The organism is Bradyrhizobium sp. CCBAU 53421, from assembly GCF_015291625.1.
GTDB lineage: Bacteria > Pseudomonadota > Alphaproteobacteria > Rhizobiales > Xanthobacteraceae > Bradyrhizobium.
On record NZ_CP030047.1, the window covers coordinates 5,999,574 to 6,057,244 of the forward strand.

43 protein-coding genes (2 of these 43 cut by a window edge) are annotated in these 57,671 nt (G+C 62.3%); 13 read left to right on the forward strand and 30 right to left on the reverse strand.

Translation table 11 applies throughout. The features are described 5' to 3' along the window. Together XH92_RS28630 and XH92_RS28635 are read right to left on the reverse strand one after the other, a co-directional pair. Positions 1-1,011: the 5' portion of an O-antigen ligase family protein gene (locus XH92_RS28630; protein WP_194455103.1), read on the reverse strand. It extends 393 nt beyond the left edge of the window; 1,011 of the gene's 1,404 nt are visible here — the first part of the coding sequence; the start codon lies at positions 1,009-1,011; its stop codon lies beyond the left edge, outside the window. 391 nt (positions 1,012-1,402) lie between these two features. Next, positions 1,403-2,479, reverse strand: a complete 1,077-nt coding sequence (locus XH92_RS28635) for a Wzz/FepE/Etk N-terminal domain-containing protein (RefSeq protein WP_194455104.1) — start codon at positions 2,477-2,479, stop codon at positions 1,403-1,405. Positions 2,480-3,180: 701 nt separating this feature from the next. Here XH92_RS28635 and XH92_RS28640 point away from each other — a divergent pair. After that, entirely contained in the window at positions 3,181-4,563 is a 1,383-nt protein-coding gene (locus XH92_RS28640) for a polysaccharide biosynthesis/export family protein (RefSeq protein WP_194455105.1), read from the forward strand. Between the two features lie 65 nt (positions 4,564-4,628). Here the strand turns inward: XH92_RS28640 and XH92_RS28645 are convergent, their stop codons facing one another. Together XH92_RS28645 and XH92_RS28650 are read right to left on the reverse strand one after the other, a co-directional pair. Then, a complete protein-coding gene (locus tag XH92_RS28645; RefSeq protein ID WP_194455106.1) occupies positions 4,629-7,217 on the reverse strand; it encodes a hypothetical protein in 2,589 nt (862 codons plus the stop codon). 232 nt (positions 7,218-7,449) lie between these two features. After that, entirely contained in the window at positions 7,450-7,752 is a 303-nt protein-coding gene (locus XH92_RS28650) for a hypothetical protein (RefSeq protein ID WP_194455107.1), read from the reverse strand. Positions 7,753-8,315: 563 nt separating this feature from the next. On the opposite strand from XH92_RS28650, the gene XH92_RS28655 reads away from it, so the two are divergent. Next, the gene (locus XH92_RS28655; RefSeq protein ID WP_194455108.1) at positions 8,316-8,504 is read left to right on the forward strand and encodes a hypothetical protein; all 189 of its coding nucleotides are present in this window, start codon (positions 8,316-8,318) and stop codon (positions 8,502-8,504) included. 594 nt (positions 8,505-9,098) lie between these two features. On the opposite strand, the gene XH92_RS28660 is transcribed toward XH92_RS28655, so the two are convergent. The 5 genes from XH92_RS28660 to XH92_RS28680 form a co-directional block, all read right to left on the reverse strand. Continuing rightward, positions 9,099-15,086, reverse strand: a complete 5,988-nt coding sequence (locus tag XH92_RS28660) for a hypothetical protein (RefSeq protein ID WP_194455109.1) — start codon at positions 15,084-15,086, stop codon at positions 9,099-9,101. A gap of 80 nt (positions 15,087-15,166) precedes the next feature. Beyond that, entirely contained in the window at positions 15,167-16,570 is a 1,404-nt protein-coding gene (locus tag XH92_RS28665; RefSeq protein ID WP_246787696.1) for an autotransporter strand-loop-strand O-heptosyltransferase, read from the reverse strand. Between the two features lie 1,661 nt (positions 16,571-18,231). After that, positions 18,232-18,999, reverse strand: a complete 768-nt coding sequence (locus XH92_RS28670) for a hypothetical protein (protein ID WP_194455111.1) — start codon at positions 18,997-18,999, stop codon at positions 18,232-18,234. A 408-nt stretch (positions 19,000-19,407) separates the two neighbouring features. Beyond that, positions 19,408-19,635: a hypothetical protein gene (locus XH92_RS28675; protein ID WP_194455112.1), complete on the reverse strand. Its 228-nt coding sequence runs from the start codon at positions 19,633-19,635 to the stop codon at positions 19,408-19,410. Positions 19,636-20,332: 697 nt separating this feature from the next. Continuing rightward, positions 20,333-21,397 carry a hypothetical protein gene (locus XH92_RS28680; RefSeq protein WP_194455113.1) on the reverse strand — a complete coding sequence of 355 codons (1,065 nt, stop codon included), beginning with the start codon at positions 21,395-21,397 and terminating at the stop codon, positions 20,333-20,335. Positions 21,398-21,428: 31 nt separating this feature from the next. Between XH92_RS28680 and XH92_RS28685 the strand changes: the two genes are divergently transcribed. Beyond that, positions 21,429-22,199, forward strand: coding sequence for a GDSL-type esterase/lipase family protein (locus tag XH92_RS28685; RefSeq protein WP_194455114.1), 771 nt, complete (start codon positions 21,429-21,431; stop codon positions 22,197-22,199). 125 nt (positions 22,200-22,324) lie between these two features. Here the strand turns inward: XH92_RS28685 and XH92_RS28690 are convergent, their stop codons facing one another. Continuing rightward, positions 22,325-22,534: a hypothetical protein gene (locus XH92_RS28690; protein ID WP_194455115.1), complete on the reverse strand. Its 210-nt coding sequence runs from the start codon at positions 22,532-22,534 to the stop codon at positions 22,325-22,327. A gap of 114 nt (positions 22,535-22,648) precedes the next feature. Beyond that, positions 22,649-23,896, reverse strand: coding sequence for a DNA polymerase IV (gene dinB, locus XH92_RS28695; protein WP_194455116.1), 1,248 nt, complete (start codon positions 23,894-23,896; stop codon positions 22,649-22,651). A gap of 327 nt (positions 23,897-24,223) precedes the next feature. Between dinB and XH92_RS28700 the strand changes: the two genes are divergently transcribed. Together XH92_RS28700 and XH92_RS28705 are read left to right on the forward strand one after the other, a co-directional pair. Next, positions 24,224-24,490: a hypothetical protein gene (locus tag XH92_RS28700; RefSeq protein ID WP_194455117.1), complete on the forward strand. Its 267-nt coding sequence runs from the start codon at positions 24,224-24,226 to the stop codon at positions 24,488-24,490. Between the two features lie 240 nt (positions 24,491-24,730). Beyond that, the gene (locus XH92_RS28705) at positions 24,731-25,906 is read left to right on the forward strand and encodes a hypothetical protein (protein WP_194455118.1); all 1,176 of its coding nucleotides are present in this window, start codon (positions 24,731-24,733) and stop codon (positions 25,904-25,906) included. Positions 25,907-25,918: 12 nt separating this feature from the next. Here XH92_RS28705 and XH92_RS28710 read toward each other — a convergent pair whose 3' ends face one another. Further along, positions 25,919-27,154 (reverse strand): glycosyltransferase family 87 protein, encoded by a 1,236-nt coding sequence (locus tag XH92_RS28710; protein WP_246787698.1) that lies wholly within the window; start codon positions 27,152-27,154, stop codon positions 25,919-25,921. 323 nt (positions 27,155-27,477) lie between these two features. On the opposite strand from XH92_RS28710, the gene XH92_RS28715 reads away from it, so the two are divergent. Beyond that, complete coding sequence (locus tag XH92_RS28715; RefSeq protein WP_194455119.1) at positions 27,478-27,648, forward strand: hypothetical protein; 171 nt, start codon at positions 27,478-27,480, stop codon at positions 27,646-27,648. Positions 27,649-27,776: 128 nt separating this feature from the next. Here XH92_RS28715 and XH92_RS28720 read toward each other — a convergent pair whose 3' ends face one another. From XH92_RS28720 to XH92_RS28800, 17 genes are all read right to left on the reverse strand, one after another. Continuing rightward, a complete protein-coding gene (locus tag XH92_RS28720) occupies positions 27,777-28,313 on the reverse strand; it encodes a tetratricopeptide repeat protein (RefSeq protein WP_194461464.1) in 537 nt (178 codons plus the stop codon). Positions 28,314-28,546: 233 nt separating this feature from the next. Further along, the gene (locus XH92_RS28725; protein WP_194455120.1) at positions 28,547-28,942 is read right to left on the reverse strand and encodes a hypothetical protein; all 396 of its coding nucleotides are present in this window, start codon (positions 28,940-28,942) and stop codon (positions 28,547-28,549) included. Between the two features lie 12 nt (positions 28,943-28,954). Continuing rightward, positions 28,955-30,613, reverse strand: coding sequence for a type II and III secretion system protein family protein (locus XH92_RS28730; RefSeq protein WP_194455121.1), 1,659 nt, complete (start codon positions 30,611-30,613; stop codon positions 28,955-28,957). Positions 30,614-31,030: 417 nt separating this feature from the next. Further along, entirely contained in the window at positions 31,031-31,447 is a 417-nt protein-coding gene (locus tag XH92_RS28735; protein WP_246787702.1) for a TadE/TadG family type IV pilus assembly protein, read from the reverse strand. Next, positions 31,447-32,769, reverse strand: a complete 1,323-nt coding sequence (locus tag XH92_RS28740; RefSeq protein ID WP_194455123.1) for a pilus assembly protein TadG-related protein — start codon at positions 32,767-32,769, stop codon at positions 31,447-31,449. The genes XH92_RS28735 and XH92_RS28740 overlap by 1 nt, the downstream gene beginning before the upstream one ends. A 7-nt stretch (positions 32,770-32,776) precedes the next feature. Continuing rightward, the gene (locus XH92_RS28745; RefSeq protein ID WP_194455124.1) at positions 32,777-33,250 is read right to left on the reverse strand and encodes a hypothetical protein; all 474 of its coding nucleotides are present in this window, start codon (positions 33,248-33,250) and stop codon (positions 32,777-32,779) included. A 6-nt stretch (positions 33,251-33,256) separates the two neighbouring features. After that, positions 33,257-33,910, reverse strand: coding sequence for an isoprenylcysteine carboxylmethyltransferase family protein (locus XH92_RS28750; protein ID WP_194455125.1), 654 nt, complete (start codon positions 33,908-33,910; stop codon positions 33,257-33,259). A 3-nt stretch (positions 33,911-33,913) separates the two neighbouring features. After that, positions 33,914-34,882, reverse strand: coding sequence for a type II secretion system F family protein (locus XH92_RS28755; RefSeq protein WP_246787704.1), 969 nt, complete (start codon positions 34,880-34,882; stop codon positions 33,914-33,916). After that, on the reverse strand, positions 34,819-35,661 hold the full coding sequence (locus tag XH92_RS28760) for a type II secretion system F family protein (RefSeq protein ID WP_246787706.1): 843 nt from the start codon (positions 35,659-35,661) through the stop codon (positions 34,819-34,821). The genes XH92_RS28755 and XH92_RS28760 overlap by 64 nt, the downstream gene beginning before the upstream one ends. 83 nt (positions 35,662-35,744) lie before the next feature. After that, entirely contained in the window at positions 35,745-37,157 is a 1,413-nt protein-coding gene (locus XH92_RS28765; RefSeq protein ID WP_371817830.1) for an ATPase, T2SS/T4P/T4SS family, read from the reverse strand. 26 nt (positions 37,158-37,183) lie between these two features. Continuing rightward, positions 37,184-38,386 (reverse strand): pilus assembly protein CpaE, encoded by a 1,203-nt coding sequence (locus XH92_RS28770; protein ID WP_246787708.1) that lies wholly within the window; start codon positions 38,384-38,386, stop codon positions 37,184-37,186. Beyond that, entirely contained in the window at positions 38,386-39,348 is a 963-nt protein-coding gene (gene cpaB, locus XH92_RS28775; protein WP_194455129.1) for a Flp pilus assembly protein CpaB, read from the reverse strand. The genes XH92_RS28770 and cpaB overlap by 1 nt, the downstream gene beginning before the upstream one ends. Position 39,349: 1 nt before the next feature. Then, positions 39,350-39,856, reverse strand: coding sequence for a prepilin peptidase (locus tag XH92_RS28780; protein ID WP_194455130.1), 507 nt, complete (start codon positions 39,854-39,856; stop codon positions 39,350-39,352). A gap of 70 nt (positions 39,857-39,926) precedes the next feature. After that, positions 39,927-40,142, reverse strand: coding sequence for a hypothetical protein (locus XH92_RS28785; RefSeq protein WP_194455131.1), 216 nt, complete (start codon positions 40,140-40,142; stop codon positions 39,927-39,929). Positions 40,143-40,230: 88 nt separating this feature from the next. Next, a complete protein-coding gene (locus tag XH92_RS28790; protein ID WP_194455132.1) occupies positions 40,231-40,446 on the reverse strand; it encodes a hypothetical protein in 216 nt (71 codons plus the stop codon). 386 nt (positions 40,447-40,832) lie between these two features. Beyond that, positions 40,833-42,338, reverse strand: a complete 1,506-nt coding sequence (locus XH92_RS28795) for a hypothetical protein (protein WP_246787710.1) — start codon at positions 42,336-42,338, stop codon at positions 40,833-40,835. Positions 42,339-42,419: 81 nt separating this feature from the next. Further along, positions 42,420-42,962 (reverse strand): hypothetical protein, encoded by a 543-nt coding sequence (locus tag XH92_RS28800; protein ID WP_194455133.1) that lies wholly within the window; start codon positions 42,960-42,962, stop codon positions 42,420-42,422. A gap of 282 nt (positions 42,963-43,244) precedes the next feature. On the opposite strand from XH92_RS28800, the gene XH92_RS28805 reads away from it, so the two are divergent. The 7 genes from XH92_RS28805 to XH92_RS28835 all read left to right on the forward strand — a co-directional run bounded on the left by XH92_RS28805 (position 43,245) and on the right by XH92_RS28835 (position 51,782). Further along, positions 43,245-43,469 carry a hypothetical protein gene (locus XH92_RS28805; protein WP_194455134.1) on the forward strand — a complete coding sequence of 75 codons (225 nt, stop codon included), beginning with the start codon at positions 43,245-43,247 and terminating at the stop codon, positions 43,467-43,469. A 294-nt stretch (positions 43,470-43,763) separates the two neighbouring features. Beyond that, positions 43,764-44,300 carry an NYN domain-containing protein gene (locus XH92_RS28810; protein ID WP_194455135.1) on the forward strand — a complete coding sequence of 179 codons (537 nt, stop codon included), beginning with the start codon at positions 43,764-43,766 and terminating at the stop codon, positions 44,298-44,300. A gap of 132 nt (positions 44,301-44,432) precedes the next feature. Further along, a complete protein-coding gene (locus tag XH92_RS28815) occupies positions 44,433-44,906 on the forward strand; it encodes a hypothetical protein (protein WP_194455136.1) in 474 nt (157 codons plus the stop codon). Positions 44,907-45,249: 343 nt separating this feature from the next. Next, on the forward strand, positions 45,250-46,863 hold the full coding sequence (locus tag XH92_RS28820; RefSeq protein WP_371817831.1) for a TolC family outer membrane protein: 1,614 nt from the start codon (positions 45,250-45,252) through the stop codon (positions 46,861-46,863). Between the two features lie 247 nt (positions 46,864-47,110). After that, a complete protein-coding gene (locus tag XH92_RS28825; RefSeq protein WP_194455138.1) occupies positions 47,111-49,285 on the forward strand; it encodes a type I secretion system permease/ATPase in 2,175 nt (724 codons plus the stop codon). Between the two features lie 12 nt (positions 49,286-49,297). Continuing rightward, on the forward strand, positions 49,298-50,548 hold the full coding sequence (locus XH92_RS28830) for an HlyD family type I secretion periplasmic adaptor subunit (RefSeq protein WP_194455139.1): 1,251 nt from the start codon (positions 49,298-49,300) through the stop codon (positions 50,546-50,548). A gap of 220 nt (positions 50,549-50,768) precedes the next feature. Next, positions 50,769-51,782, forward strand: coding sequence for a transglutaminase-like cysteine peptidase (locus tag XH92_RS28835; protein ID WP_194455140.1), 1,014 nt, complete (start codon positions 50,769-50,771; stop codon positions 51,780-51,782). A 79-nt stretch (positions 51,783-51,861) separates the two neighbouring features. Here XH92_RS28835 and XH92_RS28840 read toward each other — a convergent pair whose 3' ends face one another. Then, positions 51,862-57,671, reverse strand: partial view of an S-layer family protein gene (locus tag XH92_RS28840; protein WP_194455141.1) — the 3' portion only. The gene runs 3,967 nt beyond the window's last position; only the last 5,810 of its 9,777 coding nucleotides appear in the window; the start codon falls outside the window, past its right edge; it ends in the stop codon at positions 51,862-51,864.

A 57,671-nucleotide genomic window follows, 5' to 3' on the forward strand; every position in this document is an offset into this window, starting at 1 on the left:
TATGATTCCGGACCGACCCGCGCCGAATAGAAACAGGCCGAGATCACTCGTCCATTCATTGAGCAGCGGGACCCAAATGAAATCTACGCGGCCGGTAAGCAATTCATCAGCCGACACTTCCGAAGTCCCATCGAAACCAATGGAAAGGATGGCGTCCATCGTTGGCGCGATCCAGAGAACGGATGCGATGGCCACCATCGCCGCGCCGGCGCCCAGCACAGCAAATTTCCGCTTGTAGATCAGAAGCAAAACATAGGAGCCCGCAACGGTTAAAAGCGCGCTGCGCGATGAGAGTAGAAGAAGTCCCAAAAGCGACAGAGCGACGGGCACGATCCAGAGTGAGCTACGCGTAAGTGCTTTGTAAAGCAACAAAGGCGCGGTGCAGATGTATATCGTTCCCATCGTGTTGTAGTGGATGCCGAAGTAGGCTTCACACAAACCGTTAACGGCGGCCCGCCCTGAAAGGGCAGCCGATGGATTCATGAGGGCGACGAAGATGAAGCTGGCCGACAGGAGTAGGATCGAAACGCAGATTGCGTTGACGACTGTCTCAATCTCCGAAAATGAGCGACATCGCTTCAGAATGAACAGAAACGGCAGTATGTAGAACGCCGGAACCATGCCGTATGACATGATGTAATCCAGATAGGACTCTGGAAATACATCCGGGAGGCGTTCATGAAGCAGAGGGGCATTTGGGATCGACCTGGCGAAAGCGATGGTGAAGGTTACGAAATACAGCAACAGGATGCGGATGGACGTTCGTTCGATCTTGTCGGTCGCTGATAAGAGCGAAACTCGGAATAACAAATAGACCAGGACTCCCGCTGACAGCAGGTTGAAGGGCTTGCAGCCCTGTATGCCGAGCAGGTTCGTATTGACAAATGGCACTCGTTGAAATGGCAATATGAAAACGACGGCCAGAAAGAGCCATTTTGCCTTTTGACCGAGCGAATACGTATGCGCGTTATGATAGGGAGTTCCGCCGCCATATCTCAACGCAACGGTCATGACCAGTCGGCTCCTTGCCTTCCAGCGCAACCGGCCTCGAGCGCACGGCTTCTCGGTGCGCAGCGGCTCCCAAGCCACCGAAGCTCACTTGGTGCGAGACTGAACAATTCTATCGACATGGCCACAACGCGCCGCACCCTGTCTTCATCGCCGGCCAGAAGCGCGACATCTTCCGAACGCGAATTCCAGCATCCAGCCAGATGGCGCGGGCCACCGTCGCACCAAAAATTGCGCCTGGGATACGGTCTACGCCGCGGTCTCCGCGCCGTGCTCGCCGGGCCAACGCGCCATCCTGCTCGATACTGATCATCCGATGGCGCCTGCCCGCCCGCCGTCCGACACAACGGATCCCAAGGGATCCCAAGCGTTGCCGAATATGGCTGCTCCGCTCTCACCCCGAACCCGTAAGGCGCACTGGCCTGGACTTTGCCGATGTTTCAGATTGATGATCCGGTCGAACTGTGTCGGAGGCAGGCCACTCGGCTCTATCATCGTGTCCGCGCAACAGGTCCCACGCACCGAACTGAATGTGGCCGTCCATCAGATCCTGCAGCACGGCGAAGGCGAGGCCAAGAAGCAGCCCGCCAAGGAGCGCTATTCCAAGTACATTCTTGGGCTTTGGCGAAGCGGCCCTCAGCGGAGGCAACGCTTGAGTAATCAAACTCGCAGCAAACACCGGCGAGGACTGCTGTCGCGTAGCCTCAAGCCTGCGCAGCATGTGACGAAAATTATCATAGGCGCTCTTGGCCGATTCTGCAGCGGCCGCCAACTTATCCATATTAGCAGCGGAATCCGGCGCATCTTTGTTGTTTCTACTGAAGTCCTCGAGTGCCTTCTGCGAAGCTGCCGCCTGAGTGCTCAAGCCATTCAGTCGATCCCGGACCCATGTCTCATCTTGCAACGACCCCCCTTGGTCCATTTGATGCGTAATATACTTCTCTGCGACGGCGTTCAGAATCTGCGCTGCGCGATCGGGGTTCTTGGAACTGAAGGTGAGCTCGATAAGGTAAGTCGGGCCGACACGCTTGGCGGTAAGCCTCTGTCCGAAGGATTCCACGGCGTAGCGCATGGCGCTACCTTGGCTTTCCGGCCTGGTCCAGCCGAGCAGACGCGATACGGACAGCGCGCTACTACCCTGCCCGCCCGCAAACTCCGGATCCTCCGCAAGGCCGAGTTTCTCGATCACGGCACTGGCGATGCTCTCGGACCTGATGATTCCGATCTGACTTTCAACGATCGTTGCGACTGCTGCAACGTCGCTGGGGGTCGCTTTCGAATCTACGATAAGTTGCGCCTTGGAAGTAAACGTGGGTACCGCCATGATGAGGTAGAGCACGGCTACGCAAAGCGCGGCGAAACACACCAAGGATATGGTCAACAGGCGTCGCCGTACGAAGTCAACCACCGCTCGCACGGAAATGACCGACGTAGGACGAAATTCCGGCGGCGGCGGATCGTCCCGGTTCATCCAACTATCCGTTGTATTCTGTGACATTTTCATACCAGCGCTGATGATTGGTGCTCCGTTGCAGTAGCCGGGTCAAAGAGCGCCAAAGGGACCCACTGAAGGAAGCAAGGATGGCGGAAGGGTGGCCGGCTGGGTCACATCAATGGGCATTCATGCACCTCTTGAGACGAAGGTAGCTGGCCGAAACTGGCGAGTGATCGCCGCATCAACCTGTGATGGACGCGAACCCCGAAATGAGCCGAAGTCGCGCCGGCGACGAACTTGGCAGCGGTCATGGACCGGACGCGCCGGACGGTTGGCGGAGGCCAGCAAACTGGTGAAATCGTTCATGGCATTCTGCGGCCCAATCGCTCATTTCCTGCTGAATCAGTACATTCCGGGTCCCAGGTTGGGAAAGGCAATAAATGGGTAATTACGATGGTCCATTGAGCCCCGGCACTACCGGACTAAATTCGAGCGGCGATCCGCTCGTTCGCACATCCCGATGGGTCTGATGCAACTTCGAATTGACGATCAACGAGGCCGATCAATCGAAAATGTGGGCGGTACGTCCCGCCCCCGACAGATGTGGGAACGAACCTCGGTTTTGCCGATCTTCCGTCTCGATCGCTACCCGAGCGTCAGCGATGCTGACGTGTCGGTACGCCGACAGATTGCGCGGGTTTCATCCAGGTGACCACGTCGCAGAGAAAGTTGCCGTCATGCCGAACTTCACATCGCGCAAGCGTTTCAGGCTCAGGATCCTGGGCAACGACCTCGGCGGTTACATCAAATGGGGCCTGGCCGCCCTCTGCCTAACGATTTCAGTCGCACAGGCTAAAGCCGAGTATCTCGTGAATGTCGGAGATGTGCTGGAGGTTGCGGCCGCGGGCGTGCCGGAGCTGCGATCCCGCGCAGCCGTCCAGACGGACGGGAACATATCGTTGCCGCTCGTCGGAGTGCTTCAAGTTGCAGGCCTGAGCTTACCGCAGATCCGAACCAAGGTCGGCGCTGCACTAGCCAACAAGGTGTTTCGACAGAGAAGTCCGGAAGGGCGTGAAAGCGTCATCGTGATCGATGCGGATGAAATCACTACAACCGTGGCGGACTACAGGCCAGTATACATCAACGGCGACGTCTCGAAGCCGGGCCAGTATCCTTACCTTCCGTCGATCACCGCACGTCAACTCATAGCGCTGGCGAGCGGCTATGACATCATGCATGTCAGAATGAACAATCCGTATCTCGATCTGGCCGACATGAGAGCCGAGTACGGATCGCTTTGGACAGAATTCGCCAAAGAGCAGGCCCGCTTGTGGCGCATCAAGACGGAACTCGGAGAGGCAGCCCAGATCGTTCCAAACGGCGCAAAGGAGGCACCGATAGCGCGATCGGCGATTTCAGAAATCTTCAATGCTGAAACAGAGTATTTGAAGACGAAGCAGAGCGACTATCAGCAGGAAAAGGACTTCATCCAGCGCGGTGTTCGGCAGGCAGACGATGAAGTGCGCGTGCTGTCCGAGCAGCAAAAGCGCGAGGAAGAGGGATTTCAGTCGGACCAGGAAGAGCTGCAAAAGGCGCAGGATATGTTCGCCCGAGGTACCCTGACCAGCCCGCGCGTCACGGATGCGCGTCGAGCGGTTTTACTGTCGTCGACCAGGAAGCTGCAGACCTCTGCGCAGCTGCTGCAGGTCAAGAAGCAGCAGGATGACCTCGTCAGAAGGCTGACGAAGCTCGATGATCAACGGCGGCTTGACCTGCTGCGTGAGCTGCAGGACACGAGCTTGAGGCTCAACCAGGTTCGCGAGAGGCTGCAGGCCGTGAGTGAGAAGATTCAGTACACCGCGATGGTTCGATCGCAGCTTGTGCGAGGAGCGGGCAGCAAGCCTGATATTACCATCTTCAGGAAGGGCAAAAACGGGCCGGAGCAGATTGCCGCGAGCGAGGACACTGAGTTGCAACCAGGCGACACGGTCGAGATATCCTTGCGATATCAAGATCTTCCGGACGTACCTTCCCGAAAGCTGAGCGGTTTGGACCCGTCACCGGCGGCGGGCCGAACTGCGGTGACGGAAGCTGAGCCGCCCTCGGTCGGTATCAGATGATGAGGTCGGTCCGATCGATCACGGTTGCGAACTGATGGGCTTGGGATCGCTTGGGTGCGCAAATATTAGCGATGCAGCGCGTCCAGCCGAGCTTTCGCCTCCTTGATTCCTGCTGCATCGGCCTTGGCATACAGGGCTTTTGCTTTGCTCGCATCGCTGCGCGTGCCGTAAGTTCCCCATTTCGCGAGAACCAACGGATCGTAGGTTTCTGCCAGCGCAAAGCTCGCCTGGCCACTGCCCATCTCGACGGCGCGCTCAAGCACAAGCCGCGCTGCACCTACATCGCCCTGCCGAAGCAAGGAACTCGCACGCGCCACCAAACCTGCAGCATCCGCAAACTGCTCGGAAGCGGGCTGAATAACGATGCGAGCAGGTGCCACGGGTGTCGGCTCGGCGATCGGATTGGCAGCCACTCCAATGGAGCCGGATCCAATGGAGCCGGACTTGCCTGGGCCAGGCGAACCGGTCGTCAAGACGTCTGACGCAGCGCCGAGCTCTTTGCGACCCTGGGCCTCATAGGCTTGGATCGCGCTCCGCGACAGGAAGACGTTCTGCGCCTTCACACCAGCGCTTTCGGCACGCAATTGCTTCAACTCGGCAGCATCGGCTTTTGTTGCCTTCGTCTGCAGCAAGACTTCCTCGTTTGCCTTTACGGCCCTCTCCGTCTGCACCTCACTATCGCGGCGTGCCGTCGCCAAATCCCGTTCCAGGCGTGCGGACCGCTCACGCTCCTTTTGGAGCTCCGCCGCGCCGCTCTTCCCCGCCGATGTCAATCGGGACAAATCCTCGGCCGCTTTGGCTGCCAGAGCAGTCTTGGACTCGACCTCGCGCCGCGCCGCCGTCAGGTCCTGCTCAAGCTGCGCGGACCGCTCGCGTTCCTTTTGCAGGTCCGCAGCGGCGCTCTTGCCCGCTGCTTGCAGTCGGGACGTTTGCTCGCCTGCCTGCGTCACCAGCGCGGTCCTACTCTCGACTTCACGTCGCGCTGCCGCCAGATCCTGCTCCAGCCGCGCGGAACGCTCACGCTCCTTTTGCAGGTCTGCGGCGGCGCTCTTGACCACGACTTGCAGCCGCGTACTTTCGTCGCCTGCTTTCGTCACCAGCGCAGTCTTGCTCTCGGCATCACGCCGCGCCGCCACCAGATCCTGCTCCAGCCTGTCAGCCCGCTGACGCGCCGCCTGCAACGAGCTCTGCGACTCTGCCGCGTCGTTCTCCCTCTCCCGTTTCAGTCGGGCTGCCTCATCACTTGCTTTCGCCGCCAGTGCAGCCTGGGCCTCGACATCACTGCGAGCCGCCGCAAGATCCTGCTGGAGCCGGGTCAATTGTCCAAGTTCAACGGGTGAGGCCTTCTGAGCTGAATCCGCGCTGCGTTCAGCCGCCCGCCTAAGCTCCGCGACTTCTTCTCCGGCCTTGAGGACTTGCGCCTCACGAGCGTAGATCGAGCTGCGTGCCTGGGAGAGCTCCTGCGCAAGCGCGTCGGCCTTCGCGCGCGATTGCGTCAGATCAGTTGCCAAGGCCTGCACCGAAAGCTTTTGACGGGAAGCCTCCTCTCCGGCCTTGCCCGCCAGCGCTGTCTGAGTCTCCAGGTCACCCCGCGCCGCCGCAAGATCTGCCTCCAGCCGCGCCGATTGCGCGCGCTCTCTCTGCAAGTCGGCTGCGTCTCTCTCCCCCGACTGCCTGAGGCGGGATGCCTCCTCGGCTGCATCCGTCGCCATTTTTGTCTGCGTCTCGACCTGCCCTCGCGCGACTGCGAGATCTTGCTCGAGACGGGCGAACCGCTCGGAATAGCGAAGCGATCCGGTATCGCTCGCCATGACTTGGCCGAGTTCGAGCAGTTCTCCTCCAGTCGCGTAGGTCTGAGCTTCGTAGGCCCGGATTGCACTCCGCGCCAAAGAAAGGCCGCCGGCCGGCGTTCCGTCCTTTGCGGGCGGTTGCCTGGTCTCGGCCGCGCCGCTCTTCCGCGTCGGCTTCAGCCGTGCAACTTCTTCGCCTGCTTGTACCGCCAGCGCAGTCTGGATCTCGACCTCGCGTCGTGCCGCCACGAGATCTTGTTCCAGCTTTCCTGCATTCTCACGGGCTTGTTCCAGCGCGCCCTGCAGCTCCGCGGCACCCTGCACGGCCTGCTTCACCCGAGCTGCATCTTCGACAGCCTTCGTGGCCAGCGCAGTCTGAACTTCGACGTCACGTCGAGCCGCGGCAAGACTCTGTTCCAACATCTCCGCCCGCTCGCGCTCGTGCTCGATGCGCTGCAACAGGCCAATGTCAAGCCTTGCAGTGGAGAGCTCGCAGGACAGGCTTTCGCCCCAATTGGGCTTCTGGTCCGAGGAGGGCACACTCTGGTTGCCCGCTGCCTGTACTATCAGCATCGACCGCTTGGCACCGCCTTCGTCCCGCGGCGCAACTTTGGAATTGCCGTCCTCCGCCGCAGCAGCCAAGCTGATACTGCGAAGGGCCATTGTTTGCCGCGCATCCGCCGCGAGACGCATCGCATCGGGCGACGCCCATATTGTTTCGGGCACCGACACGGTTGCGAGCATGGCGACGGTCGTCGTCCAGAAGAGCACGGGCTGTGCAGCACTGAGCAGGCGCTGCGGCCGCGCGCTCGCGATGTCGCAGGTAGGGCTTACTTCGCTGCCGAGGATAACCGTGCGATCCATCCGCAATCACCTTTCGTATGGCAACACGACCTGCCGAAGTGCGGCACTCAAGTGCCCTACCTCGAGGCAGAGCCTGCAGTCCACGTCGAGGTCACGCTTTTCGGCTGCTTCGACCTCCTGCGGTCGACCGTCGTTAGTGCGATAGAACAGCAGATATCCGCCGCCGCGACCGGGCATACGGTATCCTCCAACAATCAATCGCCCCGTTCGCCACGACAACGGATTGAAATCGTCATTCCGGTTCCACCGATACAATTGCGCGATGCCATCGTGACGGTGGCAACGGGTGGGTGGCCTCGATACCGCGCAAGCGGAGCGGTGAGTTCAGCTTCTCAGTCGAGCCCAACGTCACGACCGCCCAAGCGTGCAGCTTGTCGCCATCGTCCGTGATACGCGCGATTTCGGCTGCGAGGCGAATGGACGCGACCTCCGCGCAAAATAGCGGAGTGTTGGTGAGCACGAGCGCGGCCAGCACAAGCAACGGATGTAGCCCACCCTCTGCAATCCGCGCATCTACTGCGATCACTTTACCCAACGGGCTCCGCCCTCGCCGATCCGAAATTTCGTCGTAGTTTCGTGCAGTTCGCGTACGCGCGCCATTTCCCTCATGGAGGAGCCGATCTACTCCTTCCGGAGTATGCTCCGTGCACACCGCGACCTGACGCCGCAGCTGCCGGAGCATCACTTCGCACAGCACAGCGCCGCCTGATGGCTGGGACGGAATGCATCTGATACGCCTGTCAGAATCCGCGCGGCCGCACGGATTCTTCGTGCTAGTCTCCTCGCAGTCGTCGGCGTCGCAACTGCTTTCGCTCGATTTGCGCGTGAACATGAACGCGAGAGGACTTGAGGTGCGAGATACGGCGGCTTTCGTCGCGGCGTGCCGCAGCGGACTGGTGGCGGTCGCGGCCGGCCACATCATGACTTTCGGCGTCAAGTCGGAGCGGCCCGCCACCGGCACACATCATCGGTCGCCTAAGACCACGACCGAAATGTTCGCTGTGTTGAGTGCTGCGAGACTGCTGCGAAACTATCCTCGGCTTTCCGCGATCCTTATTGAACGTAGTCGCCTATTTCCGGTCCGGAATGGAGATCAAGATGACCGACGAGCAGTTGATGTGCCTGAAGGCCTACGGGAACAACGTCCAGCGCTATCGGCGATTGCTCAAAGGCACCCTGACCGAACACGAGCGGCAGTTCGTCGAAAGGCGCCTCACTGAAGAGCAGCTGGCGATCCAAAGGCTGATGGCTGATGCCATCGTACTCGACGCGTCAAAAGCGCTGTGACGAGCTTGCTTGCTGCGCCAGGCCATCGCTCGAAGTTCGGTTTGGTTTTGGGTCATGAACAAACCGAGTGTCCCACGCAGCGTTGGTAACGCCGGCACGATGCGCGGTACCAACGATCATGAGTTGCGATCAACTGATCGGCGGGGAGACGCGAAGTGAACGGTTGCCGGGGCCATCTACCGCTCTATTTGGCATGTGCGGGCTAGGTTCACGAAAGCAACGCGACGGCTGCGGTAGCGATTGGAACGAGCCCAAGAAGGACGATCACGGCGTCCTAGAGCGCTTCCGATAGTTCGGGGCAGGCGCGGCTAGGGTCGCGGCATGCTGCCAACCTGACGCACAAGTGGTGGCAAGCAAGCTCCGGAACTGCGAGTTCAGTCGTTAACGGCAACCTGAAAATCACAACAAGATAACATCCACCGAAGGCCTGCTAAAGCGCGATGAGATTGGGTTGAATCGTCATTGCGCTTTAGCTCCTTGTTTGAGCATGATCTTTTCGGAAATCAGCTTCACACTCTTCCGAATCATGCTCTAGGCGCCCCAGCGACACCTGAGTGTCGGCACCAAGGCGGGCCTGCCTGTTGGCAGCATCACTCACACATGCTGCGGCTGCGCCAGCTGGCTGACCTGCGTCGCGGGCGGATCGACAACCAGAGTACCGCCATGGCCATCGCTCGACGTCGCGAATGTCGAGGCCATGTAGTTGCCGAGCAGCGCAATACTCGCCGTGACGGTGCCGTCCGTCACCGTGAGCGTTCCGCGCGATGCGTTTCCGCTGAAGCTCGGAGTCTGAACGTTCGCGAAATTGATATTCGCGAAATCGATCGCGTCCGAACCGGTCATGCCGGCGACGGTGCCGGCAAAGCTCGCGGAATTGTCGAGCTTCAGCGTCCCCGTCGAACCCTGGAACGTCACGGCGGCGCTCGAAGCCCCGGTTAATTCCAGGGTGCCGCCCGATGCGATGGTGGCATTAGTGGAGCTCTCGCCCGTCACGTTGAAGGGCTGCCAGGCTCCCCACGCAATGCCGTCATTGGCCCGCATCCAGAGCTGATCCGTACCCGAGCCGGCCTGATAGGTCGTCTGGGAAAGTTGCGCCGCAGTGATGTCGATCTCGGTATTCGCGGCCTGCGTAGCTCCGTTGACGCTCCAATGCCCGTTGGTGTTGGAATCCCACAGCGCATACTTCGTGATGGCATCGCCGTCGGCGTCCGTCGCGGTGACGAGGTTCGCAGCAGCAAAGGTCTGCCCCGAGACCGTCACGACGTTGGAGACCGAGACCGTCGGCGCCTGGTTGGTTGCAGTGGCCGTAAAGCTCTTCCAGGCGCTCCACATGCTGCCGTCGTTGGCTTTCACCCAGAGCGTATCCGGTGTCGAACCGCCGGGGCCGAACACGTAACTCACCTGCGAGAGGTTCGCCGCCGAGACGTCGATCTCGACATTGGCCGCCTGGGCGACGCCATTGACCACGAAGTGGCCGTTGCCGCCGGTGTCCCAGAACGCGTACTGGGTGATCGTGTCGTGCTCGGCATCCGTGGTCGAAAACAAGGTCGACGCCGCCACCGAATGGTCGTGAATTCCGGCCACGTTCGATGCGGTAACGACCGGGGCCGTGTCGGGGCCCGGTGTTGCCGTGAAGCTCTTCCAGACGCTCCACATGCTGCCGTCATTGGCCTTCACCCAGAGCGTATCCGGTGTCGAACCGCCGGGGCCGAACACGTAGCTCACCTGCGACAGGTTCGCCGCCGCAACATCGATCTCGGCGTTGGTGGGCTGCACGACACCGTTGACCACAAAGTGTCCGTTACCTTGCGTATCCCAGAACGCATACTGGGTGATCGTGTCGTGCTCGGCATCGGTAACCGAAAACAAGCTCGAGGCGAGCGCCGACGTCTGCCCATGAACCGCAGCCACGTTCGATGCCGTCACGACCGGGGCCGTGTCGGGGCCCGGTGTTGCCGTGAAGCTCGTCCAGGAGCTCCACATGCTGCCGTCATTGGCCTTCACCCAGAGCGTATCCGGTGTCGAACCGCCGGGGCCGAACACGTAGCTGACTTGCGACAGGTTTGCCGCCGCAACATCGATCTCGGCGTTGGTGGGCTGCACGACGCCGTTGACCACAAAGTGGCCGCTGCCGCCGGTGTCCCAGAACGCATACTGGGTGATCGTGTCGTGCTCGGCATCGGTGACCGAGAACAAGCTCGACGCGAGCGCCGACGTCTGCCCATGAACCGCGGCCACGTTCGATGCCGTCACGACCGGGGCCGTGTCGGGGCCCGGTGTTGCCGTGAAGCTCTTCCAGGCGCTCCACATGCTGCCGTCATTGGCCTTCACCCACAGCGTATCGGGTGTCGAACCGCCGGGGCCGAACACGTAGCTCACCTGCGACAGGTTCGCCGCCGCAACATCGATCTCGGCGTTGGTGGGCTGCACGACGCCGTTGACCACAAAGTGTCCGTTGCCGCCGGTGTCCCAGAACGCATACTGGGTGATCGTGTCGTGCTCGGCATCGGTGACCGAGAACAAGCTCGACGCGAGCGCCGACGTCTGCCCATGAACCGCGGCCACGTTCGATGCCGTCACGACCGGGGCCGTGTCGGGGCCCGGTGTTGCCGTGAAGCTCTTCCAGGCGCTCCACAAGATACCGTCATTGGCCTTCACCCAGAGCGTATCTGGCGTCGAACCGCCGGGGCCGAACACGTAGCTCACCTGCGACAGGTTCGCCGCCGCAACATCGATCTCGGCGTTGGTGGGCTGCACGACGCCGTTGACCACAAAGTGTCCGTTGCCTTGGGTGTCCCAGAACGCGTACTGGGTCATCGTGTCGCCGTCCGGATCGCTCACCGTGAACAGGCTCGATGCAGCAATCGACGTCTGGCCGTGCGCCGCAGTCACGTTAACTGCGTTCACGGTTGGCGCGGTGTCGCCAAATGCCTTGGCGGTAAATTGAGTCCAGTCGCCCCAAACCGTGCCGTCATTGGCTCGAACGAGAAGGGTATCAGTCGATCCGCTTGGACCGAAGACGTAGCTCACCTGCGACAGGTTCGCCGCCGCAACATCGATCTCGGCGTTGGTGGCCTGGACGACGCCGTTGACGACCCAGTGTCCGTGACCTTGGGTGTCCCAAAACGCGTATTGGGTGATCAGATCGCCATCGGCGTCAGACGCGGTGAAGAGACTGGAGGCCAGCACGGAGGTCTCGCCGGCGCCTGCATGGATGTTGGACGCTGACGTGACCGGCGCGATATCGGCACGGGTCGTGACCAACGTTCCGGTACCGGAATCCGCGCTGACGCTGAACCGCACGCCGGGTGTCGCATCAAGCCGCAGATCGAAGGAGGATGCCCCCTCCGTGACGTGCAGGATGTTGCCGGCCTGCAAGGTCGCCGACCCACCCGATACGAAATTGAGGCCTGCCAGATCGATGCTGTCGCCCAGCACCAGACTGCTGATGGTCGTGCCGGCCAAAGACGTGCCGTCGATCTTCAGCTGACCGCCGGAACCGCTGAAGGTGACGCCGCCGCTCACGACGCTGCCGGCCTGCAGTTCGACCACGCCGCCGGAAATTGTGACCGGCCCCGTGGAGCCGCCAGAGGAAACGATCTCATTTCCTCCGGCAAAGACCGCGACGTTGCTGGTCACCGCGCCGGCAACCTTGAGCGCACCACCGCTCGACACCGCGATGTCGTGTGCCGCAGCTCCAGACGCGATGTTCAGCACGCCACCGCTGATGACGGTCGTGTGGTCGATTGCGCCTCCCGACGACACGTTGACCGTGCCGCCCGAAATCCCGGTTCCGGAGCCGGTCACACCGGTGACCACGCCTCCGGAGAACACGTTCTCGATGCCGCCGGCAAAGACCCCGACGTTGCTCAGAACCGTGCCGCCGACGTTGAAGACGCCGCCGCTCGAGACGGAGATATGGTCTACCGTCGCGCCGGACGAGACATTCAGGTCGCCGCCAGCGAAGACGGTCGCATATTCGAAGGACGCTCCGGAGAGAACGTCGACCAGCCCGGAAATTGCGGTCCCCGAACCGGTCACGCCGGTGACCGAGCCACCTGCAGAGACGATTTCGTGGCCGCCGCTCTGAATGATGACATTGCTGGTGATCTTGCCCTGCACGTTAAGCGTGCCGGACACGTTGAGCATGCTGGCAGAACCTCCGGACAGAATGTTGAGCGTCGCACCGGCTGCGACGAATGTTCCCGTACCGGTCGTGCCGCTGATGGTGCCCTGGATGACGCCACCGGACGAGACGTTCTCGACGCCGCCGCTCAACACCGCGACCGTATTGGACGTGGTCCCCGCCACGTTGAGGATGCCGCCCGCCGAAACCGTCGTCCCCACGCCGTTGGAGGTTGCCGAGACCAATCCTCCCACCAGCACGTTTTCTATGCCGCCGCTCGAGATGAAGACGTTGCTGGTGATGGTGCCGGCAAGATTGAGCGCGCCACCCGACAGGGTGACGTCGTGCGCCGTCGCGCCGGCGGAAACATTCAAGGCGCCGCCGCTGAAGACCGCGGTGTTGAACGTCAGACCGCCAGACGAAACATTCTCAACACCTCCGCTTGAAACTTGCGCCGCAGCCGAACCGCCGGTCGACACATTCAACACGCCGCCACTTGAAATCGTGGCGCCAATGGTGGCGCCACCAGAGGAAACCGTCTGATTGCCACCCGACAGAATCGTGGCGCCGGAATCGACGCCACCACTGAAGACGGCCTCGAAGCCGCCAGACAGGATCGTGCCCGTCGCGCTGCCACCGGCTGAAACGGAACTACCGTTGAACGATCCGAGCTGGAAGTAGCCGCCGCTCAGCACCGTCGTGTCGGCCGCCGTGCCGCCGCTCAGCACGGTCATGCCGCCGGAGTTGGAGATCGTCGTTCCGGATACTGCACCGCCCGAGATGACTTGCGCGCCGCCGTTGTTGGCAATCGTGGTGGACACCACGAGGCCACCGGAGTTCACATCGAGCTGCCCGCCCGCCACGGTCGTATTGCTCGCGGTTCCGCCCGCCAAACCGCCCGATCCCTGGAACGACGGAATGCCGACTTGCATGAAGCCGCCACTGCCAACGATGGTGCCCAGGGCCGTGCCGCCCGCAAGCACGTTCTCTATTCCATTCGCGCTGACGGTGATGGCGGAGGTTGAGCCGCCCGACAGAACCTCGAGGATCGGGCCACTACCCACCAAATAGCCGCTCACGACAGCGCCAGGCCCCACCTCAAGGTCGGTACCGCTACCAAAAGTGGTGTTGGAAAGCTGTGAAACGGACGCTCCGCTGACCAGTTCTACGGCGCCGAAATTGACCGAAACGCCACTGAGGGACCCGCCTGAGAACAGCTTCAGCAGACCGCCATTGACCATCGTGGCGTTTGCCGATCCGCCGGAAAGGACGTCGAGCTCACCGCCGCCGAAGACATTGGCGCCGTTCGCAGCACCTCCGGACGAAACGGTTTCCAGGCCACCGCCGTGGATGTTGATGTTACTGGTTGTGCTTCCCGCGAGATTGAATTGGCCACCGCTATTCACATTGATGTCATGCGCGGACGCGCCGGCCTGCAAGTTCAGGGCGCCGTTGCTGTTGACGGCAACGTAGCTGACGGAGGCGCCCGCGGATGCATTCACCGTGCCGACGACGGTGACCGTTGGGAGGGCGGATGGATCCAACGATCCGCTGATGGCACCGCCGGAAGAGACGTTCAATGTGGCGCCGCCCGCAACGAACACGAAGTTCGTCGCCGTACCCAGCAGGTTCAGCGTTGCTCCGTTCGATACAGTAAAGTCGTGAACGGTGGCGCCGGATGCGACGCTGGCCGAGGCTCCGGACGACAAGGTGAAGAACTCCGACAGGCCTCCGGAGAGGACATTGAGCGAGCCTCCCGACACCGTAAAGTCCTGCGCATTGCCGCTGGAAAGCACGTTCAGCGTGCCCCCCGACACATCGAAGTTCTGCGCACTGCCTCCCGAAAAAACATTCTCGGTGCCACCGGCGAAGACCTCCGAGTTGCTGGTCTGAGAACCTGCGAGATTGAGGATACCGCCACTGCTGACGCCGAAGTCGTGGATGGTCGCGCCATAGTCGGCCGTGACAAGGCCGCCACTCCTGACCGTGAAGTAGGAGAGCTGGCCGCCCGAGGTCACACTGACCGTGCCGCCCGACACAATCGTCTCGTCGCTGCCGGGAGCGCCCGTTTCGATGCCGCCGGAAGAAATCACAACAAGGCCGCTCGAAAAGACTTCAACGTGGCTTGTCACCGTTCCGGCAACGTTCAGCGTGCCGCCCGACGACACGGCAAGGAACGACGCCGCACCGCCCGAGGAAACGTTGAGCGTGCCGCCTGCAGACACCGTGGCCGAGACGCTGAGGCCGCCGCTGGAGATATTCAGGCTGCCGCCGGACAGAAGCGTGGCGCCGCTATCGATACCACCGCTCGAAATCACCTCCAAGCCGCCGGACACAGTCGTTCCAGTGGCGCTGCCGCTGGACTCAACGATCAGCGTGCCGCCATTCAGGACGGTATCGCCGGATTCAGTGCCAGAAGAAACAGTAACGGTCACGCCGCTGGAAATCGTCTGCATGGCTCTGCCTCCAGGCCAGAATGAAATTCATTTGCCCGTTTCGGGCGTCGACGCCTGTCGGCATCGACGTCCTTTACGCGCTACATTTTGCCGCCGACCGGAAATCCCGGTATGCGCTGAATAATCTGCTTGACGTGATCGGCCGTAATCAGCCGCGTGCATTCGAACTGCCGGGGTGAATTGGCATGCCGCGGGCACCACAGAAAATCCTTGTGGTCGAAACGCACCCGCGGATCGTTCCAGCAACTGTTGCACGCGTGAAAATTGACAATGCGGTAGGGCGTTTCGAATTCGTTGGTCGGATGGGTGAACCCGCTGATCATGACGACCGGCGTCCCCGACGCCCATGCAAGCCACGACAGGCCGCTCGACAGACCAATGAAAAAGTCAGCATGCTTCAGGTAGCGAAATCGCTCGGCCAGCGGCTTGTCGCCGGTCTCATCCTCGGCACCGTTCGGAATATGGTTCCAGATCAACTGAGTGCCGTGAGTGGCCTTCTGGTCGATGCACACCACCCGGTAGCCGGCCGCCTTCAGGAAATTGACGATCTCGCGCCAGCCATGCGGGTTGTTCCAGTATTTGCTTTGCGTGGTGCTCTGGACCGCGATGCAGACATAGGGCTCGGCAATCGGCCTCGTATCATCCTTGATGGCGATGCGCGGTGGCTGCTCGGTCGGATCGACGCCCAGAATGTAACCCGCGGTCCGATGTAGCCCGACATGGCGAAAATCGGTGGGCTGATAGACGCAATCCTTGTCGTCGAAAAACAGTCCGACGCTGTAGGTCGCGTAATATCGCTCCGGCTTGACCTCTTCGTGGGTGATGAACTCGATGTCCGGATACGCGTCGCGGAACAGTTCGATCAGCGGCGCGCCCATGGCGCAGCTCAGCTTGCAGCCATGCCTGTCCTTGAACTTCACCGCATAGGGAAACCATCCCATCGTATCGCCGAGCGTCCCGACCGGAAACTGGATCAGGACGGCGCGATCTTTGGCCGAGTATTCATGATCAAAGAGGGATTCGCCCTGCTGGGAGACTTCTATTCCGAAACGGATGTAGTAGCGCTTTGAGCTGTTGACATAGCCGCCGGCGAATTCCGTTTCGAACAACACGTTGCCTGTGTCGAGATCCCGAATTCTCACCTTCCAGGGCTGCTCGCCATGAGGGCAAACAATTCGCGCGCCATCATTGAAGTCGAATCGCAGTCCCTTTGGACCGACCTGAGTGGGCAGTTTGGCGGCCGCAGGATAGGCGGACTTCGGGGCGTCGGCATTCGACGAAACAGCCTCCGACTTGGCCGGCGCGGCGCCGGTCGAACGGTCAACGATGACGTTGGGTTGTTCCGGCAAATGGACCGACGGGCGTTTCAGCGCGATCGCCGGCGCAACGGTAATCGCATTCACGAAAAACCCCTGCCCTGAAAATAAAGAGAAACTGCTCAAAAAAGTGAACAAAAAGGTAAGCGAGATTGATAACCTCGTCACTAAACCTTGGCGAGTACCTCCTCGGGGCTGCTCCGGAATCGTAGGAACAAACGACATACAACCATTAGCTGCAATCCCAGCGCCGCTCCAGCTTGCCTCGGGCGAAGTCTGCTCTGCCCGTGACAACGAACGCGGCGATCACCATCGCGGGCTGGCAGGTTGAGGCTAATACGCGATTTCCGCTCCGATTTAGATGCACACAAGATCCCGATCATTCACGCGAAGAAGCGGGCACGTCGAAAAGCGGCCTTCATGTCGTAGAGTTCGCCCATGAGGTTCGTTCATTCCATCAGATGGTCCTCTGGAGGTTGTCGTCGCGGACACAGTCGGCGATTGGCGTATGGCGAAGCGTCAGTGTGGCAGGCGTCATGGTGCTAGCCGGTGGGCCAAGTTTCGCGAACGGTACCGTGACCTCGAAGAGATGGGCTGACTGGCGCAGCGGTATGCGCAATGAACGGTGAGAAGATTGCGCAAGACCGTATGCCCATTCGCATGGTGATAGAGCGGCAATCAGGCCACGTCACAACGCACGGACTTGCCTGTGCTCATTGCCAGTAGGCTTTGAACCTTGCTTGCCCTTTAACCAGCGGCATAAGTGACGCACTGGGGACCGCAAATGTCAGGGTTCAGGCTTAACGGAAGCTCCGCGTTGCGAGGCGGCGGGCATTACGCAGTACGACTTAGCAATCATGCCTTTACAGCGCGTTTGGTAATTAACCTTGCTTCACCCCTTGGCGCTTCGCCTCTTTCTTCGCCGGGTCGTTCACTGTCGCTACCAAGCTGACCGAGCCGACCTCCTCGCCGCGCCGAACGTCGTGTCCCGCACATCGAGAAACATCGCAGGATCGTCGTCACGCGCCTTGGCGACAACTAGTCCCTTGCGCGATTGCGTACTCGCATCGAGCTCTAAGTGTCTGCTTCGAAGGGGCCGAGCTCGGTGGGAATCAGGGAATTCCGACACGACTTTAGAGCTCGAAACGTTCCCGGACCGTTCCGTCAGTCGGCTAAGCAGTGCCTTCATCCTAACATCGGATAATTGTAGCCGAATTTGGTTGCGGGCGTAGTTCTCCCCACCGCTATGCCGTCACTTTGCCGCGCCTCGTTCCTCCTTGCCCCATTCTGTTCATATACCTTACGAGGTAACACGGGTGTCATTTGTTCTCGTTTGGTCCAAAGCGCTGCCCCACACGAGCCGCAAGGCGCATGCCCGTACTTTGGCCATGCCTTTAGGGGGCACCAAAGGCAGCGACGCGTTGCCTCACTGGTACGAATACTGAGCTGGTAGGTGGAGATAATTTCTTGGCCGCGCGATGAGACCCAGGACGAGATGTCAGACGGTGTCGGCAACGATAGAATTCAGAAGGACAGTACTGCGGGCGCGTTGCGAGAGCGGACGCGACAAACGATGATACAGCGTATCGCGGTCCTGGCGCCCTCTCCTGCTCGACGGCACTCTTCCTCGATGGCGGCGTCCGAATGCGCATTTGCGACTGGATTCAGCCACGCAGATCCCGTAGCTAGCGGCTTCCGTGCAGCGTTGCAGGCGCAACACAACAGTAATTCCAGAAGGCCCACAAACTCCTTGGACTTTGCTTCGCGCCGAAATGCCCGCCTGCCAGCGACAACGACCTCCTTGCAATGAAGCGCTGGGCAGTGAAGATTTAACGCGCGGACCATGGCCATGTTGCGGGTTGCGGCCTGCTAGCTTGCGGCCGCGCCGCGGTTGGCGTTGGCTTATGTGTCTGGGTAGCATTGGTCGATCGCCGCGGACGGGGCAGGGGTATGTTGGGGCTTGCCTTTGGTTCGTCTGACGCCTGCTCCTTTGGAGCCGGAGCGTTATCGATCAGACGGGCCAATTGTTCTTGGCTTGCGTTGAGCCGCTCAGCGACCGTCTTGCCTTCCTGCGCCATCTGAACTTGGACAGCTTTGATCTGGTCAACGACAGTGTTGATGCGTGTTGATTCCGCCTGCCCCGCCGAGAGTTGGCTCGCCAACCTATCATTGTCACGAGCAAATTGCTCTTGCCTGAGCTGTAGCTGTTCGACCGCTTGCCGCAAGGAGGCGAGATCGCGTGCTATCGGTTGGAGCTGAGTTGCCAGATCAATGGAAGCTACCAAGGCAGTCGGCGCAATCTCTTTTGGCGGGGCTTGTGTCAGAGGTGCGTAGTTTGAGGAGGGTACGACCGCCGTACCGACGGAGGCCCACCACCAAGTACCGCCACCAATGCATCCCAGCAACAAAAGGCCGATAGAGACCGGATAACTCATATCCCTCAATCGACGAAGCGTCATCCGCAGCGCACGAGCCAGTTTCATGCTGATCGTTGGACTCGAAGGTGTGACTCCCGCTTCGCGCGCGAAGTTCGAAAGCTGCTCCTCCAAGCTCGTGGGCCGCTCTTGCACAACCTTGTTATTCAGCGTGGAGTCCATATGTTGCTCCGCAACAAATACGACGGGATCCGACTGAGAGCCGAACTAAGGACAGCAATTGTCCCGACCGAGCGTCTATCAAAATGCGCAAATGGGAGAGAGTGTAGCGTACGTCACCTTAAGCTCGCATGGAAGCGCCTCGGGCGCGCCTGAGCTCGCTTAGACTGCAAAGGGCATTTATTCCGACGCCGAATGGCTTTGCCGGCTCGTCCATGGTCAATTGGAAGGGCCGCTGGTTCGGTCAACTGCAACTTCGTGCAAGTCGCCTTGTGCTACAAGAGCAGTGTGCCTGGCGCCGTCAAGTCCAGAGCCGTGTTCTACGGGATCGCGTGGGTGCATTCCTAGCGGGATCGCGGCTCTTCAACGCTATGCAAGCAATAGCTGATAGGCTCGTAGCCGCAATCGTCCTTATCCCACTCTGACGAATGTCCATTCGGGCACTTCAAACGGTACGCCGAGGGCCGACGGATAATGGGAATAACTTCCGAGGAGGTCACCGAGCGCAGCCACTGCCGAGTGATAGGACCCAAAATCTTCCTCTTCGAAGAAGAAGTGGAACCGGCCGTTCAGCGGCACAATCCGAAACGTGCCGCCCTTGGAGCGGAATTCCCAATAACCGGATGTCATCGTCGCCACCAGACACGCCGACGACCGGCCCTGACGGCCTCGCGCGGATGGACGATCAATCCAACCTCATCACCAACGTACGGGGCTTGGAAAGTCATATGAAGCGCCCTCGAATCGAACTGATTCTACAGCGGAAGAACATCGTCAGCCAAAGCGTCGACCGACTTATCCATCGACTTTCAACAGCTGATGTCTAGCAGCGCGACAGATCATTGATCGGCTGATGCGAGGAATGTCGCGAGAGCAATGCTTGCCGGAGCGCAACGCGGGAACGGTCAGTTCGGGCAAGCTTGAAACGGCAGTTCTGACGCGCACGTAGAAACGCGGCCGAAAGGGTGGTGGCAGTAGCTACCGTTCCGTCTTGGAAGAGAGGTCAGTCCTAACAACCGCAACTTTGTCGTGGCAGCGAGTTGTCGGAAGAGAGCCAAGCCGACCGGGCGATCGCACACGTGCGACCGGGCAGACGTGCGGGAAGATCACATTCTGACGACCCCATCGAGATCGGACGTGGAAGACGGTCGACAATCGGTAAAGATCCGAGCTCAAATTGGCGCATCCAGCTAGCGCACGAGCAAAAAGTCGGACCCGGTTCCTCGCTTTTCGCTTCGGCAGGAAAATCTGGCCGAACGCAAGAGAGGTGGAAAGTTGCCGAGCCGATACGATCTCACCAGAACCACCCGGGACCGCCTCATCCAAATCGTGCCTCTCAATCAGGCATCCACCTGATCGAAGCCGGATCGGCGGGCCGCGTGGTGGTGTAAGTCACCAAATCGTATCCGCGCTCGACGACGAGATCGGCGACTTCGATGAAGCCCTCGTCATTCTCCTCCTTCGAGCTGTGAAGCGTCACATCGCTCATGGAGACATTCTGGTTCGTCAGGGACAGCCTGACCATTCCCTGATGGTCTCGAATTGGCCTGCAGATCGGGATGAGCCGCGCCTCGAAGTTCGTCGGGTGATAGGGCTTGAGGCGCAAGTTCTTGTGGAAGGTTCTGTCCCCCTCGATCGACAGCACGCTTTTGCAGGCCGCCGAGTTCACCATGAGGCCGCGGATCGATGCATCCGAGCCGATGTAGATCGGGTACGTCTCGCCGCGTTCCAGCCGGACGCCCGAAAACGCGATCAGCCTCGACGAATACTCGACTGCCGTGCCCGGTATTTGATCCTTGAGCGGCACGCGCTCGTAAGCCGTGAATGCAAACGTGCGTTTGCACTTTGCGGTCTCGGCTGCTTTTATCTTAGTCAAGAAATTGCCAAGGTACTTCGCTATCTCACCCGACAGGAACTCGGCCGGATGACTGCCGTCTGCGTATAGCTGTTTCGCGTCCACGTTCTTCGACTTGGCGACGGCGGCAATGACGTCCCGGACATCGAGGTAGTACCAGTCCTGCTTCTGGCAGACGGAAATACAGGCGGAGATGATCGTCCTTGATGCGTTGATGTCGCTCACCGGTATGCAAACGAAAACCGGCTCGCAATTGGCCCGCTTGGCGGAATGCCCAATCCACTCCACCCATCTCACAACATCGTAGTAATCGATCGCATTGGCTGAAAGGAGCGAAAAATCGATCACGCACGTATCGACGATGCAAAACTCCGAGCCCTTGAAGAAGTCGCCCTGGGCGAAGTACGGACCGAGCAAGGACGGAGATGCACCGATCCTTCCCGCTGATTTCACCTCAATTGTGTCATCGGCATCCAGGAACTTCTGGAAAAACCCTGCCTTCAAGATGCTGTTTGACTGTCCAAGGATCGAAATGCTCAGCGACATCGGATTGACTGCCTTCAGATGGAACCGCGCAATGACATTGAAAACGCCTGATGATGAACTCCGCAACACCGCGTCGGCGACATCAATCGTCTATGTCGCGGCGACGTTATCAATTGTCGCGGCGCTCTGTCTACCATCGGTGGGACGCGCGCAAAGTTCGCGAGCCGCATGCGACAAGACCGATACGCAATTCGCGGTAACGGCGGCGATGCCGGACAATGCGGACGCGCTGCGCAAATATGAGAGAAATGTGTCAGGCCTATCCGGCGATGTCTCGACGGTGATGCTCGGCGACTCGCTGGTCGAGGCGTGGCCGAAGGAATTGTCCGCCTCGCTCGGCACCGGGCCGGTGGCCAATCTCGGCGTCGGACGCGACAGGATTCAGAACACGCTCTGGTTCATCGAACACGAACGCGAGCGGCTGCGGAAAATCAAGCCGAAATCCATCATCGTGCTGGTTGGAACCAACAACATCTATCTGGACAAGCCGTGCGGCGTGATGGAGTCCTATCAAAAGCTGTTCGGGGAGATCAGATCGCTTTGGCCGAACGGCAAGATCTTCTCCATTCAGATTCTGCCGCGAGGCGAGCAGATGAAGGGGGCAGCCGAGAACATCGGATCGGTCAATGCCGAGCTCAGCAGAAGAAGCCGGGAACTCGGAATCAGAACGATCGACGCCTCCAACATCGCGTGCGGACGAACGACGCCGTGCGCCAATTACAAGAGCGACCTCCTGCACCTGACGCCATCCGGATATGAGGCCCTGACCAGGATCGCCAGGGACGGAATCGGATCATCATAGGCGTTCAACGAAGCTGCGCGGCAACGCGGAAGGGCGCCTCTCCTTTCGTGAACCCCTGCGTGCGGGCGCATCGATCGTCGTTTCCACAAATCAGGTCGGAGCCGAGACCCGATTGCCCGCGCGGCTCAGGTCAGCATCGCGATGATCGATTGCAGCTGATCGGATGCCGTGGTCACGAGCCCGTCGAACGACGTCTGGCCGTGCGCCGCCGCCCGCAAGATGGCTTCGGCAACGGCCGCCTTGAGACCGAATACGGATTGGTCGGGCGGCACGCTTGCCATCACGGTGTCCAACGCATCGCGCATCGTCTGGATCAGTTCGGAGCTGAACTTCATGGCTGTCCTCCGCATGCTCAGGATAGACCGCGTGCGCCAAGCCACCACTCACAAGCCCGCGATTCCGGATTGCCGTTTCTTAATGCAATGACAAGCCGGTGAACCGGCGAAGAGTTAGAGGTCCTTCTCGGCCAATTTGCGGAAGTCGTCGGGCACCGAACGAACAACCTCCAGCGCTGCCGAACCATATCCGATCGCATCCCAGCCGAAGCGATCGCGGACCTTGTCGATGGCACAGTCCGCCGCCCAGCGCGCCATCCCGATCGGACTACCGGGGCGAAGCGCCTGATCGGCCAGCCCGAGCGGGAGCTCGAGCGCGAGATCCCAATGCTCCTCGAGATGCGACACCGAGATCGCCAGCAGCGAAATGAACTTCTCGCTCGGGTGGTCAGCAAGCGTGGCGCGCACCAGATTCTCGGCGAGCCGGGCGAGGATCACCGTCGTGCACACGGGCGCATCGAGCGTCATCGAGCGCGTCACCGATTTCAGATCGGCGAAGCGAACGCGCACCGTCACGGTTCGTCCAGGTCGGGATTTCGCCCGAAGCCGCGTGGCGACGCGGTCGGCGAGATGAAGCAGCGTCGGCCGGATCACTTGCTCGATCGCGGGCTTTCGGCCAAGCGCCGATTGAGCTCCGGCCGATCCCGCGCGCCGATGCGGCGTGAGTTGTCGCGGATCGCGATTCCAGGCCAGCGCCGCGAGCTTCTCGCCCGCCGCCGGGCCGAGCAACCGCGTCAGCGACCGCTCCGACAATCCAGCGAGTTGACCGATCGTCGCGACGCCGATCGCCTCCAGCCGTGTCTTGGTGACCGGCCCTACTCCCCACATCAACTCAACCGGCAGTTCGTGCAGGAAGGCGAGCTCGGCGTCGGGATCGACGACGACAAGTCCGTCGGGCTTTGCGACCTGCGAGGCGATCTTCGCCAGATGCTTGGTGCGGGCGACGCCCACCGAGATCGCAAGGCCGAGCTCCGTGCGCACGCGCCGCCGGATTGCCGCGGCTATATCGGCGGGCGGTCCGAACAGATGCGTGCAGCCGGCAACGTCGGCAAACGCCTCGTCGATCGAGATGCGCTCGACCAGCGGCGTGAAATCGCCGATCACCTCGATGGCCGCGTCACCCAGCCGTTGGTAATCGCTGAAATGGCCGCCGACGAAAATCAGTTGCGGGCAGAGCCGGCGAGCTTCCCGTCCCGACATGCCGCCGTACACCCCGAAGGCCTTGGCCTCATAGGACGCGGCAAGCACGACCCCGCCTCCGACGGCAATCGGCTTGCCTCGCAGCGACGGCTCGAGCAGTTGCTCGACCGACGCGTAAAACGCGTCCAGATCCGCGTGAAGGATGGTGGCTGCGGCGGCCATCGCGCCCCGTTCATCCCTGACCTGACCAAAGCTGCTCGTCCCTGGACGCTATAGCAGCACTTAGAACAAAACAAGAACACATTCAGTTCCAGTCGACCAGGAACGGTCGCGGGCGCTGGCGCTCCGCCGGCGAGCGTCGGGCGCACGCTGCCGTGCCGAGCATAGAAGTGGGCGGCCGAGGAATCACCGCAAGGCGGCTGGCAGGTCGCTCGACATCTACAACCGAAGACGAGCATGACGACGCGCAGCTGTCGCATCTAGCGGCACCAGCGCGCCCATGAGCCGGCTTGCTTTGACGGACAGGGGTTTTCAGGTAGACATCATGGAATGACCGACCACTCTCATCAGGTGGACTTCCAGGCTGCGGCCTCCCTTTACAAATGGCCTTCCCTCGGCAACGCCAGGCGAGAGGATCGCGCGCCCTATATGATCGTCAACGCAACGCTCGACCAGTGCATTCGGGACTTCATGGGCAAGCCCGAGAAGACCCGGCATCTCTACGAGATCCGGACCACGTCACAGCCTCCCCTCGTGCCGGATGTACTGTCGCCCGAGCATGTGATCGAGCTCTCCAGGCTTCGCGAGTTTCTCTGAGTCGCGGCAGCGGACGCGATCGTGACGCGTTTCTCCCGCAGTCAGGCTTATCCATCGGTCGTGCGCCGGAAGGCGCATTGTTTGCCTCTGAGGGAGCCGCTACACTTGCCCGGCTCACTGACTGACGGACGTCCGCGCCCGCATGATTGATCCGCTTCGACCTCCTCTCGGGTTCGTGCATCGCCTGCGCGGAAGCGGAGTGGCCGCACGACCGGTTGCCGGGGCATCGAGAGGCGCCATATGAGGTTCAATCTGGCGATCTTGAGCGTGCTGGCCGCCAGACCCGAGCAACGCATCCCGCTTGAAGAGGTCAGCCGCGAGGTCAAGCGCATGATCGCCGCGGGCGATGCGGCCACGAAGGTGAAACGGTCGTCGGAGCTCGGCGATGCCGACGTCTTCCAATCCGGATGGGCTTCGATCAATGAGGCCGGGCTGCAGATCACGGAGACCGGCCTTGCGCTTTGGCGCGAGCTTGAAGCGTCCCGGGTCGAGCAGGAACTCAACGCGCAGGAGCACGGCGAGCGGGAGTTTGTCGAGCGGGAGCTTGGTGAGGAGTCCGGCGAACCACAGGCAGAAAGCCTGGAGAGCGTTGCCGCCGAGCCGCGCGATGCGATCAGCGATGCCGAGATCGAGCGGCCCGGCGCTATCGATCGGCCAATCCCTTTCGTGATGCAGGAGGGCTTCGCCGATCGCACGGCCTGGGGCGCAAGCCGCACGACGCCGGCTCCCGACCTGCCCGCGCCCGCCGCGATCGTCCCCGAACCGGCATTCGGCTCCATTCACGACCCGGACCGAGACGGTTCTCGGCTCTCGCACCTCGTGAAACGCCTCGGCACCAGCCTGCCTGGATTTGCCCGGGCGCGGCGGCGGCGCACCAAGCGCGAAGCACCGGATCGGAAAGCGGTCACCGGCGTCGGAGTGACGGGGCTGGCGATTGCGTGCCTCAGCCTGATCTCGATCGTTGCGTGCGTTGCCGCGGCGATTGCACTCGGCCAGATCACGTCGCTGAAGTCGGACAACGCTGCGCTGCGGCGGGAGCTGGTCCCGCTGAGGGACCGTCTCACACGGCTCGAGCAGGAAGCCGCCAAACGCGAGGCCGCGCAACAGGAGGCGCAGGACAAGCTCGAGGCGGACAAGAGGGCCTCTGATGCCGGCAGCCAGCAGACTGCGCTCAACCTCTCGCGAGAAGAGATTCAGCTGATCAGGGAATACATCAAGGCGGCCCCTTCGGCCGGCAGCGGCAGCCCGCCGATCAACGTCGGCGATCCCGTCACCGGCGGAATGATTCCGTTGCCGTCGCCGCTGACGGAGAAGGTGCCGCGACTGGTCGGTGCGAGATTTGCGATCCGCAACGGCGTGATCGTCATCAGCGCACGAAGCAGCCGCCGCGTCGATGCCGTGTTGATGCCGAACTGAACCCGATCCGGATCAGGACACACGAACCGGAATTGCCCCGCCGGCGTCGAGTTGCCGCGACCTCGTCCAGATCACCGCGATCAATGTGGCGCACATCAACGGCCCCACCGGCACAAGCGCGACCGGGAAGGCATATCCCAGCACAAAGATGATGCTGACGCCGAAGCGGAAGGACCGCCTCGATGGCGGCGCGATCCGGTCATCGCTCATGAGGAAGACCAACGCGACGATCAGGACCTGCATATCGTAGATGGCGAAGTACGGGGAAATCAGCGGCGTTGCCGCAAGCAGGCAGGCGGCCTTGACGGCGAAGCTTACATCGCGCCGCCACGTGATCAGTACCCAGACCGCGCAAGCCGACGCGACAAGGATCTGCAGCGACATGGCCACCCCGTAGCCAAAGCCGGCAAGACGAAACAGGCCATAGATGCTCTGCAACTTGTACCACGGCAGCGCGCCGGTGAGATGGAATTGCGTCGTCGCGAAAGTCGCTGCCTCACGAAATCCCGTGAACGTATCCCAGCCGAAGATGGTCCCGGACAGCAGCAGCAGGGCGATCGACATCAGGGAGGCCGTTATGACAACGCTCCAGCGCCCGGTGACGATCAGTACGAAGGGGAGAAGAACGCCATATTGAGGCTTGAAGATCAGCAGCGCGATCAAAAGACCGCTGATGATCGGGCGCCTGTCGAGGAGCACCAGCGCGCCCCCCAGCAGCGATGCCGCAAGCAGCGAGCTTTGGCCGGCAAGGAAATCGTACACGACGGGCGGCGCTGCCAATGCCAGCAGCAGCGCGCCCGAACGCGGCCGAATGGCGTAGACCACGCCGAGCCAGCAGGCCAGCTTTGCCGCGCTCCAGATCCAGAAGGCCGCCGTGAATGGCAATAGCGCGAGGGGTGCCAGAACCAGAAAAAACACCGGAGGATAGAAGAACGGAACCGGCATTTGATCGTAGGAATACGGCGCATGCTGCGCCGGCTGCATCTGATCGAGCATCTGCCGCAACTGGCCCCAATCATAGGCGGTCGAAGCATGCCCGTTCAGAGCCATCGAGCCGGCGGCCCAGAAACACGAGAAGTCGATGCCCGGATGACCGGCTCCACTGACAAAGATCAGGAGCAAAGCCAGTATCGTTATGCTCAGCAGGATGAGACAGGCGGTTGCCTGCGCCCTGTCCTCATCGTCCTTGTGCGAAATAACCCAAGTCATGAAAAATCGCGCGATCTCGTCAAAGCCGCAATCTACCATTGCAGTTTCTGGTGCGGCAACGGATCGGACCCCCGTTAGTTAACGGAGAACCCCGCTTGCGGCATCGTTGTTTGGTGGCATCCTATTAGCTCGGGATTTCGCCCGTTGACGTCCCCGCGCGCGGCGCCGCTTTTCGCACGCTGGTTCGCGCGCAACCCATTCCGCAACGCGCATCTTGACGCGCCCTGTCGCGGGCAACAGTCCGAAACAAACCAGCGGAATTTGCCGGGCACGACCGCGGACGTAGCGTTGGACATGGTGACAGCGCCGGTCGTAAACTGATCCCGTTGCGGCAATCGAAGCCATCAGGCGCGGTTCTGACGATGGACTGGTCCTACTATCTTGCGGGCGGTGCCGTTGTCCTGCTCCTCCTTGCCTATCGCCTGCATGGCGGGCTGTTCAGGAGGGATACGCTGCGGGACGAGAAACTGAATCGGCTGATCGATGAACGCATCAGCCGCATGGACCTGAAGCGCGAAAAAAGGTCCGAATAGATCGCGATGAGGACGTGACGATTTGCTGCGCATGCCGGCGCCATGCGAATCATCGCCCGCCGGCGCCCTGCATGACCCGGGCGACCGGAAACATCATGAAGATCGGGCGACCGTCGCGTGGCCGTCAGCTACGGCTGATTGTTCGGCGGCCTTTCGATGAACTTCCGGCTGCCGTTGAGAAGCTCGAGGTTGTTGGCAATGACCGGATTGCCCGGATCGAGCGAATACGCCTTCTCGAACTTGCGCCGTGCGCCGTTCAGATTGCCGCGCAGCATGAGGGAGTAGCCCTGATCGTTGAGGATCTGGACGGTCTCGCCGCCAATCCGGATTGCCTGCGCGTAGGCCTGATCGGCAAGGTCGAACCGGCGCAACCTGTCATAGCTCGCCGCAAGACCGACCCAGGCCGTGACGTCCTTGGGCGCCTTCTCGACCGCATCCTTGAAATAGCGCTGGGAGATTCCGTAATTGCCGCGATTGAATTGCTCGAGGCCCATCCGCACCGGCTCGTCGGAGGGATAGTATTTGACGTCGGTCGGCTCCTGCACGGGATCGCCGCCCGGCGGATCCACGGGCGCGACGATCGCAGCTTCCCGCGTGGTGTAGTCACAGCCGGCAAGGCCGGTCGCCAAGCAGCAACAGATCAACGCTGGCGCGAGACGATGCAACCCTCGCCCCGTTCCCCAAGTCCAGCGCATCTCTTGCCCCATTCGAAACATCATCGCGAAACTACCTACGAAAAACCGACGGCACGACCGAAACACCGAGGCCAGCGCCAGCAACCAACGTCGCATTTCCCTTCCGAGTCCGGCCCCGGCATCTGGCCCACGCCGCCAGGATTGATCGAGGAATCGACGTCCCAACGCCAAATGCCCCAAAGCCGAGACCGTCAGCTCACGCCTTACTTGCCTCCAACCCCGACGGACACCGACCCTCCGGTCCCCGCTCCCAATCCGGTCGTGTTGACATTCTGAATTGTGGTGACCGGCGGCGCCTGACCCATCGCCTTGGTCGGATCGCTTATGTCGGGAAGCTGATCGACCGGCCGCGACGTGGTGCCGTAGCGCTTCACGGCGTCAGTCGCCCGCCGCGCGTCATACGCGATCCTGCGATCGCCGACATAGGCCGGCCATGGGTGGATCGTGTGGGTGACCGCGTTGACCTCCTTGGCATTGCCGGCACTCATCGTGATGGTCTCGGAGCGCTGGACGTAACGGTCCATCTCGTCATGCCCGTAGACGCCGTAGCAGCCGCCGAGCAGCACGGGGGCGAGCAGAGCCAGATATCTGATTGTCATCTCTCGCCTCCTCTAGTTCAGGGTCTTCACGACCGGCTGGTCTACCGCGGCAGCCGGTGGCGGAGCGCGCACGACCGCATTGGGCGCGATGATGTGGCCATAGGGTCCCTTCACGTCGCCGCCGGAATTGACGTAGTCGTCGTAGCGCTTGCGAACTTCCATCTGGCCGTTGAGGAAGAAATCGACATCGTTGGCCGGCAGGCGGGAGTCGAGCGGCGATGCCAGTTGCTGGCCGGGCGCCGCCGGCGCCACGAGGCGCGGCGTCACGATGATGACGAGGTCGGTTTCCTGCTGCTGATAGGACTTGCTGCTGAACAAGGCCCCGAGCACCGGCACCGAGCCGATCCAGGGCAACTGCGAAACGTCCTGCTGGTTCTTCGTCTGCAACAGGCCGGCGATGGCAAAGCTCTGGCCGTCGCGCAACTCGACCGTGGTGCGCGCGTCGCGGCGGGTCAGTGACGGAACGCTGGTGCCCTGAATCGTGACCGTATTGGTGAAATCGAGTTCGCTGACCGAGGGCTCGACGCGGAGGTTGATCAAGCCGCGCGAGAGCACGGTCGGCACGAAGGCCAGCTCGACGCCGAACTTCTTGTACTCGATCGACACGGTCGGAAAGCCTGACGTCGACTGGCTCGGGATCGGCACCGGGAATTCGCCGCCGGCCAGGAAGCGCGCGGCGTCGCCGGAGAGCGTGGTCAGATTCGGCTCGGCCAGCCGGCGCGCCAGTCCCTTGGTCTCCAGGGCGGTGATCAGAAGGTCCACCGAGCTGCCGTTGCTGGTCCTCAGGATGCTGGTCAGCAGGCTGCCGAACGGGGCCGGAGATATGCCGCCGGCAGAACCGACAAGCGTTCCGATCGTACTGAGCACCGGGAGGCTGCCAGTCGGGGCCTGCCCCACCTGCCCACCACCAGCACCGAGAGGGCCATTGTTGGTATTGATACCGCCAATGGGAGTTCGGCCGGCGGCTGCGACGCCACCCTGCCCCGAAATGCCGATGTTGGTTCCATTGGCGTTGGCCGCCATGAGGTTCACGCCGAGATCGCGCCCTGCCTGCCGGTTGACCTCGAGGAAGCGCACCTCGAGCATCACCTGCTGCGGCGCCGCAACGCTCATCGCATTGACCACGATGCCGCCCTCGGGAACGCTGCCCTTGGCGATCGTCAGCGCCCGCTCGGCGGCGACCGCATCGGCGGCCACGCCGCTCAGCACCACCTGGCCCTCCGACGCAGACACGCGAATGCCGCGCGTGCCGGTTCCCGACTGGATGTTCTGCTGCAGATTGCCGATATCGACGGTCACCTCGACATCGAGGATGCCGATCTGCTTCATCGAGCTGTCGAACAGGATGACGTTGGTGGTGCCGGTCTTCTTGCCCTGGACGTAGATCAGATGGTCGCTGAGCGACTTCACGTCGGCAATGTCGGGCGAGCCCGCGACGATCGACGAAAACGCCGTGTCGACCCTGAAGGTCCGTGATTTGTTGACGGTCACCCTGACGCGCTGGACGTCGCTCATCTCGCTGACGAAGACGCCGCTGGACGACGGAGCCCGCCGCTCCGCGGCGGCAGCAGGATCGGTGAAATGAAACAGGGCGATCGCAGCGCCAAACGCCATCGCGCTCAAGGCGACCAGCCCAAGTCCCGCATCGACCGAAACGCGACTTCCCATCATGCCAATCCCCTTCGCCGCGTCTCCGCGACGATCCCCCGTAAACCTACGGCCTCGACGTCCCGATCACTCCCGTTCGTCCATCACGCCGTAGAGCTTACAGTCTGTCCAACTACAAATCGTTACTCGCGAAATTCCCATTCTCCGGCGTGTCGAGCTGAACCAAAACGCAGTTCGCTCCGTGATCCCCACCCGCCAGGCCGCCTAACGACGGCTCCTGATAATCCCCCGCCGCGCGCCCTGATTGCAAGGAAAGAGCCCCGCCCGGCCGCGGCAAGCCCTGAGAAAACTGCCCGATGTTGCCAGCGCGCACCACTTCGGTAGCCCGGTTGGGCGATTTCCGGCTCGCCCAACGGCGAGGACGTCCGGGCGGCGGCCTGCCCGAACGATCCAACCTCGGCCAGCGCCGAATCGGGCTTCTCAGAACGGAATCTGGGTGGATGCGCTTGGGGCGTTGAATGAGGAGCCCCAGACCGACATCATCATCTGGAAGTTGGGCGAGGATGCCGTCACGGTAAGCGCAGAGGTGCCCGCGGTGGTGGTCACCGTTGGCGAGAGCCCCAGGCTGGAATTGTACAGGAAGGGAGCAGCCGTTTGCTTCTGTGTGTCCGACAGATAGTCAGTGGTGCAAGCGGACGGCGATGTCCCCGCGATGACAGCGGGTGTATAGCACTGGATGATGTTCGCCCGAGCGCCGGCATCGGCAAGCACGCGCAACGACTGCATCGTGATCGCGTACCGCCCGAAATCAATGATGGCGAAGATCAGGGTGAACAAGGGTACTGCAACGATGCAAAATTCCAGGGCCGCGACGCCGCGCTGATCGAGCTTCCTCATCACTGCACCAAACGCACGGTTTGAACATTCGGCTTTGTCGCCCCATCGGACGTACACTTGCTGTTGTCCAGCGTCGTATTGCCCTGGAATGTCACGGCGTAGGCGATGACCTGATAGCAGCCGGAAGCGGGGGCGCTCGACGAGCTGTTGCCTCCGTACGTGACGGGAGTGTTCGGTACATAAACCGTGCCATTGAAATAGCTGCTGGAACTGCCGCTGATATTCACGCCTTGCTTCGAGTAGGCCTCATTGTCGTAGATGAGGAGGTCAGTCATCTGAGTCTTGACCGATGCCGACAGTACCGACGGCCCCGCAGGTGACTTCACCGCAGTAAGCTGGATCGTCGGACTCCCGGTGATGGTGAGCGACCCTCCTCCGAAAAATATCAAAGTAGCCGTTCCCGTTATGGTTGGACTGCCGCTGATCTTGACGCTCCCCGTAAAATAGTACGTGCCACTCAGCGTAGTAGGAAATGACGGGTTGCCCGCATTGTAACAGCTGCCACTCTCATACGACGTGAGTGTTGAGCCACACTTCCCGCTCGGAAAATCAGACGTCTTCAGCGCCGTCAGCGCCGTGTTCACAGCACTCAGGGGATCGGGGATCGGTTGCTGGTAGGTTAGCACGCTCGTGCATTGGGTGCCGCCCGTCTGGGAACAGCCGCCGACCGTATAGCTTGGCGCATTCACCTGGATGCCGGAATTGCCGACGAAGCCGATCGCGTTTGATGCGGCGCTATCCGACGAAATGCCGCACGTTGTCGACGACACGGTAGGGCTACCTTGAAAGGTAACAGAATCCTTCAAAGCCAACACGCATGGAGGTTTCGCAAGACTATCAACTTGGGCGACTGCCAATGCGCCCACATTGATCGTCGACATACCGAGGACCTTGGCGAGGTAAGCCGGCTGCTGCTGGCTAACGATGGCCTGGACGTAAGTTCCCGCGGTCCCGTTCCACGACGTCAGCGACGCGATCTGCACGCTCTGAGAAACGTTGCTCGGAAGGCTCGTCGAGCAAGTGGAGCCGGGATAGGACGTGTCGCCCGAATTGCAGAACGCATTCTGAGCGGCGACCTGCTTGCCGCGATAATCGTATGCCTGTGAGTTATTGCAGCTTACGCCAGGCTGTGGAGCACTGTCGCACGCCAACCGCAAGGCGCCCGCATAGGCGGCCGCATCAGCCGCCCCCTGGGCGCGCTGCTGGGTGACGTACCACATCCCCGCCTCTCCGCCGAGCGCCATCACTCCGATCAGCGGCACCAGTGCAATGACTGTTGCGAACGCGGCCGAGCCTCTACGGCTATGGAGCATGTTTCGCATGGAACACCTATTGAAACCGTTCCGAGTAATACAGCGTGTAAGTACAGGGATTGGTATTGCCGCTGACACACAGTACCGACCGCAGCACCATCGGCGCCAATGTGACCGTCGTTGCGTATGAATAATACTTCGGCTGCGAGGGATCGGAGTTGGTTGAAGAGCAGACAGCATTGCCTTCGCCGCAAATGAGCTGAAAGCTGGAGATCGGATAACGGCTGTCGGCCTTGGCGGTCGCCGTCTGCGCCCAAGTGGTTGTATTCGTGACGTCTGGAGGCGGAGAATACAGGATGGATTGGCCGAACCCGCGCAACGCTGCGAACGCCGATATGTACTGGAAGCCCGCGACCGCAAGATCAGCAAGCGGCATGAGGACGATCAGGATCAGGAAAACGTAGATGATAGGCACTTCCAACGCGACGGCGCCGCGTTGATCCGCGATCAGCGAACGCTTGAGACTCTTACCACTTTCCCTGCAAGCCACGGCCGCTCACCATACGTAGGGAATCAATCTCCAGCGCGATGCCTCGTAGCTGGAATATTCGGGAAGGGTGCGCCGAAGCACGTCCTCCTCGTAGAGGATCCGGCTGACCTGGATGCCGATGTGCAGGATCAGCAAGGCCACGGTCATCCAGCTCAGATGCTGCAGCACGACCCCGAGGAACACGATCTCTTCCGACAAATAGAGAGGATGCTTGATCCATTTGTACGGGCCGCTCTGCACCACCGAACGTGCCTGCGGCACCAGGCTGAACGACCGTCCGAGGTGCCGGATAGTGACGAGTATCATGATCACGCCGGCCAGCACGCAAACCGTGGATACCAGGTTTGCCAGCGTCCCTTCGGTCTTGTCGAAGAACGTGATCGTCCATGGAAAATAGGTGCCGACGAATGCCGCGATCCGCGGCAGCAGGCCTTCCGCCTGCGCCTTGGCAGGCCCTCGGGTGAGGATCAGCAGCGCCAGCAGCAGGTAGAACACCGCGACGCAAAGGCTCGACACGATCGACGGCCAGGGCTCGCCCCCCATCGTTCCGAGCTTGAGCGTCACGACCAGCCCCAGAAGGAGAAACCACGCGCTGCCCAGGAACCGGGTGATCCGGTCGTAAGCCAGGCTTGCCGGCAATGTCATTGTACTTGCACTCATGGCTCAGTGACCGAGGTTGGAGAACGTACGTATGAGGTGGAGGAACGGGCTTCCGCCCAGGATGACGAACATCGCCGGCAGCAGGAACAGCACCATCGGAACGGTGAGCTTGGCGCCCAGCTTGTGCGCCCTTTCTTCCAGCTTGGTGATGCGCTCCCGGCGCAAGTCGGTCGCGATGCTGCGCAGGGCCTGGCTCAGCGGCGTGCCGTATTGCAGGCTTTGGCTGACCATGGTGCCGAAACGACGGAGCCCCTCCGACGTGCTGGCAAGCTTCTCGAATGCCTCAGCGCGGGTCGGCAGGACACGGAGATCGTCAAGCAGACCGTGCAACACATGGGCGATCGCAGGATTGGTCTCGCGCATTTCGTCCGCCACGCGTTCCAGCGCGCTCTCCAGGCCCATGCCCGCTTCGCTGCAGACAACGAGCAGGTCGATCATGTCGGGTGTGCCCGCGCGAATCGCCGAATCGAAGCGCCGCTTCATGACCATGAGAATCAGGCGTGGCGCCATGATTCCGATCGCCAGGCCCATGAACGTGAAGATCATCACGTCGCTGAACGGTCTTCCCAGAACCTGCGAGATGACGAAGGCCGCGATCGGGAGCAGGAACGAGCTCACCATCTTGAAGCCGATCCAGATCGGCAACATCCGGTAGTGATTGAAGCCGGCCGATTGCAGGACCAACCGCAACTCGGAGAGATTTTCCTGCGCGTAGAAGCGCCTGTAGCGCGTGCCGACCGATGAAAGCCAGCCGATCAGGTCGTTCGACGAGCCCCCTCGGTCGGGGATGCCCAGCACCGCGTTCGACACACGCGTGTCCAGGGCGCGGAGATGGACCTCGCGGATGATCAACAGGAAGGTCGCAGCCGCGACCGCGACGGCAAGAGCTGCCCAACCGACACCGGCGGTCATAGCGACGTTTCCCTTCTCACCATCCAGCGGATGACGAAATGCCCCATCACGACCGAACACACCGCATACGCGAGCAGCATGTTTCCTTGCGGATCGGAAAACAGCAGGTCGACCGAGCGCGGATTGATCCAGTAGAGCAGCCCACCGATAATCGCCGGCGCGGCCGTGAGGGCGCGCGAGGAGAAGATCACCTCTCCCGCCAGCGCCTTGGCACGGGACGCCAGCGCGACCCGCTGACTCACCGTCTCGCCCAGTGTCTGCAGCGTCTCGGCAAGACTGCCGCCGGTCTTCAACTGCACCGCAAGCGTCACCGCGAACATGGCATATTCCGGCACCTGCGTTCGCCGATAGACATCTTCCACGGCTTCCTCGGGCGACCTGCCCATGTTCAATTCGCTACACACGATGGCGAACTGCCCGGATGTCGGTTGCGGCATCTCGCGCGCAATGGTGCGGAACGCTTCGTTGACCGGCAGCCCCGATCGGACGGTGCCCGTCACCAGCTGGATCGCATCGGGAAGCTGCTGGAACAGTTGATTTGCGAGACGCCGTTGCTGCCATCCAAACAGACCGCGCACGACCAGCAGGGCAACGATCGCGGCCGCAATACCCGCCTTCAGGCCGGAGAACCTGAGGAACTCGTTGGCATAGAGGACACCGGCCGCCGCGAATGCCGCGGCAAGCAGCACATAGACCGGCCGCACGGGGTACACCATCTCGGGGCGGTAATTGGCCAGGCGATCGAGCAGATTCCAGCGTGACGCCTTGGCCGCGCGGCGGATCGACACCAGGGTTGCCGCTTGAGCCGTGGGCAACGCAATCTCGAGCTGGCGGTCCATGCGCCGCTGTCGCGAGTCGAGCCACAGCGTGTTGGCCGTAGCACACAGCAGCAGCACCAGAACGATGACCAGGGGTGTCGACATCAGATGTGCCTCATCGCCTCAGCCCAGGATCGCTCAAGGCCATAATAGACCAGGCGGCTCTTGAATTTCGGGACCGCATTGGTGGACCTGTAGGTGCCCGATATCCGCCCGTGGATGTCCTCGTCCTTGTACTCGAACAGCGCAATGTCGTTGGTGGTGATCACTTCGCCCTCGAGGCCGATCACCTCGCTGACCTGGACGATGCGGCGCTGGCCGTCCCGCATGCGCTCGACCTGCACGATGAGGTCCAGCGCGGCGACGATCTGGGCGCGGATGGCACGCGACGGCAGGTTGACCTGCCCCATCTGCACCATGTTTTCCACGCGGGTGAGAGCATCACGCGTGCTGTTGGCATGCACGGTGGAGATCGAGCCGTCATGACCGGTGTTCATGGCCTGCAGCATGTCGAATGCCTCGGCGCCGCGCACCTCGCCTACGACGATGCGGTCGGGCCGCATACGCAGCGCGTTCCACAGGAGATCGCGCTGGTTCACCTGTCCGGTGCCTTCGAGGCTCGGCGGCCGCGTCTCCAGGCTGATCACATGCGGCTGCTGGAGCTGAAGCTCGGCCGCGTCCTCGATCGTGACGATGCGCTCGCTGTGGTCGATGAACTGACTGAGGGCGTTCAGCAACGTCGTCTTGCCGGAACCGGTGCCGCCGGAGACCAGAACGTTGAGCCGGCAGCGCGAGGCGATCTCCAGCAGCTGCCCGATCGCCGCGTTCATCGTTCCGTTCTCGATCATCCCGGCGATGTTGTAACGCCGGCTCGGGAATTTCCGGATCGAGATGCAGGGGCTGTGAATAGCCAGCGGCGGCAGGATGATGTTGACGCGGCTGCCGTCGGGCAGTCGGCAGTCCACCATTGGGCTCGATTCGTCGACGCGGCGGCCGACCTGCGAGGCGATCTTCTGCGCCACGGAGGCGATATGATCATTGTCGCGAAACCGGACCGCAACCCGCTCCAGCTTGCCGGCCCGCTCGACATAGACGTTGCTCGGCCCGTTGATCATGATGTCGTTGATGGTCTCATCGAGCAGCAGCGGACGCAGCGGCCCGTAGCCGGTCATGTCGTCGGCGATTTCCTCGGCAAGGAAGAGCTGCTCGCGGCCCGACAGCTCGAGCCGCTCCTGGTTGGCGATGCCGTGGATGATTTCCTCGATCTGCCGCCGCAGCACGTCGCGGGAGACCGTGGTGGCCACCGACGGCTCGATCTGCTCGATCACCCGTTCGCGCAGCGAGGCCGGCATGACCGGATGGTGCGAAGGCTCTTCATGCTTCGGCGCCGACGCAAACAGGCTTGGTGGCGACGACACCACGCTCGGTTCCGCCGGCGGCAAGGCCGGCGGGACCGGCTGCACGCTCGGTGCCGCGGGCGGCGCGACCAGCACCGCTCCGGGCATCCGCACTGGCATTTCGTCTGCGCGCCTGCCGAACTTTTTCATAGCCCGAGCCACCTTTTCCACCCGGCCTTCTTGTTGGCGCCGACGCCGGTGATCTCCCGTACGATCGGAGCCAGGTGACGCCGCAACCCGGATACGTGCTTCAGCGCGGGAACGCCGAGGTTGACCGCCTGGGTCATTCCCTTGCCGAGATCGGGGATCACCATGTCGGGCTCGGCGCCAAGCGCCTTGACGATCGTAGCCCTGGGCAGGCCGCCAGGCCGGCCGGCACGGTTGAGCAACGTGAAGACCCGGTCCTTGCCCGCGATGTTGGTGACGGCGTTGCGGAGCGCGTGCGCGTTGCGCAGGCCGGTCACCTCGGCTTCCAGCAGCACCAGCACATGGCGCGACATCTGGATCACCGGATAGATCGATGCCGGGAACGGCACCGGCACGTCGACCACGACGTAGTTGAACCGCTGGCGCAGCAAGCCCAGCACGTGCCGCACGCCCGCCTCGGTGATGTCGAGCTTGGCATCGAGATCTTCGTCACCGGAGATCAAGCAGACCCGATCGTTCACCTCGATTGCCGTCCGCTCCAGAAACAGTGTGTCTGCCCGCATCGGATTTTCGAGCGCGATGCGCAAACCAGGTCCCGGACGGACACCCAGCATCACCGCGGTTTCGCCATTCTGCAGATGCAGGTCGAGCAGCGCGACCTTGGCCTTGGTGGTTTCGGCCAATTGCAGCGCGAGATTGATCGCGATGCTGGTCGCTCCGGCGCCGCCCTGCGCGCCGCAGATCGAGACCACATGCCCGCCGCGGTCATTCTGGACGGGCGCGGCGTCGCCGATCAGCTTCGGTCGCAGCTGGTCCAGCACGATGTCCCTGGTGATCGGCGTTGGAAGGTATTCGGTAAGGCCGATCTCCATCAGTTCGCGGTAGAAAGTGATCTCCCGGTTCTCGCCGATCAAGGCCACCTTCACGTCGGGCGGACAGACGCTGGCGAGGCGCTCGAGCTCGGTGAAGGGATCATCCAGCCCGCTGATGTCGGTCACCAGCGCGTACAGATCGGTATCGGTCTCGAGCATCCGTGTCGCGTGGCGGATGGTGCCACGCCGGATCACCAGATTGGCGCCGTCGAGACCCTTGCGAAGAGCCGCAGCGCTGAGCTCGTCGTTCACGAAACAGACGATACGGTTGCGTGCAACAAGCGACGTCGTCTCTTCGGGTGCGTCCACCACTGCCATGTTCACACTCATCAACGTTTCTCCGGCGTCTTGCCAACGTCACTCGCGGCTGCAGTCGTTTGGCGGTCGAAGTCGGACGGTCCGTCACAACCCACACGCACGTCGTCGTCGACGTCCTGCTTCCTGACCGAGTATTGCTTGACCCCGCTGCCGGTATAGATCGCCACCGTCGTGCTCTGACCGGCGACGGCGCTCTGGCGTGCCAGCTCGGGCGACACATCGCAGCTTGACGTCGCACCGGTGTCGGCCTTGTCCCACTGCTCGGCCGCAGCCCGGACGACCAGCGAGAGCGTTCCAAGCTGCTTGGCGACGGCGACCTTCTTGACCTGGTCCGGCTTGAGCTCCAGCGAGACGGTTTGCGCCGTCTTGCCGACCACAGCATTGCTGACGGGACGCCCGCCCTGCGCAATCTCCTGGTCGATCGCGATCACGCGCACGTTGGACAGCACGGTTTCGCTGACGGCGCGCTTCACCGGATCCGCCTTCTCGAACACCTGGGTCAGCACCACGTCGACATTGTCGCCCGGCCTGATCAGGCCCGAGACGCCGGTCTCCTCGTCGACCTTGATGCTGATCGCGCGGCTGTCCGGCGCCAGAACGCTGGCGAGGAAGCCACGATCCTTCGGACGCAGGATGTCTTCCAGACTGATGGCGCTGCCGGCGTCGACGAACTTGCGGACCAGAGAACCGGGAAGTCCGGCCTTGGAATCAGGCGTCTCGAGGATCGCGCCTGCCGGCACACGGTTCGGCGCCGCCTGGCGCACGGCGAAATCCTCGTCCCGCGCCAACGTCCCCTTCGACAGCGGACGTGTCGCCACAAAGTAGCCGACGGTCGCCGCTGGCGCGGGCGCCGGCTTTTCCGCCACCTCCGCGACAACCGTATCCTTGTGGTTCGCGTTATAGGCAATGATCCCGAGTGCCGTCGCTGCGAGCAGCAGCACCATGATGATCGAGACGCGCAAAGCGGACGACATGTCAAAATCCTTTGCTCAAAATGGCCCAGATACCGCCGCATGCGATGGCCACCCCGTAAGGCAGCGGCGCATGTCTCAAATGACGCCAGCGCTCGACCGCATAGACCCTTCGCGCGAGCGAAGATCCGGCGGGCGCCAGCCTTGGATATGGCAAACGGCGCATCATCAAATGCACTGCGGCCAGAGCGCCACCGGCCAATGCAGTTACGGTCAGCAACTCAATCACGCCGGCCAGCGGGAGACCGATCGCCAGGGCAACCAGCAATTTGACATCGCCGCCGCCGATCATTCCGCGCTGGTAGATCACGAACAGCACGAGAAACAGGATTGCGGCGACGATCAGCGACTGGCCAATCTGCATCGGACCGGCCAATTGACCAACGATCCCAAGGAACGCCAGTGCCAGACAAACTTCGTTTCGGATCAACCGTGTCGCGATATCGATCGTTGCGACATAGAACAACAATGCGATTTCCAGACACGAGGTCGTGGACGCAATCCAATTCATGAAAATATGTGCCTCAGAAATGGCGGGGGGCATAAAATGATGCCCCCCTCCGAAGCGCAGTATTCTGTGCTCAGGCAGAAGCCGCGTTGGTAACTGTGCTCGTGATGGTGCTGATCGCACTGGACAGCGCAGAGCCGATACCGGTCGTAGCGTCTGTTCCGAACGCGGCCGCAACCGCCGCGACGATGCAGGCAGCCACGATCACGTACTCGAATGACACCACGCCGTCTCTGTCCGTGCGCAGACGCACCAACGCTTCTCTGGCCTCGATGAAACAACGCAACATGGAGATGCCTCCTCTACCTTGCCAACATCGCCAATCCGGTTAACAGCTGTTGGCAGAAGAGAGCCTGCCAACGCCGTCAATGTTCGGATCAGGCCGAGACCGCATTGGTGACGTTGGTGGTGATCGTGCTGATCGCGGAGCTCAGCGCCGAGCCGATGCCGGACCCGGTGCCAGTTCCGAATGCCGCGGCAACCGCGGCGACGACGCAAGCGGCGACGATCACGTATTCGAACGACACAACGCCGTCCTTGTCCGAGGCGAGACGCTTGAAGGCTTCGGTGGTCTGGATATACAGATTCAACATAGGAAAAAATCCCTTTTACGATTAATTTACGCAATATGTTGGCGGGGGGCAAAATCCAGTGCCAACTAAGAGTTGTTTATAATGCGTCGCGAGAAATCTGTCACTTGGTAATCGTTTATTAACCCTACTGACGTAGCGGCCGCCGCCCTGTGTGGGCGCGGCGCTCCGAATCGAGGTGCGAGAAACCCCTTAAATAATAGGTGTTTCGGCATTTCATGACATTTCAGTTCGGGCCATTCCGTGCGAATACGGTCCCGGTGCCCCGGAGCGGCGTATCCCGCTTGCGTACCCCTCCAGGCCGGTCGCAGCACGCGGCATTTTGTCGTTCCCGAAGCTGCCGATGGTCATCTGCCGGGAGCAATCAAGGGGAGCGGCGGGCAAGCAAGCTACTTCCGCGGCTCCGAATTGTCCCTCGGCTGCCGTCGCCGAACATGGACGACGGCCACGTCGTCGGCATAGGTTCTCTCCCACTCCGGCAGCCGATCGAGCAGCCCCACCGCCGGCGTCGACGGAGACAGCAGCGTTGCGTCGATCTTGAACTCATCGAGCACCCTGACGAAATCCGGCAGGTCAGAGAGCGTGATGGCATTGACATAGCGATCGAGAAAGGCCGCCCCGTACAGTTCGGCACGTGAATCGATGAACACCGGAATATTCTGGAACATCAGATATCCGCAGAAGAAGTAGGCGTTGAGCACCCGATCCGCCCCTTGCTCCTTCAACTTCTCGACCGCGGCGCGCGGCACGAGTGGTGGCGAAAGGTCCTTGACGGCAAGAACCACCCCGCTGGCGACGACGAGAGCGGCGATCGCTGCGATCACCGTCGACCGCGCCGGGGCGACCACTTTCCGAGCGTGTTGCAACTGGGGCCACGACAGGTGCTGCGCCAACGGAGTGGCAATGAAGATGGGCACAATCAATGCAAAAACGTCGACATACCGCACGTGGACGAGCGTCTGATAAAGCACCGCCAGGAGCGTGGCGATCCTGATCGGAGGGAGCTTGAGCCCGCTGTAGAGCAGGTAGCCGAGGCCAGCGATAAAGCATGGCGTGACGGCATGCATGGTACTGAAGTCCAGGGGTCGCCACTCGCTGATATAAGAGAGAGCACCTCCCAGACGCAAAATGCGCACGATGACCAGGATCGTTTCCGGCCCGTACGGGGTAATGCAGGCGGCCCCAAGCGCCAGCACCCCAAATCGAATCCATTGGAACGCAATCCTGGCGCGGGCCGATTTATCCGACATCCAGAGCGCCTCCAGGGCAAACGGCCCGATCAGCGCCAAGGCCAGCGTGAAGCTTCCGTGCAGGTTGGCCCAAAGCGTGACGAGCGGGAGATATGCGAACGAAGGAGCCCGTCGTTCTTCGCTCGCCCTGACCAGAGCGTCAGCCCACACCACCATCAGGGGAAAGACCAGGACATGCGGGCGGGTGAACACGTGGAACGACGTCATGACGATTGCAGCCGCCGCCAAGATCGTGGCCGGTATGTTGGGCAGTCTTTTCAGGAGCAGGAGCGTCAGCAGATAGTACGCGACCGACGCTGACAGCGCCGCCAGCATCACGGGTCCCGTCCATCCGGCCAGCTTGTAGGCAACGAAATAAAGGACTTCCGATAGCCACTCGCTGGTTATCCAGGGCGCACCGCGCATCGTGAAGGAGAACATGTCGACGTGAGGCACGGCACGATGATCGACGATCCACTGGCCGACCACGATGTGCCAGTAAATGTCGGCATCCTTCAGCAGGAAAGTGCCCCTGGCGATGATCGTGAGATAGGCAGTGGCCGCGAGCACGAACGGCAACCAGGGCCGAAGGTAATCGCTGCTCGCGGGAGCCGGGCTCAGGCTCGCTTCGGGGTTCACGTCGAGCGAATGGTTGCTTGAAAGCATGCTCTCTATCCCGCGTCCTGCCAATCAATCATCGTCAAGTTTGAAAATGTCGTACAGGCTAGAGCACAAAAATTACTCTTTTCAATAGCATGTCCCGGAATCCCCGCCGAGCCGGCCGCAGCTCTCCGGGTTGGATTGTCGCCACTGCGCGACCGCCGCCGGCGGCTTGCTCGCCTCGGCCGGCTTGGCCGGCAGCCTGCTGCGCTCTTCGTCGAGGAGCTGCGCATGAAGCTTCTGGATCTGGACGTTTCGCTCGAGCAGGGAGATGGCGCGTGCCTGAACCTGCTCTGCCAAGGTTTTGCGCAGGGCATTCTCGCGATCGAGCAGATCGGGAAACGGCAGCAGCGGCCGAACGGGTTCGGTCGCCTTGATCACGCACGATGCCCGCGCCACCGCCTGCGCGATCTGATCCGGAAAGGCGTTCCGGCAATCCGCGAGCGCGCCGCTCAGGTTGACCGTTTCCGCCGGCGGGGTCGCCTCCGGAGCCGGTGCCGGCGCGGCTTCCGCTGCCGGTGGCGGCGCGGTTTCCGCTGCCGGTGCAGTTGCCGGTGTGGTCGCCGGATCCGCCTGCTGCTCGTTGGACTGGCGTGCAGCCCCGCAGCAGGACAGCAGGATGCAGAACAAGAGAGCGACCAGACATCTCGCGCGCCTTGGCCAATCCTCCCTGGCACGCCCCTCGATCGGGCGCCCGATTGCTATGTCGGTCACGGCAAGCCCCCATCGCGAGCCCCACCTGCCTCCTGCCGATACGAGCATCACATCGAGCAACGTGTCGATCGCGACGGTTCATTAGCCATGGGGGCGAGAGACTGGTTGAGGCGGCGCAACAGACACGCCGCCGCGCACCCACGCCCGCCTGCCAAAACAAACTGTCTGCGTAATGCGGGGACGCAAAGCGGACCTTCCTTGGGCGAAATTGGTATCGACGAAAACCTGCATCTGCAAAAAAGTGGTATCTCGAAATATCGCATCGGCACGAAATGGCGCCGGTACACCCGATTGATTTTAGATGTAGTTTTGTTGGCGACGCAAGAGTCGCCTCTGGCGGAGCGGCGCGGTAGCTCGCCGGCCGCGCTGCACCGTCGCCTGGCGCGCGCGACGCCGCTCGCCCGACGATATCGAAGCGCATAGCGAGGCGATTCTTCGGCGCTGACTGCACCGGCGTGCGCCGCGGGCGTGAACGGCGGCAGTCTTGTCAACGACGACCGCCTCATCTCCGCGCGAACGGGCCGGCCGTATGCCTGGGCCATTGCTTTATCGATGGGCGCACGATCAGCATGGCCCGCCGGTGGTGAAATTTCCGCTTCATCAAGGACGAGTCCTTGCTCTAGGATCGGGCATTTCAATGAGAGCGCCGAGCATGCGCTCGAGGAATTTCCAGAACCAAAAACGTACAGCGACTGATCCGGCGTCATGGGGCTCGAGATGACCGATCGTATTGCACTTTTCATCGATGGTGCGAATCTGCACACCACGGTCAAGAACCTCGGCTTCGAAGTCGACTTCCGGCGACTGCTTTCGGAGTTCGGCAAGCATGGGCAAATCGTCCGCGCATATTTCTACACGGTCGTGAGGGACGACGACGAGTTCAGCAGCCTTCGGCCGCTGGTGGATTGGCTCGATTACAACGGCTATGCGGTCCGGCGAAAGTCGGCCAAGCAACACGACGACGGCGACGGGCGGCGGCGGATGAAGCGCAGCATCGGCATCGAGCTCGCGGTCGACGCAATGGAAATCGCGCACCGCATCGACCAGGCGTTCCTGTTCTCCGGCGATGGTGATCTGCGAGCCGTTGTCGAAGCCGTCAGGCGGATGGGCGTGCGTGTCACCGTCGTTTCCAGCATTCGAACCAAGCCGCCGATGATCGCTGATGAGCTTCGCAGGCACGCCGATGCCTTCGTCGAACTCGAGAGCCTCAGGTCATCGATCGAGCGTCCCCCGCATCCGATCGCGCCGGAATGATTTGCGCGCGCCTTCCGAAGATCGACTGCAAACGCGAGCCGGGCCCGTCCGACCGCATCCGTACATCACCGAGTTGCGCCGGCCGCGCGGGGACATCAGTATGATCCCAACGCAACTGCAGAGGGAAAGCCAATGTGGAGGTCGGTCGGCTGCGTCTTGGTGTTGCTGGCGGCGACGAGCGCGGCGCTAGCTGAACCTTCAAGGTTCATCTGCGACACGCCACGCGGCAAACGGGTCGAAGTTGGCCCCTCTGGCAAAGGCAGTGACGTTCAGTGGATCGATGACGATCTGGATGCGGTTCGGCCATCCGTCGTGATCGATGGCGAAACCTTCTCGGTCACCTGGGGGACGTCGGTCGCGACGGAAGGCAAGGCAGCCAAGCTCACCACCTATGTCTTCGCGGCCGCGCACCGTAACGCCGCGTCGATCTTTGCGACCCGGGTCGACGAGTCCACCGCCGAGATCTTCCGGTTCTATTTTGCCAGCAAGTCGCTCTACAAGCTGACGAGCCATCTGGGTGGCCCCTCGCCCGACGCCAAGGCCACGCCCTTCGTTGCGACCTACCTGGCGACCTGCCGTGACCAGGAGGCGGCGACCGGCCGTTAAGACGGCCTTAACTGACCTTCCCTGTTCCGGTCGCCGGTGTTGCCGGCCGGCACCAGTCCCAACGATCGTTGAACACAGTCAAATTATTGAATTTTAATAAAAATCTCGATACTGCCGACCGCGGGCGCCCGCTCCTCCGCTCCACTTAGAACGGCTGTGTGGCTGAAATGTCATAGGTTGAGGAACCTTCCTTTGTTAGCCTTCGGCAGATTCTACGTAATATTTTTATGAGTAGGGGCGGGGAATTATGAAATCGGCCTACGCGGTCATCGCATGCTTGTGCCTAGCATCAACGTCAGTGCGTGCCGACGTTTTTTCCATTAACGATGCATTGCGCCAGGCGATGTTGACCAACCCGGGCGTGGGCGAAGCTTCCGCCAACCGGCGGGCGACGGAAAGCGAGCTGAGACAGACCCAGAGCACGCTGCTGCCACAGGTCCGCATCGATGCCAGCTACGGCCCGGAAAAGTTCGATCAACCTCCGGGTGTGATCAACACCGTGGTGACACCGACCGTCGGCTCGGGACCATGGCGCAACGGCAGCCAGGAATCGGTGGTTGTGCGCCAGCTGCTCTGGGACGGCTTCTCGTCGATCTATGACGTCTGGCGTCAGACCGCGCGCGTCAATGCGGCGGCCTCCCGCGTCAAGGAACGCACCGAGTTGCTGGCCCTCGACGCCGCCGAAGGCTACATGGACGTCGTGCGCTACATGCGGCTGGTCAGCCTTGCCCAGCAGAACGTCGCCAATCACGAGAAGATCTTTGCCAACGTGAATTCCCGCTTCTCGGGCGGCCGTGCCGGCGAAGGCGACCTGGAGCAAGCACGCGAGCGCGTCGAAGCCGCCCGTGCGGCACTCTCGGAGTTCCAGCGCAGCCTCGACGATGCCAGGGCGAAGTACCGCAAGGTCGTCGGCCTTGAGCCGATCAATGTTCGCTTCCCGAGCCCCCTCGCAGGTCTGCCGCACAGCCGCGACGAAGCGCTGGCGACCACGCTGCGGTTCAATTCGACCATCGCAGCGGCGCAATCCGACGCCGACGCCGCCAAGCATGCATTCAAGGCGACCGACGGCACGTTCGGCCCGAAGTTCTATCTCGAGGGACGGGCGACCCACTACGACAACTCATTCCCGTATGTGGCGGCCCCGGGAAGTCCCGCCGTCACGCATGAGGACTACAGCGGCAAGGTTGTGATGTCGTGGGACATCTTCCGCGGTGGCCAGGATGCCTGGAACAGGTCGGAGAAGGCCGAGCGCTATACCGAAGCCACCATGCGGCACGCCCGCCTGCAGCGCGACGCTTATGAATCGATCGACAAGGCGTGGAATGCCCGTACGATTACGGCCACGCGCATTGCCGCTCTGGCGCGTCAGCTCGAAGCCGACCGGAAGACCATCGCGGCGTTCCAGAAGGAATATGAGCTCGGTCAGCGCTCCCTGATCGACCTGCTGAACGCGCAGAATCAATTCTTCAACGCGTCGGTCTCGCTCACCTCCGCCCGCAGCGTCGTGGTCTTCGCCGACTACCAGCTGCTGGCCGCGATGGGGACCTTGATCGAGTATCTGAAGGCTCCGCCGCCGGTCGACGCGGCGCCGACCGACATGCTCTCGATCGGCCTGCCGCGCTACTCGTTCCCCACCCTGCGCGTGAACCTTCCGCAAACCGGCCCCGAGCCGCTGCATGTCGGCGTGCCGGCTCCCGCCGCCACGGTCCGCCCCGCCAAGGGCTACGCCGCAGCTTCGGCAGCTCAGCCGAAGGATACCGGTTTTGCCGATCGGTTCACCGGCGCCACCACGACCGCGGCAGTGCCCGGCTCCGCGGAATGGATGCAGCAGCAAAAGAGCGCTGCGGACGGCCCCAATGTGATCTACGCGAATCCGTCGGTCACGACGAATGCGAGCTCCTATGCGTCGACAAAGCCCCACTGGCTCCTGTCGGCCTTCCCGAGCTCGGCCCAATAGAGCAGCCGCCAGCCAACATCAGGACTTCAGAAAGGGCCCCGAACGGGGCCCTTTCGATTCCCGTATTAATACTTAAAGCAAGTTTCGCTGATTTTGTTCGCTATTTGTTGTACCCTGCTCGAAATCATCGAATGCGATTTCTGCATTTCCATTTTGGTTGTCGAGGTTTCAGTTGTTGTTTCGAACCCCCACCGCGGCGGCTGACGCCGTCCGCTCCCCGTCGGATGATCCAACTTCAAAGCCCGTCGTGACAAGCCGGCCGCGCGCACTCGGCGACGATCCCCTCACCGCGTCGTTGACTTATCTCGCTGCGCATCACGGCCGCGCCGTCAGTCGCGAAGCGCTGCTCGGCGGATTGCCGATCACCGACGGACGCCTGTCGGTGTCGCTCTATGACCGCGCAGCCAGGCGCGCCGGCCTGGAGACCGAGGCCGTCAAGCGCGGCATTTCGGACATTCCCGCGCTGGTCTTGCCGGCCGTCCTCATCATGAAGGACGGCTCCGCGCTCATCCTGCTCGGCGTGGACGCCGCGAACAAGGCCATCAAGTTCGTCGACCCGGCGACGCCGAACGTCCCGCGCGTTGCTGAAGTCGCCTCGATCGCGGCGGACTATACCGGCTACGCATTCCTGGTGCGAAGCGCCGCGCAGGCCGATGCGCGCGCCATCGCCGCCGGAGACATTCCCAAGAACCACTGGTTCTGGTCGGTGGTGAAGACGCACTGGCGCAGTTACGGACACATCGCGACCGCCGCCTTCCTGACCAACATCCTCGCGCTGGCGACGCCGTTGTTCACGATGAGCGTCTACGACCGCGTCATCCCCAACGGCGCAATCCCCTCCCTCATTGCCCTCTCGATCGGCATGGGGCTCGGCATCGTCTTCGATTTCATCTTCCGCATGGTCCGCAGCCGCATGATCGACGTGACCGGCAAGACCATCGACGTCGTGCTCGCGGCCAACATCTTCGAGCATGTGATGTCGGTGAAGATGGCGCAGCGGCCGACCTCGGTCGGCATCCTCGCCAATCAGCTCCGGGACTTCGATTCGGTGCGCGAATTCTTCACCTCCGGAAGCGTGGTTTCGGCGACGGACCTGCTGTTCGCCATCCTGTTTGTCGGCGTGCTGTTCGTGATCGCCGGACCGCTGGCCTGGATCCCGCTGATCATGCTGCCACTGGTCATGTTGGTCGGCTTCCTGCTGCAGCGTCCGCTCGATCGCGCCATGAAGCGGCTGCAGGCCGAATCCGCCGCCCGGCACGGCGTGCTCGTCGAGTCGCTGTCCGGTCTCGAAACCGTCCGCGCGACCGGCGCCGAGGCCCGCATGCAGACCTTGTGGGAACGTTCGGTTGCGGCGACCGCCCGCTCGGGTGAGGACGTTCACTTCTGGTCGTCGATGTCGCTGACGAGCGCGAGCACGGCCCAGCAGATCACCAGCCTGCTGCTCGTCATCGTCGGCATTTTCCTGATCCTCGACGGCAAGCTGAGCGTCGGCGCGCTGGTCGCCGCGAACATGCTCGCCGGCCGCGTTCTGGCGCCGATCGCCGGCATCGCCTCGGTGATCACCAGGGGAACGCAGACGCTGACGTCGCTCAAGGCCATCGACCGCATCATGTCGATCGAACGCGAGCGATCGCCGACCCGGTCCTATGTCGCAAGGCGGATCGACGACGGCAAGGTCGCCTTCGAGAACGTGTCGTTCGCCTACCCCAATGCGCCGGGCAACGCGCTCGAAAAGGTCAGCTTCAAGATCGAGGGTGGCGAAAGGGTCGGCATCATCGGCAGGGTGGGATCCGGCAAGACCACGGTCGGCCGGTTGCTGCTCGGGTTCTACGAGCCGAAGGAAGGCCGCATCCTGGTCGACGGCGTCGACTCGCGCCAATACGATCCTTCGGACCTGCGCGCCGGCATCGGCTTTGCGATGCAGGATACCGACCTGTTCTTCGGCAAGCTGCGCGACAACATCGCCCTCGGCAAACCGGAGGCGACCGACGAGGAAGTCCTGCTCGCCGCGCGGCTCTCCGGCGTCGAGAGCTTCATCGCCGGCCACCCGATGGGCTATGACATGCCGATCTCGGAAGGCGGCCGCAGCCTGTCCGGCGGCCAGAAGCAGGCGATCGGATTAGCCCGCGTCTTGATCCGCAAACCGCGCGTGCTCTTCCTCGATGAGCCGACCGCGCACTTCGACATTCGTAGCGAGCAGGAGTTCCTCGAGCGGCTCAAGGGATTCCGCGACGAGCGGATGACGATCATCATCTCGACCCATCGCCTGTCATTGCTGAACATGGTCGATCGCCTGCTGCTGTTCGACAACGGCCGCCTGGTTGCCGACGGCCCGCGCGACAAGGTGCTCGCCCTTTTGCAGGGCAAGCCCGCGTCCACGGCTCCGGCGCCCGAGAACACGATCCAGCCGAAAACTGCATAACGAGCGAATATTATGGCGTCTTCCGATTTTGCGTTTGCAAATGATATCCGTTCCGCGGCGCTGCTGCGCACGCCCCGCACCTCCCGCATGCTGCTGTGGACGTCGTGCGCCCTGCTCGCGACGTTCCTGATCTGGGCGCATTTTGCCGTGCTGGACGAGGTCAAGCGCGGCAACGGCCGTGTCGTGCCGTCGCGGCAGATGCAGGTGGTGCAATCGCTTGAAGGCGGCATCGTCGGCGACATCCTGATCCGGGAAGGCGACATCGTTCAGCAGGGCCAGTCGCTGATGCGCATCGACGATACGAAATTCGCCGCCGAGTTCGGCGAGATCCGCGAGCGCCGCGCGGCGGCGGCGGCGCGGGTGGCCCGCCTCGAGGCCGAGGCGCGCGGACGGAGCGAAATCAGCTTTCCGGACGATCTCGACAAGATGGTTCCGGCGGCCGTCGCGACCGAGTCCAGCGTGTTCAAGATGCGGGCCCAGAAGGTCGCGCAGGACATCGACGTCCTCAATCAGCAGGTCACTCGCCTCTCCGGCTCCCTCAAGCTCCTGGAACGCGAGCAGACCCTGACCCGCAAGCTCTATGAGCAGAAGGTCGTGCCCGAGATCGAGATGCTGCGGCTTGACCGGCAGGCCACCGACATGAAGGGCCAGCTGGCCGAGGCGCAGTCCAAGATCGCGAACATCACCACGTCCTTCCGCTCGCAGGCCGACGAGGATCTGGCCAAATCTCGCGGCGACCTCGCCGTCCTCGACGAGAACATCAAGTCGGCCCAGGACCGGGTCCGCCGCACCGATCTGAAGGCACCGGTCCACGGCATCGTCAACAAACTGAATGTCAGCACCATCGGCGCCGTCGTGGCGCCGGGCGCCAACCTGATGGATATCGTGCCTCTCGACGACACGCTGCTGGTCGAGGGCCGGATTCGTCCCCAGGACATCGCCTTCATCCGTCCCGACCAGGACGCGGTGGTGAAGGTCAGTGCCTATGATTCTTCGGTCTACGGATCGCTGAAGGGCAAGGTCGAACGCATCAGCGCCGACACCATCGTCGACGACAAGGCCGAGAAGACCGAACGTCAAGAGACCTTCTACCGGGTCATGGTGCGCACCGAAAAGAACCATCTCGGCACCGAGCAGCACCCGCTGCCGATCATTCCGGGCATGGTGACCACGGTCGAGGTCCTGACCGGACAGAAGTCCGTGCTGGACTACATCATCAAGCCCGCTCGCCTGCTGCGTGAAGAGGCGCTGCGCGAACGCTGACCGGAACCGCGGCGTACGTGGTTAACCGATCATGACCTGTGGTCGTTCAATTTCGAACGAACCGGCCAACCATGGATTGACCGCCTTCTCGACAATCCAGGTCGCAGCCCCCTCCACTTAACTCGGCTTAAGCCGCCAAGACGCCAGTCTGCGTCCCGATAACAGCGGGGACGCAGATCGACGCACAGACGTCGACGGTCCCCGGCATTGGGGACGTCATATGAAGTCGCTGAAGATTGCTTCGTCGGCGGTCATCGCCGTGGCTGCATTTTCAATAAGTTTTTGCACAGCGTCGTCTGCGTTTGCCGCGGACGAGCTTTCTCTCGGCAATCCCGCCGGCGAGCTCGCGCCGGCTTCGGATGCCGCAGCGAACCGCCCGCCTGCCACCTTCTTCACCATCGCCGACGTGCTGGCCAAGCTCGACCGGCAGCGCGGCCGTGGCCCGAACGCCATTCGCACCGCCTCGCTCACGCCGCCGAACACGGCGACCGATGCGTTGCCTGCGGCGAAGCCGCTTCCGCCTGTTGGCGCCGAACCGTTCGGCCTGTTCACCTTCCGCGCACCTGAGAACGGCCTGTGGCGCAAATGGCGCGGCCTCGAATCCGACCTCGCAAGGGAGCAGACCGTCCTCGCGCATTGCCGGGAGAACGCCGCCGATTGCCCGCCCAATGCCGCGCAGTTCCTTCGCCTGATCAACGCGGTCAAGTCCAAGTCTGGACGCGACCGGCTGGATGAGGCCAACCGCGCCGTCAACCAGGCGATCCGCTATGTCAGCGACTTCGCCCAGCACGGTGAAGCCGACCGCTGGACGGCTCCACTCGCCACCTTCGCGACCGGCAAGGGCGATTGCGAGGACTACGCGATCGCAAAATACATCGCGCTCAGCGAAGCCGGCTTCCCGCGCGAGGAGCTGCGCCTGGTGCTCGGCCGCGATCGCGCCATCCGCCAGGATCATGCGGTGCTGGCGGCGCGGCTGGACGGCCATTGGCTGATCCTGGATAGCCGCCGCTCGGAGCTGATCGACGACGGCGAGCTCGACAACTTCACGCCGATGTTTGCGATCAACGAGCGCGGCGTCCAGCTGTTTGCTGCCCCCTACGCCAAGCGGCTTCCGCTCGGCGACGAGCTCGACGCGGCACCGGCGGCCGCCAATGCGGCGGACGCCGAATGGACCGGTGTCGAGGCGCCTGAAGCCGTAAGCCCGCTGCCGGGCTTCCTGCCCGTGCTGATGTAACGGCACGCGGCAAGAAAACAGCGCAAGAAAAAACCCCGTCGAAAATTCGACGGGGTTTGGGGGGGCCTATCTAGGCCGATCAGTAGACGTGGACGTTCGCCGCGGCCGGCACGCCGGTGCTGACGTGAGCCAGGTCCACCTTGTCGGTGCCGGTACCGTTGGCCGAGTACCACAACTCGTGGGTCGTGGCGTTGAACACGAACTCCTTGCCGGTACCGCCATTCCACGTTGCGGCGTTGGTCTCGTCGCCGACATGGAAGTTGGCCGCGGCGACGGTGGACGCCTGGCCGATCGACAGATTATCGCCGAGGTTGACGAAGATCTGGTCGGACAGCGCGTTGAAGTTGTTGATGGTGTCGTGTCCGCCACCGTTCAACTGCAGGACGAAAGTGTCGTTGCCGGCGCCGCCGTTCAGGATGTCATTGCCGGCGCCACCATCGAGATAGTTGCCGCCGGCCGCGAGGCCGGTCAGCGTATCGTTGCCGCTGCCGCCGAGAATACCCTGGATCCCGCTGTAGGTATCGCCCTGGGCCGTACCACCGGTACCCATGCCGGTCTGCAGGTTGACCGCCACGCCGGCCGTATCGTCCCGATAGTCGACGATATCGAAGCCGCCGCCGCCAACAACGGTGTCGGTGTGCGAGCTCGTGGCGATGACATCGGCGCTTGCACCGCCCGTCAGCGTGAAGTTGCCGCTCCCATCGCCGGCAACGACGTGGATACCCAGCGTGGACGACGTCGTGTGATCGCCATCGCCATCCGTCGCCACGATCCCGAACGACAGGTTCTGGTCGGATGGCAGAACCGTCTTCGACACATCCGCTGCCGTCAGGCGAATGGATTCGCCCGCGGTGCTTCCTGTGATCTGAAGGGAATTGAACGCGATCGTCGGATCGATCAGCAGATGCCCCGTCGCATCCACAGACGCGAATCCGGATTGCGTCGTGCCATGGATGGTGTCGGTCGCGGTCCAGAACACCGAGTCCCCGACGTTGCCCGAGTTGACACTGAAGTTCACGGAATTCACGAACTCCGGATTCGTGTTTGCCGGGTCATCAACCCCGATTCCCGTTCCTGGAATATGAAACTCCATGTTGAACGTTTCGCCGAAGTTCAGGAAGTTGTTCCCGACACCAAAGCCTTGTGTCGAGGAGTTAACGAACTGTGCCGAGGAGAATTCGATGCTGCCATCGGCAAGTTCAGCCCACGTCACGTGCCCGCTGGTCAAACCGGTGAGCGCATCGGTAACGATCGTCGACGCCTGCGGATGCAGCAGGTCGAACGTGTAGGTGCCGTCCTCGAACACCTTCAGATCGAAAACCTGCGTCCCGGTGGCCGACCCGATCAGCTCGGTGCCGATCGCGTGGCCACTGGCATCGGTCAACGTGATCGTCGAGTAGGTAATGCCCGTAATGGCCGGACCGGTGAGCGTAAAGCCGCCGAAGCCATCGGCGCCGAAGTTGACGGCGAAGGTGCCGTTCACCGAGCCGATGTCGTTCGGCAGCGTTCCGTTGACGAATGCGCCGAGCGTCGGGCCGTCGTCGAGGAAGCTGATGTGGGTGCTGATGTCGGCGGTGGCCGACGTGTGGTCACCGTCGGAATCGGTCATCGTGACGGTCGCGCCGATCTTGCCAGCCGCCAGCGAAACAGCGTCGTTGGGGTTGGTGGTGTCGGGCTGATGGAGCGACAGGTATTCCGCCACATAGAGCTGACCGGTTGCCGGATCGATGGCGATCGCAAACGCCACCTTGTTGCTCAGGCTGGGATTGACGGCATCGACGCCGGCCGTGCCGATGATCCGGCCGCTGGCGTCGAGCGACAGCGTGATGGCTGTGCCGTCCGTCAGGGTCAGACCAGAGGCGGCATTGAGCACGCTCAGGGCATAGGTCGTCGTGCCCGCACCGTCCGCGCCGTAGCCGCCGCCGGTCAGGGTCAGGATGCTGCTGGCACCCGTGGAGGCAAAGCTGAGCGCACCGTTGTCCAGCACCGCGGACGACACGTCGGGATCGGTGCCCGCGTTCGCCACGGTCGTAAACAGCCCGGCAACCGTATTCGCCACGCCGTTGAACGTGATCGCGGTCGAGCCAAGAACGTCGGTTGCGCCACTGACCGTCTGAACGCCAGGCGTCTCGTCCACGCCGACCGTCGCCGCGCTCACCGTCAGCGTCGGTGCCTTCGGACCATCGTCACCGAACGAAATCTGGTGGCCGACGTCGATCGAGGCAAACGCCGTGACCGTCTTGTCGCCTTCGCTGTCGGTGGTGAACGCGCTTGCCTTCAGGTCGATCAGGTTCGCGGCGAGCTGCTTCACATCGTTGATGTACGAGCCGCTGTAGGTGTCGATCTGCGAATGATCGATCGACTCGAACTGCGTCAGCGTCACCATGCCGGTCGTGAGACCGACGCTCAGCGTGAAGGCGGTGTTGCCGGCCGTGATGCCGGCCTGGGTGGCCGACGTCGAACCGGTCACGATGCCGGTCACGCTGTCGAGATACAGGTAGATGGTGTTGCCGGCGTGCGTGAGCCCGCTGGCGCTGCCATTGGCGACGCCGGCGTGCAGGCCGAGCGTGTAGTTGATCGTGGTCGCGCCGGCGCCGTCGGCGCCGTACAAATTGGTATTGCTGATGGTGAACGCACCCGAGAAGTTCTCGGTTGCGATCGTCGCCGACGGATTGGTGTCGTGCGAATCCTGGGTCCCGACGAAGTTGCCGCCGGCCAGGCCGCCGTCGAACGTCAGCAGCACGGGCGCCGTGAACGCCGCCAGCGTCACCGTCGGCGTCTGCGGACCGTCGTCGCCGAACTGGATCTGGTGGCCGACGTCGATCGTGGCCGAGGCCGTGACCGTCTTGTCGCCCTCGCTGTCGGTCGTGAACGCGCTCGCCTTCAGGTCGATCAGGTTCGCAGCCAGTTGCTTGACGTCATTGATGTACGCGCCGTTGTAAGTGTCAGTCTGCGTATGGTCGATCGACTGCAGTTGCGTCAGCGTCACGATGCCGGTCGTCAGACCAACGCTCAACGTGAACACCGTGTTGCCGGCCGCGATGCCGGCCTGCGTGGCCGAGGTCGAGCCGGTGACCACGCCGGTCACGCTGTCGAGGTACACGAAGATGGTGCTGCCGGCGTGCGTGAGCCCGCTGGCGCTACCATTGGCGACGCCGGCGTGCAGGCCGAGCGTGTAGTTGATCGTGGTCGCGCCGGCGCCGTCGGCGCCGTACAAATTGGTATTGCTGATGGTGAACGCACCCGAGAAATTCTCGGTCGCGATCGTCGCCGACGGATTGGTGTCGTGCGAGTCCTGGGTGCCGGTGAAGTTGCCGCCGGCCAGGCCGCCATCGAACGTCAGCAGCACAGGTGCCGTGAACGCCGCAAGCGTCACGGTCGGGGTCTGCGGACCGTCGTCGCCGAACTGGATCTGGTGGCCGACATCGATCGAGGCCGAAGCCGTGACCGTCTTGTCGCCTTCGCTATCGGTGGTGAAGGCGCTGGCCTTCAGATCGATCAGGTTCGCGGCGAGCTGCTTGATGTCGTTGATATACGAGCCGCTATAGGTGTCGGTCTGCGAGTGATCGATCGACTCCAGCTGGGTCAGCGTCACGATGCCGGTGGTGAGACCGACGCTCAGCGTGAACACCGTGTTGCCCGCGTTGATGCCGCCCTGTGTCGCTGACGTCGAACCGGTCACAACACCGGTCACGCTGTCGAGATACAGGAAGATGGTGCTGCCGGCGTGCGTGAGCCCGCTGGCGCTGCCATTGGCGACGCCGGCGTGCAGGCCGAGCGTGTAGTTGATCGTGGTCGCGCCGGCGCCGTCGGCGCCGTATAGGTTGGTATTGCCGATGGTGAACGCACCGGAGAAGTTCTCGGTCGCGATCGTCGCCAACGGGTTGGTGTCGTGCGAGTCCTGGGTGCCGGTGAAGTTACCGCCGGCCAGGCCGCCGTCGAAGGTCAGCAGCACCGGTGCCGTGAATGCCGCCAGCGTCACGGTCGGGGTCTGCGGACCGTCGTCGCCGAACTGGATCTGGTGGCCGACGTCGATCGAGGCCGAGGCCGTGACCGTCTTGTCGCCTTCGCTGTCGGTCGTGAACGCGCTTGCCTTCAGATCGATCAGGTTGGCGGCAAGCTGCTTGATGTCGTTGATATAGGAGCCGTTGTAGGTGTCGGTCTGCGAGTGGTCGATCGACTCCAGCTGGGTCAGTGTCACGATGCCGGTGGTCAGACCGACGCTCAGCGTGAACACGGTATTGCCCGCGTTGATGCCGACCTGGGTCGCCGAGGTCGAGCCGGTGACCACGCCGGTCACGCTGTCGAGATACAGGAAGATCGTGCTGCCCGCGTGGGTGAGCCCGCTGGCGCTGCCGTTGGCGACGCCGGCGTGCAGGCCGAGCGTGTAGTTGATCGTGGTCGCGCCCGCACCGTCGGCACCGTACAAATTGGTATTGCTGATGGTGAACGCACCGGAGAAGTCTTCCGTCGCGATCGTCGCCGACGCATTGGTGTCGTGCGAGTCCTGGGTGCCGGTGAAGTTGCCGCCGGCCAGGCCACCGTCGAAGGTCAGCAGCGCCGGCGCCGTGAACGCCGCGAGCGTCACCGTCGGGGTCTTCGGACCATCGTCGCCGAACTCGATCTGGTGGCCGACATCGACCGAGGCCGAGGCCGTGACCGTCTTGTCGCCTTCGCTGTCGGTCGTGAACGCGCTGGCCTTCAGGTCGATCAGGTTCGCGGCGAGCTGCTTGACGTCGTTGATGTAGGCGCCGTTGTAGGTGTCGGTCTGCGAGTGGTCGATCGACTCCAGCTGGGTCAGCGTCACGATGCCGGTCGTCAGGCCGACGCTCAGCGTGAACACCGTGTTGCCCGCCGCGATGCCGCCCTGCGTCGCCGACGTCGAGCCGGTGATCACGCCGGTCACGCTGTCGAGATACAGGAAGATCGTGCTGCCCGCATGGGTCAGACCGCTGTCGACGCCGTTGGCAACGCCAGTGTGGAAGCCCAGCGTGTAGTTGATCGTCGTCGCCCCGGCGCCGTCGGCACCGTACAAATTGGTATTGCTGATCGTGAACGCACCGGAGAAGTCTTCGGTCGCGATCGTCGCCGACGCATTGGTGTCGTGCGAGTCCTGCGTGCCGGTGAAGTTGCCGCCGGCGAGGCCGCCGTCGAACGTCAACAGCACCGGCGCCCGGAACGCCGCGAGCGTCACCGTCGGGGTCTGCGGACCGTCGTCGCCGAACTCGATCTGGTGACCGACATCGACCGAGGCCGAGGCCGTGACGGTCTTGTCGCCTTCGTGATCGGTCGTGAACGCACTCGCCGTGAGGTCGACGAGGTTCGCCGCCATCTGCTTGATGTCGCTGATATACGAGCCGTTATAGGTGTCGGTCTGCGAGTGATCGATCGACTCGAGCTGGGTCAGCGTCACGATGCCGGTGGTGAGACCAACGCTCAGCGTGAACACCGTGTTGCCGGCGTTGATGCCGCCCGCGGTGGCCGAGGTCGAGCCGGTGATGACACCGCCAACATCGTACAGGAAGATGGTGCTGCCGGCGTGCGTGAGACCGCTGGCACTGCCATCGGCAATGCCGGCGTGCAGGCCGACCGTGTAGTTGATCGTGGTCGCGCCGGGACCGTCGGCACCATAGAGATTGGTGTTGCTGATCGTGAACGCGCCGGAGAAGTCCTCGGTCGCGATCGTCGCCAACGGATTGGTGTCGTGCGAGTCCTGGGTGCCGGTGAAGTTGCCGCCGGCGAGACCGCCGTCGAAGGTCAGCAGCACCGGTGCCGTGAACGCCGCCAGCGTCACGGTCGGGGTCTGCGGACCATCGTCACCGAACTGGATCTGGTGACCGACGTCGATCGTGGCCGTTGCCGTGACCGACCTGTCGCCCTCGCTGTCGG

What these genes read in the sequence shown, in the direction of transcription:
- XH92_RS28770 (WP_246787708.1), bottom strand. Translation starts at nt 38,386, where the DNA reads ATGAGTGTGAACATGGCAGTGGTGGACGCACCCGAAGAGACGACGTCG.
- XH92_RS28780 (WP_194455130.1), bottom strand. Translation starts at nt 39,856, where the DNA reads ATGAATTGGATTGCGTCCACGACCTCGTGTCTGGAAATCGCATTGTTG.
- XH92_RS28740 (WP_194455123.1), bottom strand. Translation starts at nt 32,769, where the DNA reads ATGCGAAACATGCTCCATAGCCGTAGAGGCTCGGCCGCGTTCGCAACA.
- XH92_RS28690 (WP_194455115.1), bottom strand. Translation starts at nt 22,534, where the DNA reads ATGAAGTTCAGCTCCGAACTGATCCAGACGATGCGCGATGCGTTGGAC.
- XH92_RS28685 (WP_194455114.1), top strand. Translation starts at nt 21,429, where the DNA reads ATGACATTGAAAACGCCTGATGATGAACTCCGCAACACCGCGTCGGCG.
- XH92_RS28710 (WP_246787698.1), bottom strand. Translation starts at nt 27,154, where the DNA reads ATGGTAGATTGCGGCTTTGACGAGATCGCGCGATTTTTCATGACTTGG.
- XH92_RS28830 (WP_194455139.1), top strand. Translation starts at nt 49,298, where the DNA reads ATGGCGTCTTCCGATTTTGCGTTTGCAAATGATATCCGTTCCGCGGCG.
- XH92_RS28680 (WP_194455113.1), bottom strand. Translation starts at nt 21,397, where the DNA reads ATGTCGCTGAGCATTTCGATCCTTGGACAGTCAAACAGCATCTTGAAG.
- XH92_RS28700 (WP_194455117.1), top strand. Translation starts at nt 24,224, where the DNA reads ATGACCGACCACTCTCATCAGGTGGACTTCCAGGCTGCGGCCTCCCTT.
- XH92_RS28815 (WP_194455136.1), top strand. Translation starts at nt 44,433, where the DNA reads ATGTGGAGGTCGGTCGGCTGCGTCTTGGTGTTGCTGGCGGCGACGAGC.
- XH92_RS28670 (WP_194455111.1), bottom strand. Translation starts at nt 18,999, where the DNA reads ATGGACTCCACGCTGAATAACAAGGTTGTGCAAGAGCGGCCCACGAGC.
- XH92_RS28735 (WP_246787702.1), bottom strand. Translation starts at nt 31,447, where the DNA reads ATGAGGAAGCTCGATCAGCGCGGCGTCGCGGCCCTGGAATTTTGCATC.
- dinB (WP_194455116.1), bottom strand. Translation starts at nt 23,896, where the DNA reads ATGGCCGCCGCAGCCACCATCCTTCACGCGGATCTGGACGCGTTTTAC.
- XH92_RS28705 (WP_194455118.1), top strand. Translation starts at nt 24,731, where the DNA reads ATGAGGTTCAATCTGGCGATCTTGAGCGTGCTGGCCGCCAGACCCGAG.
- XH92_RS28750 (WP_194455125.1), bottom strand. Translation starts at nt 33,910, where the DNA reads ATGAGTGCAAGTACAATGACATTGCCGGCAAGCCTGGCTTACGACCGG.
- XH92_RS28730 (WP_194455121.1), bottom strand. Translation starts at nt 30,613, where the DNA reads ATGATGGGAAGTCGCGTTTCGGTCGATGCGGGACTTGGGCTGGTCGCC.
- cpaB (WP_194455129.1), bottom strand. Translation starts at nt 39,348, where the DNA reads ATGTCGTCCGCTTTGCGCGTCTCGATCATCATGGTGCTGCTGCTCGCA.
- XH92_RS28795 (WP_246787710.1), bottom strand. Translation starts at nt 42,338, where the DNA reads ATGCTTTCAAGCAACCATTCGCTCGACGTGAACCCCGAAGCGAGCCTG.
- XH92_RS28645 (WP_194455106.1), bottom strand. Translation starts at nt 7,217, where the DNA reads ATGGATCGCACGGTTATCCTCGGCAGCGAAGTAAGCCCTACCTGCGAC.
- XH92_RS28785 (WP_194455131.1), bottom strand. Translation starts at nt 40,142, where the DNA reads ATGTTGCGTTGTTTCATCGAGGCCAGAGAAGCGTTGGTGCGTCTGCGC.
- XH92_RS28635 (WP_194455104.1), bottom strand. Translation starts at nt 2,479, where the DNA reads ATGAACCGGGACGATCCGCCGCCGCCGGAATTTCGTCCTACGTCGGTC.
- XH92_RS28820 (WP_371817831.1), top strand. Translation starts at nt 45,250, where the DNA reads ATGTTGACCAACCCGGGCGTGGGCGAAGCTTCCGCCAACCGGCGGGCG.
- XH92_RS28765 (WP_371817830.1), bottom strand. Translation starts at nt 37,157, where the DNA reads ATGCCAGTGCGGATGCCCGGAGCGGTGCTGGTCGCGCCGCCCGCGGCA.
- XH92_RS28760 (WP_246787706.1), bottom strand. Translation starts at nt 35,661, where the DNA reads ATGGACCGCCAGCTCGAGATTGCGTTGCCCACGGCTCAAGCGGCAACC.
- XH92_RS28655 (WP_194455108.1), top strand. Translation starts at nt 8,316, where the DNA reads ATGACCGACGAGCAGTTGATGTGCCTGAAGGCCTACGGGAACAACGTC.
- XH92_RS28810 (WP_194455135.1), top strand. Translation starts at nt 43,764, where the DNA reads ATGACCGATCGTATTGCACTTTTCATCGATGGTGCGAATCTGCACACC.
- XH92_RS28725 (WP_194455120.1), bottom strand. Translation starts at nt 28,942, where the DNA reads ATGACAATCAGATATCTGGCTCTGCTCGCCCCCGTGCTGCTCGGCGGC.
- XH92_RS28790 (WP_194455132.1), bottom strand. Translation starts at nt 40,446, where the DNA reads ATGTTGAATCTGTATATCCAGACCACCGAAGCCTTCAAGCGTCTCGCC.
- XH92_RS28640 (WP_194455105.1), top strand. Translation starts at nt 3,181, where the DNA reads ATGCCGAACTTCACATCGCGCAAGCGTTTCAGGCTCAGGATCCTGGGC.
- XH92_RS28660 (WP_194455109.1), bottom strand. Translation starts at nt 15,086, where the DNA reads ATGCAGACGATTTCCAGCGGCGTGACCGTTACTGTTTCTTCTGGCACT.
- XH92_RS28835 (WP_194455140.1), top strand. Translation starts at nt 50,769, where the DNA reads ATGAAGTCGCTGAAGATTGCTTCGTCGGCGGTCATCGCCGTGGCTGCA.
- XH92_RS28715 (WP_194455119.1), top strand. Translation starts at nt 27,478, where the DNA reads ATGGACTGGTCCTACTATCTTGCGGGCGGTGCCGTTGTCCTGCTCCTC.